Below are 57671 nucleotides of genomic sequence, written 5' to 3' on the forward strand. Positions count from 1 at the left end.
TTGGGTTCCATTCCGATTGTCATACCAAGTTTACCGGTGCCTATTAAATTAGGATTCGCTGCCGGACCGCTGATTGTTGCGCTTTTGATATCTCGTTATGGAGGGATTGCGTTCATCCATTCTTATATTAATACCGGCGCTACTTACTTCATGAAAGACTTTGGAATCTGTCTTTTCTTTGCGGCGGTAGGCATTCATGCAGGAGACGGTTTCTATGATAATTTTATTCAGTATCATGGTTGGCTCTGGTTATTGTATGGTTGTGCAATTACCTTTATTCCATTGATTTTAATGGTCATTATCGGCCGGTTTATTATGAAAATCAACTTTCTTCAATTGGCTGGCATTATGAGCGGAAGTTATACCGATCCGGCGGCACTTTCCTTCAGCACGAATTATTTAGATTCCGATATCCCCATTCAAACTTACGCTCAGGTTTATCCTTTAGTAACGATTTTCAGGATATTTGTAGCGAGTTTACTTATTCTTTTCTTTAGTTAAATTAAAGAAATTGAGTAGTCATTTAATCATTGACGACTTGACTATATTAAAAGTTTATTGAACTCTGTTTCAGTAAACTTTTTTTGCCCGAAAAACAAAAAAAAGCAACCTCACTGAGATTGCTTTATAAATAGTTCTTTCGAAATATTATTTAGTTTCCGAAGCGTTATCAGGGAAACGCTGTTGTGTAAATTCTCTTGAAATCGCTGCTTTTTCAAACTTCAATTTTCCGGAAAGGGTTTCGATAATAACACCATCTTCCTGAATTTGTGCTATTCTACCGTGCATTCCAGAAGTAGTAACAACTCTGCTTCCTACTTTTAATTCAGACTGAAAGTTTTTTTCCTGCTTCGATTTTTTCATTTGCGGACGGATCATCAGGAAATAAAACCCAACGAACATCAGTCCCATCATGATCATGGTCGGCATCATAGAACCTTCCGGTGCTGCGGCCTGTAAAAATATTGTTATCATTATATTAATTTAATTATGGTTGAATATCTGCAGAAAAGCCAATCACAATCGGTGCTTTTTCTACATTTGCATATATTTCTGCCTGTTTGTTAACGAGTCCGTCGAAATTAGAAGAATCGAATTTCAAAGTAATTTTTCCTTTTTGTCCCGGAAGAATCGGCTCTTTGGTATAATCAGGAACGGTACATCCGCAACCCGGTTTTACCTGAGAAATAATCAGGGGATTTTTTCCGGTATTGGTCACTTCGTAGGTGTGTTCTTTATGTTCTCCTTTTTTAATTTTTCCGAAATCAAACTGCGCTTCAGAAAGTGCAATGTTGGTTAAAGGTTTAGACTGTGCTTCTTTCGCCATATCCTCTTGAGAATCGATGTTCGGTTCAGCCACCTGAGCAGTTCCCTGCTCGATAACGAGTTGATCTGCGCTCTGGTCTTTTTTACAACTTACTAAAGCTAAAGCCACAACAAGTGGTGCTATTTTAATAAAATTTTTCATATTAACTTCTGTTTAAATCTTTGGTGTATTTATCTAAAATCCCATTGATGAAAATGTTGGAACGGTCGGTTGAAAACACTTTAGAAATTTCGATATATTCATTAATAATAACTCTTCCCGGCGTTAATGGGAAATAATCGAGTTCCGTAATAGCTGCAATCAGAATGATTTTATCCATTAAAGCCACACGGTCCAGCTCCCAGTTATCTAATCTTCCTTCCAGTTTTTTCTCATTTTCTTCCCAATGGTTCAGGGATTGTTTTAAGAGTTTACGGGCGAATTCACGGTCTTCTTCATCTTTAATCATTTTAATTAAAGTATGGCTCGGTTCATTTTCTTTAAAAAAACCAATGGTTTTCTGCATCATCGAATTGGCGATATGGAAATCATCCGCCCAACTCAATTCTTTTCCTTCAAGATGGTCATGAAAATCATCGTTTTCAGCGATATATCTTAAAAATAATTTCCCGATAAATTTCTGGTCAGCTTCGAAAGAATGTCCTTCTTCTTTCATAAAATCCTGATATCTTTTACCGGCCGACATTCTCTGAAACGTCTTCACCAGCAATTCATCATAGATATCCCATTTTAAATCCTGATTTTTAGAAGTAAAAGAAAGGCGCTCGTCATTTTCTTCTAATTTAATTAAAACCTGATTGTTGATGAATTTTTGGTTGGGATTGGTTTCTTTATCAGTTTGAATATACTTATTCTTACCGATTTCGATTTGCCGTTCTGCCAGATCTTTCAGCGCCACCAAAAAATTAAGTTGGTAAATGTAAAGATGATAGATTTTATCGATTTCTGAGAACATGTTTTTCTCTAACACATCGAATTTAATGGGATTTTGATAATATGAATACAGCGATTCTACTACCTTTTCACGGATTTGTCTTCTTCCTAACATTTCAAAGAGCTTTTTAGGGTGCAAAGATAATAAAATTGTTCCAAGTTGAGACTTATAAGATGTAATTTATACCAAACAATAATCTGTTCCGATCATACCCAAGCATCCGTTTTTTCTCAACTACGACAAAATATCAATTTTCAATTTCTTATTTTTGCAGAGGTTTCTAGGCAAGCAAACCGCTAAAAACCTTATGATTTATGAACGCACTGAAAACCCTTAATCCCTATTTCTGGAAACATAAAAACCTGTTGTTTTATGGTTTTCTATTCATTATTGCCAGTAATTTTTTCAATATATTTAAAGTACAGTTCGTAGGAAAATCCGTGGATGAAATTTCAAACACCAACAGTTTAGGTTTTAATAAGCAGGTTTTAATTTATGTTGCGATTATCGTAGGTTCTTCATTACTGACGGGATTTTTCACTTTTATGATGCGCCAAACCATCATTGTTGCGTCCAGAGAAATCGAATATGAACTGAAAAATAAAATCTACAATCATTATCAGGAATTATCGTTAACCGACTTCAAGAGAACAACCATCGGTGATCTGATGAACCGCTTGAGTGAAGATGTTGTTGCCGTAAGAATGTATCTCGGGCCGGGAGTAATGTACGTCGTCAATTTACTGATCCTGTTGATCATTACGAGTATTTATATGCTCAATACGAATGTAGAAATGACTTTGTGGTCTCTTCTGCCGTTGCCTGTTCTTTCTTTTCTCATTTACAAAGTAAGTTCGATTATCAATAAAAAATCGAAAATTATGCAGAAGAGCCAGTCTGCGATTTCAACTTTTGTACAGGACAGTTTTTCGGGAATTCGGGTGGTGAAATTTTTTGCAAAAGAAAGTTATATCGAAAAAAGTTACGGAACCAAAGTAAAAGATTATCAGGACAAATCGCTGGATCTTGCCAAAACAGAAGCCTATTTTTTCACCATTATTCTGTTTGTCATTGGATTATTAAATGTGGTCATTCTGTTAATCGGCGGGCAGAAATATATGGCGAATGAGCTCTCGGTTGGCAAGATTGCAGATTTCTTTCTGTACATTAATATCTTAATTTTCCCTTTCTCTATGGTCGGTTGGGTAACTTCTGTGAATCAAAGGGCAGAAGCATCGATGGCGAGAATTAATGAATTTCTCGATATGAAAACCGATATCATTAATACCAATAATGAAGTGTATCCGATAAAAGGAGATATCGAATTTAGAAATGTATCTTATGTTTACCCAAATACCGGAATTAAAGCCCTGGAGAATTTAAGTTTCAAAATTGAAGCCGGTAAATCGTTAGCCATTATGGGAAAAACCGGAAGTGGTAAATCAACTATTGCCCTTTTACTTTGTCGGTTAATCGATCCTACGGAAGGGGAAATTCTTATCGACGGAAAAAATTTAAAAGACCACAATTTAGAAAACTACCGGAAATTCATCGGCTATATTCCGCAGGAAAGTTTTCTTTTTTCAGACACCATTGAAAACAATATTGGATTCGCCATCGACAAACCTTCTCATCAGTTGGTCGAAAAATACTCGAAAAAAGCAGATGTTCATAAAAATATCGTAGAGTTCAAAGATCAGTACAAAACGATGGTTGGCGAGCGCGGCGTGATGCTTTCGGGCGGACAGAAACAGCGGATCTGTATCGCAAGAGCGTTAATTAAGGAACCGTCTGTTTTGATTTTTGATGATTCATTATCGGCTTTGGATACGGAAACCGAAGAAAATATCCTTCAAAATATTGAAAATGAAATCCAAAACTGTACTTCAATCATTATTACGCACCGAGGAAGCAGTGCAAAACGCGCAGATAAAATCCTGAACCTCACTCCGATAGAAAATGAAAATCTGAATTAAGTGATAGTTTCTTTATAGATAAGCCGCTTTTTTTCGTAAATAATTAAAAATTAATTCCACAATTAAAAGAAATCTTTTATATTTGTTATACAAGATTTGAAAAATAGCTACAAATGAGTGATTACAAGGAACGCCATGAAAATGAAATTTTCACCAAGGTATTGAAGGCAGGAAGAAGAACCTATTTCTTTGATGTACGGGAAACCAAAGCAGGAGATTATTATTTAACGATTACCGAAAGCAAAAAGAACTTTGGTGAAAATGGAGAAGCCACTTTCGAAAAACATAAAATTTATCTATACAAAGAAGATTTTAAAAGTTTTGAAGAAATGTTTAAAGAATCAACAGATTTTATCATCGGTCAAAAAGGCGAAGATGTAATTTCTGAAAGACATGACAAGGATTTCAAAACCCGGTCATTCACGATAGAATCTGACGAAGAAGTATAAGTAAAATTAGACCACATCTTAGGATGCGGTTTTTTTTTGCCTAATTTTAAAATAAGAACCGTTTTCGTCCTGAAAAGATTTAACTATTATTACAGTAAAGATTGGATAGAAGAGCAGAAAGTATCTCGGCATTGGCGCAATAGTGTAGAAGAACAGTGAAAAAAGATAAAAACTTAATGTAAACATTAATAAGTAATTGTTTTTAGCATCTTTCAGTCTTTTCATTGCCAAAATTAAGACCGCCTGGAAAATCACAAAAAATATGCTGTAAAAAATATAAATTCGATATTTAGATAATCCTTTATAATCAGGAAAAAATTGTAAAAAATTAATTGCAAGCTTTTGAACTGTTAATTTCAAAAACAAGCCTGGATGCTGATCTATAAAATCTTTATTCAGAGCGGACAGATGCTCATCTACCTCTTTCTCACCTTTCAATTCCTTATATAAGAGGCCTATAGGCTCCTTTCGCCTAGTTTCAGGAGCGTAAGGAAAGTTATAACTCGAAAAAATATCGTAGACCTCATTGTAGCCCTTTGCAAAATTATAATTAAGAGACGTAGAATAGGTAAATTTGCCGATGTAAATATAATTCCTAATAGTCCAAGGTAAATACGCCAGAAAAACAAAGACAAGAATCTTGATGAAATTAAGCACGCTGATTTTCCGAAGGAATAAGTAGATGAGTCCAGATAATATCAATATAAAAATAAATTCATATCTAATATATAGTCCTGCGATACTTATCACTGCTATATAAATCATATTTTCTATTTTCACATCCTTTTCATCATAAATTTTATAAAGTAAGGCAAAGAAGACACACAATATACTTACTGAAAGGGAAAAGGAACTTATACTTAAGCTTCCTACCAATATGGGCGGAAAAAACAATACCGATAAAAAGAGAATAATGATTCTCCATTGATGAAGTCCATCTTTCAGAAATGTCTTAAAAAGATAATGTAGGGAAAAATAATAAATGATTGCCTGAATGAAACAGGACACTTTTATCCAGGAAGTAAAACCAAAAACCTTTTTACAAATCAACAGATAGTACGAATAAAATGGGGGCATATACGCTGTCGGAACTCCTAACAGTCTATATCCTTTATCCATTAAAAAATCATTCATAATGGCTTTCCACTCATGCTCTAATTGCACCTCTTTTTGTAACGAAATCAATAAAACAGTTACGTAAAGTAAAAAAAGAATGTAATATATTTTATTTTTCATAGGGAATTTCATTCTTAAACTTAGAAAACGAAAAAACGCACTGATAATCAATGCGTTTTAACTTGGGTGAATGAGGGGTCTCGAACCCCCGACCTCCGGAACCACAATCCGGCGCTCTAACCAACTGAGCTACAATCACCGTTTGAGGTTGCAAATATAATACTTTTCGATATACTACAAAATTATTCCGTCAAAATTTTTGAAAGCAATCAATTTTTCTGTCGTAAACCCCTCTGCAAAGGCCACTCCAGACAGCCGACCCAAGTCCTGAGCCCGGTAAGTGAGGCTTTCCAGGAAGTCTTTGGAAGCAATCGGCGTCATCGGCTCATCCGAATTCGGATCGTAAAACTGGGTTTTGAAAGCAAGACAAGCTTCAATCTTCTTCGGCATGAAATCTGAAATATCAACCACGAAATCCGGTGTAATGTGCTTCCACTGAATATAATGGAAAATATGTTTCGGGCGCCACGCTTCCTGATTTTCATTTTCCAAATGAGTTTCTATTTTGACAAGCCCCGAAAGAAAACAGGCATCAGAGACCAATTTCGCTGCTTTAGCATGATCAGGATGGCGGTCGTCAACAGCATTGGCCAAAACAATCTCAGGCTGATATTTACGGATCATTTTCACAATCTGCATTTGGTACTCTTCTGTATTCAAAAGAAAACCATCTTTCATTTTCAGATTGGTACGGTCAGAAATCCCTAAAATCTTTGAGGCGTTTCCGGCTTCCTCTGCTCTGGTGACATTTGTTCCGCGGGTTCCGAGTTCACCTTCGGTTAAATCAACGATAGCAACCGTTTTACCTTCTGAAATCAGTTTTGCTAAAGTTCCGCCGCATCCCAGTTCTACATCGTCAGGATGTGCTCCAATTGCTAAAATATCTACTTTCATATCGTTAGAATATCATTATTTAAAAATTCTGATAGATGGTGGTCAAAAACTCTCCGTAAGACCGCTCGAGTCTGATGATATCTCCGGATTTCAAATTAATTCCCGGCTTTCCCTTTTCATTCGAATTTACCGAAAGACCGGAAAGTTGGAAATATTGAACCGGTTGGTTTTGTTGCGCTCCAATTTTTATACTGGATCCCAAAAGTTTCCGGGTCGATATGGTATAAACTTGTCCCGGTGCCAATTTTAATTCGGTATACGTCCTTGGTTCAAAAACCATCTTTTTATTATTAATGGAAATGGTTTGTTTGGTATAAGGCGATGAAATGAAATACACCGTGTTGTCTTCTTTAGGGAAATCTGAAGCTGAAACATAATACAGCCTTAATTTGTAATGAATCGGATTGAATTTAGATAAAGTTCCGTCAATCTCTTCAAAAGGCTGGTAGGAAAAAGCGTTCGCTCCGATTTCCTTTGCTTTTTTATAGATCATGCCAAATACGTTGGCGTCGTTATCTGAAAAGCCCTGAACTTCAACTTCTCCCAAATATTCTGAAGGAGTCGACTGGGGATTTATTTTATAAAAAACCTTATCAGCGTTTGGATGAGATTTTACCACTTTGTTCAGCACCACATTTTGTGCAAAAAAGAACGGGGACAAAGCTATTAAATATAAAAAGAGGAATTTTTTCATTCGTGAGTTGTTGTTAAAGTTTCGATACAATCCTGTAGGGAATGTTCCCAGTGGATGGGTTCGATCCGGTACACCTTTTCTATTTTGTCCAAAGCCATTGTGCTCCGTCTCGGGCGTTTCGCAGGTGTTGGAAATTCTTCGGTGGTAATGGCTTTCAGTTTAATCCCGGAGTTGGAAAATTCTGCAATCTTAGAGGCAAATTCAAACCAGTTGGTTTCCGGGTAATTTGAAAAATGGAAAATCCCGAACATTTTCGGATCTGACTGAATAATTTTCATGACGGCGTTTGCCAAATCATTCGCATTCGTCGGTTGGCCAAACTGATCGGCAACAATTCCCAATTCATCTTTCGTTGAAAAGAGATTCAACATCGTTTTTACAAAGTTTTTATTAAACTCCGAATACAACCAGGAAGTTCTGATGACCATCGTTCGTGGATTGTTTTCCAGAGCGAGTTCTTCACCTTTTAATTTAGATGCTCCGTAAACGCCTTGTGGATTGGTAAAATTATCTTCTGAATAAGAAATATTGCTTTCACCATCAAAAACATAATCGGTCGAAATATGAATTAAAACGGTTCTCGAAGCTTTACAGGCTTCCGCTACATTTGCGACTCCATCAGCATTCACTGCAAAAGCTTTGTCGGCTTCTTTCTCTGCCAAATCTACGGCGGTATAAGCCGCAGCATTGATACAAAAATCAGGTTTATAGTCCTCAAAGAAATCTTCAACTGCCCTCCGTTCGGTAATATTCAGTTCTTGAGAGTCAGCGAATCTGAATTCAAACTGATTTTCAAAATCTGGTGCTAATTTTTTAAAACAGTTTCCTAATTGTCCATTGCTGCCAATTACAAGTATTTTCTTCATTATAGATTTGCCTTTTTGTTTTGTTTTCTAAAATACGATGCGCGGCTTTTAAAGTCTTTTTCTTCTAAATCGACCAGAAACTTTTCAAATAACCGTCTGGTATCTTCCGGATGAACATCAGATTTCCGTGTTTTCATATTGAAATAAATCACGGTCACCCATAAAAGACAGTGAATGGTTTTACCGTCTGCACTTTTCATTAAAATTTCGACTTTGGAAAGACGGTCGCCCACTTCAATGGTTTTGCTGGAAATAAGGACTTTCGCATTATACCGCACTTCTTTTAAATAGGCGATTTCATTTTGAATCGTAATCCAGGTACAGCCTGTTTTTCTGGTATATTCTTCATAGGTAAATCCATAACCGGCTTCTACATGATCTTCTCTGGCGTTGAGCATGTATTCCAAATATTTCACATTATTGAGATGGCCGATCGGATCGCAGTCGCTAAAACGGATTTTTGACAGGTTTGAAATTTCTTTTTGCATGGTACAAAATTAAAAAACCATCCCGGATAAATGGGATGGTTTAGGATAATAAAACAATCTCTTAAAGTCCTAATTCTTTCTTTACTGCTGCGGTAGCGTCTGGTCCTCCTTTATAAATCAATGCACCTGCATCAATAATAAATTCATAACCGTTTGCTTTTGCTACTTTTTCTACTGCTTTGTTCAATTTTTCGATAATTGGTTTAATCGCGGTATCTCTTTTTTGCGCCAAATCGCTTTGAGCAGTAGTCTGAATCTGCTGTAGGTTTTGTTGTTTTTTCTGAAGTTCAGCTTCTTTAGCCTGTCTTTGAGCTTCGCTTAATTTTGCTCCTTCAGCTTGATACTGTTGTACTTCTTTTTGAAATGCTTCTGCTTGTTTATTTATTTCATCACCTTTAGTTTTACTAAAAGTTTCCAGATCAGTCGTCATTTTCTTAGTTTCTGGCATTACAGCTAATACAGCTTCATAATCCATACTTGCAACTTTCTGCGCTTTTGCAACTCCTACGGTTGCAAACATCATTACTGCTGCAAATAATACACTTAATTTTTTCATAATTGAGGTTAAATAAATTTATAGTTTGGTTTGTTAATTACTTTGTTTTGTTTCTTCACCAAAAGCTTTACTCCCTTTGGCTTTCATCACTCTTATCTTTTCAGTTCTCTCCTCCGTCGCATTTCTTTTCCCTGGTTTAGCTTCGGTTTCTGTGTTTTTCGCAGGAGAATTTTTCAGCAGCAAATCTAACACTTTATCTGTATAATCATATCTTTTATCTAGGAAAATCACACTGATGTTATTGCTTTTATCAAGAACTATGCCCAAAGTATTTTTCTCTGAAACGGTCTTGATTGCTCCCCAAATGAGATCCTGGAACGGCTTGGTCAAGTTAGATCTCGCATTATTGATTTCTCCCATCGACCCAAAACGATTATTGATCATTCCCTTAATTTTCTTATCCAGATCATCAACTTCTTTTTGACGGAGTTTCAGCTGATCCCCGATGAGAAGAACTTTTTCATTTTCAAGGGTTGTTTTTTTCTTTTCAAATTCCGTCTGCAAAGTTTGAATTTCATTTTGCCAATTGGTAATCTGCTCATTCAGCCGCACTTCTGCTTCTTTGTACTGTGGCAATTTACTGAGGATATCATCCGTATCAACAACGCCGATTTTCTGGGCATTTGCAAAAACTGTAAAACACAGAAGAGGAATGAATAACAATAGAAACTTTTTCATTTTTATTAAATTTATAGTGACTGGTTCATCAGGAAGTGTGTTTTCCAACCTGAAGGTTCAGTTCCCATAAGAGTTTTATCAAATCCGTATGCGAAATCAAATCCGATCAATCCGAAAGCTCCCATATAAACTCTAATACCTACGCCTGCAGAACGCTTCAACTGGAAAGGATTATAACTTCCGAAGGAGTTGTACGCATTTCCTCCTTCCAGAAAAGAAAGTGCATAAATCTTCGCAGTTTGGTTCATTGAGATCGGGTAACGCAATTCCAGGGCAAATCTGTTATAAATGGTTGCTCCACCGTAAGGCGTAACATCATCGATGGTTCCTCCTGTGGAGGAAGCATTTTCGTACCCACGAAGCGGTACCAGTTCTCTTCCGTCATATCTTCCTCCGAAAAGTCCGGTTCCTCCGACGTAGAATCTCTCAAATGGCGGCGCTCCCAGTTCTTTATTATAACCGTTTAAGAATCCCATTTCAGCGGTACTTCTTAACACCATTTTCCCTACAACGGTGTTATAAATATCGGCTTTCATTTTAACTTTGTAAAACTCGAGCCATTTATACTTGTCAATCGCTGACATTGTTGAATAATCTTTATTGCTAAAGAGTGAATACGGCGGCGTAAATTTCACAGACGCTTCAATATTCGAACCTTGAGTCGGGAAAATAGGATCTAAACCTGCAGAGTTTCTGCTTAATCCTATATTTAAACTAAAGTTCTTTGCAGATCCATAATATTCGGTCGTATTCCCAAACTGGAAAGGATAGTTTTCGAAATCATAACTCTGATACTGAATCCCAGTGTACAAAGAGAAAAAATCATCCGGCCATCTTAAGAGTCTGTTTAAACCGGCGCTTGCCGAGAAAATATTTAATTTTTGTGTTACCCCAAACTGATCCGAATAACGGACTAAAGACTGGTTAACTCCCACTGATAATGCAGTCGGCTTTGTCCCGAACAACCATGGCTCTGTAAATGAAATCCCATAATTCTGGAAGAACTGCCCAGCCTGCGCCTGAATAGATAAAGTTTGTCCGTCACCCTGTGGAACAGGTTTGAAATCTTTAAATTTCAAAAAGTTTTTCAGTGAGAAGTTATTAAAAGTAAGCCCTAAAGTTCCGATAAATGAACCTCCACCGTACCCGGCCTGCAACTGAATTTGCGACGAGCCTTTTTCTACCAGAGTCCAGTGTACATCTACCGTATTATCCTGCGGGTTTGGTGTAATTTGCTGACCAACCTGCTGTGGATCAAAAAACTGCATTCCTGCTAAATCAAAATAGGTTCTTTTAATATCGCTTTTAGCGAATAAACTTCCCGGTTTTGTTCTTAATGAACGAAGAATTACGTGGTCATGCGTGGTGGTGTTTCCACTCCAGGTGACTCGGTTCCAGGTTGCTTTTTCGCCTTCATTAATTCTGATTTCAAGGTTAATGGAATCACCTTTTACTGATTTTTCAACCGGCGTTACATTCGAGAACAAATATCCATTATTCATATAAGTGGACTTGATGTCAGAATCATCTTCTTTACCGCCGTCTTCCCCAACTTTTTTGTTGAAACCAACTGCGTCATAAATATCGCCTGTTTTGTACCCCAGTACTTTTTGTAAATAATCGGTAGAGAATGCGGTGTTTCCTAAGAAATTAATGTCTCCGATATAGTATTTTTTACCTTCGGCAAGTTTTACATTAATTTCAAACTGATTCTTTTGATTTCTCCACACCGAATCAGAAACGATTTGTGCGTCACGGAAACCTAAAGAGCGGTAATAGTTGATCAAGTTCCCTTTATCATCTTCATACTTTTCTTCGATAAATTTGGAAGGTTTTAAAATTCCTTTGATACTTATACTTTTTTGTTTGGTATCTTTAAATCCGTTCTTGCGAAGTTTTTTATCAGAGATGCTTTCGTTGCCTTCAAATTCAATATGGCTGATTTTGATTTTTCGGCCTTTATCAACGGTGATTGTCCAATCCACCAAATTAGGATCGCCTGCATTCACCTGGTCCTGAATCGTGACTTTAGCATCGGCAAAGCCTTTTTTAATGTATTCCTGCGGGATATTGGTTTTAAGTGTTGACACTAAATTCTGAGTGATTTTGGTTCCCGGCTTCAGATTATTGTCTTTCGCCATTTTTTCACTTTTCGATTTTCCAATTCCTTTGCCTTTAAATTTAACTTCTCCCAGATCTTTTAAATCCTGAAGGTTAAAACGCAAAACAACCTGATCGCCTTCGATGCTTTCAACATATACCTCGACTTCCGAAAAAGACTGAGTTTCCCAAAGTTTTTTAATCGCGTTGCTGATTTTTTGACCCGGAATTTCTACGCTCTCGTTTTTATTAAGACCTGTAAATCTTAAAATTTGAGCGGGCGTATATTTTTTTACACCATCTACGACAATGTCTTTCAGGATATAAGTTCCGGCTTCGTCTTGAGCGTGAACAGGATTGTTTTCCTGGGTGTTTTGCTGGGGCGTAATCTGTCCATAAAAATGGGCTGATGCCACAAACATGATGATGGGTAAGAATTTAAACTTCATTTTTTATCTTGCTAACTATTTCTTATTTCTATATTTGTTCGTCAAGCTGCTCGCTTGTTTTACCGAATCGTCTTTCTTTGTTCTGATAATCATAAATGCATCTGAAGAAATCTTCTTTGCCGAAATCCGGCCAAAGAATATCTAAAAACTGCAGTTCTGCGTAGGCAATCTGCCAGAGCAGAAAGTTACTGATTCTTACTTCGCCACTGGTTCTTACCAATAAATCAACTGGCGGCAGATCTTTGGTATATAAATGTTTTTCAAAAACTTCTTCGGTGATATCTTCTTCGTTCAGCTGGCCACTTTTTACTTCGGCACTGATCTGCTTTACGGCGTTCAAAATCTCTTTCTGTGAACCGTAGCTTAAAGCCAAAACAAGATTCCCCCGATCATTATTTTTGGTAATTTCTACCAGTTGCATTAGTTGCTCCTGCACCAATGGTGGCAGTTTTTTGATATCGCCGATGATGTGCATTCGCAGACCTTTGCTAAATATATCTTCCGCTTCCAAAAGCAGGGTTTCTGATATCAAACTCATCAGCGTGCTTACCTCATCCTGAGGCCTGTTCCAGTTCTCAGAAGAAAAAGTGTAGAGCGTAAGGTAAGGAATATTAATTTCGTTACACGCATTCACTGCATTTCTCACTGCCTGGATCGCGTGCTTGTGCCCGAAGGTTCTTTCCTTCCCGCGGGATTTTGCCCATCTCCCATTCCCATCCATAATGATGGCAACGTGTTTTGGGAGATGATCCGGATTTAATTTTTCTTTTATCGACTGCATTTTTTAATCACAATAACATGGTGGTCTTCCGAATGAATAACTTAAACCTATCGAAACAGAGTTCACCCAATCTTTAGAATTAATATTTCCTATTTGCCTGGCTTTAAGAATATCAGCTACTCTGGCTTCGGCAATTTCCTTATAAGGAGTTTCCTGCAAAAGAGATTTGCTTTTACTTCCCGCAATATCTTTGTTATAAGTTACTTTTACACTTGTCTCATCGATCACGCTGTAATCAATGGAGTCTGAAAAGGTAGGTCTGAACATGAACTCACCAAATAAAGCCCAGTTATAATTAAATTTATATTTCAAGCCCACTCCAAAAGGAATAGCCATGGTTAATTTGTTTCCTGAAGTGTAAGTTGTATTGGTTACAAAATCATTAGGATCATTTGGCGCTATAGCTGCCCCAGATGTTCTGTTAAAATCATTTTCTACAATCAGTTGCGGGGTATTGGCAAGCATGGCTCCCAGACCTCCGAAGATGTACGGACTCAATAAACTCTTCTGCTCCTCATTGACCGGAAAAAAATTATACTCGAAAACCAGATCCGCTTCTAAAATAGAGTTGGTCCCCCACAGCTTTCTGTTTCGCCGGTATTGTTCTTTTGCCAGAGCATCAATAAACTGAATGTGACTGTAGCCCAAGTTTAACCTTACCGTTTGATAAGGGTTAAAATTCATCCGGTAAAGGATACCTCCGTAGAAAGGAATTCCGTAGTCAGAAATATTTCTAGTAGGTTTCTGTAAAACATAATTGGTTCTGCCGATATCCCCAACCAAATTACTCATCCCCAGCTGCACTCCTACTTCATGACGCTGACCTTTGTAGCCAACTGAAATAAAAAACAATGCGATGAGCGTGTAGATCACTTTTTTCTGCATGAATGACTGTACATCAATTTTCATAAATAATTTTGCAAATATAAAACATTTTTACCGTAAGGAAATTCTTAATTTTTAGTTAAATAACCTCAAAAAAGCATAATTTCTTGATTTGAAAACGATGAATTTTAGTTTTTATGATTTTTTAAATAAATAACCCGCTAAATGGGAAGTTTTTTTCACCTGACTTTTCCCAGTATTTTATTCATTTTATTTCTAATTCTGATCAGGGTTGGCTCCTCATAATGAGCATCTTCTTCGAAATAACCATAGCCGTAACCATACCCGTAGCCGTAGCCGTAACTATTGTCTGCCTGATAATCGTTATAAACTAAACCAAGGTTCTGCACTTCATGGTGATGATACTTTTCTGTAATCATTTTCAACATGTGCTTTTCTGTATATTCATGTCTTACGACATAAATACTGGCATCTGCGAGCTGCATGAGTTCAAAGGAGTCTGCAACCAATCCTACCGGTGGCGAATCGATAACAATAAAATCATAGTGATTTCTTAATTCTTTTATAAATTCAATATTACGTTTACTCATCAAAAGCTCTGACGGATTTGGCGGAATGGGTCCCGAAGTTGCCACGTCAAGATCCGGGACAGAAGTTTTATTAATGATTTTATCCATTTCAACTTCTCCGGTTAAATAGTTGGAGATTCCGTAGTGGTTATTAATTTTAAAATCGCCAAAAATCTTAGGCTTTCTCAGATCCATTCCCAAAAGAATTGTTTTCTTGCCACTTAAAGCCATTACTGACGCAATATTAATTGAAACATACGTTTTTCCTTCACCACCGACTGATGAGGTCACCAGAATGACTTTGGACCTGTTATCTTCTTTATGTAAAAATCTGAGATTCGCCCTGATTCCCCGGAACGCTTCGGAGATCGAAGACCGCGGCTGTTCTAAAACAGTCAGATTATTATCATGGCTGCTTCTCCCTATAACGCCTAAGAGTGGGATTTTTGTCGCTTGCAGTAATTCTTTGATATTTCGTATTCTGCTGTCCAGCAACTGGCCGAGACCCAAAATAAGCAAGGGTAAAATCAGCAGTCCGCCAATAATGGTGTAGGTGATTTTGGCAATATCCGGAGCGATAGGTCCCTGTCCCAAATTTTTAGCAGGATCAATAACATTGATATCGGATTTATTGGTAGCAACTCTGATCTGCGTCTCATTTTGCTTGGCAAGCAGCGTGTTATAAGTCGCTTCGATCATGTTGTATCCTCTTTCGGCATCCAGATACCTGCGCTCTTTTTCGGGATACGAAACCAGATCAATATTTGCTCTGGCGATTTCGCGGTCTATTTTCGAAATTTCATTAAGATAGATATTATAATAATTTCGAAGCGACCCGTTGGAATTCGTTTTCGCTTCATTAATCAACCGGTTAATTTCCCGCATGGGCTCTGAGGCTGGCGTATAGATCAAGGCAAGTTCGCGCCGCTTGGCATATAAAGCTTTCAGTTCTGAAACTGTTGCATTGAAAACACCATCCTCTACACCAGCTGTATTGGTACTGATCATGCGGTCCAAATTCTGCGATTCCAAAGAATTTTTAATACTGTTTAAAGAGTTGATCCGCGTGAGGAAATCTGCTTTCCGGGCATCAAGATTTTTTATATTTTCCAGAGATTTTTCGTCGCGGTCCTTGATGTTATATAACCCTTCTGAAACTTTCATGTGGTTTAAAACCGTTGCACTGGAATCTAATTTTTTGCGGATATTGATCAGGTTATCCAGCAGATACTTTTCGGTATTTTTATCGACCACATTTCTGTCGATTAATCTTTTTTTCTCGAGTTCGTCGACCGATGTATTAAGAAAATTAACTGTACCATTCAGGTTAAATCCTTTTTTACCGATGATCATAATGGTATTGATTTCTTTATCGAAGTCAACTGTAATGGTACTCACCAAATTATTAACCGCATTATTAACCGTGGTCAGCGATACGATAATATTGTCAAATATAATTTCGCTTGGATGTGGGTTTTTTATCAATTTGAATTTAAGATTCGGCGATGTGTACCATTGGTTCAGAGCAATGATTTTATTTGCCGGTCTCTGGTATTTCGGTATGGTTTTGAAACCTTCTGTTTCGTAGGAATACACCGAATTAGATTCGCCTTCTTTTGGCAATTCAATTTCAAACTGATCTCTTCCTTTAGGAATAATTGTTATGGGATAATTTACCTGTTGAGGATATGATTTATCAATCTCAAAGAAAACCGGTGAATCGTATTTATCAAGGTATGTTTGTTTGATAAGCCCTTTTGTTGCATAATTGGCATATAAATCCAGTTGTTTTACCAAATATTCATTATGTGATCTGGAAAGCAGCATTTTTTTCAGATACATTCCGTCCTGATTACCGGTTTGTCCCCAGATGAAATTAATCGACTGATTGGGAGTGAAATAACTTGCTGAATTATTGGAGATACTTAAAGACAGATTTGAGGCATAGACCCGCTGTGCGTAATACTTGCTGTATACCACCGAAATCCCATATCCTAAAGCAGCCATCAGAAAAAACCAGTACCAGTTTCTCAGTACTTTTCGGATAAAATGTTCGACATCAAAAATTGCAAATGACCCGATTTTATCCTGGGCTGCAGTCGCACCTGTATTTTCTTTTCCGGGAATCATCTTAAAGCTTTGTAAAGATTAAGTAAATCGTGAGTGCGGTAGTAACAAGGGAAACCCCGGTAGTCAATGTCTGAATAGGATCCTTGCCAAATCCATTCAGGTTTTTAGACCGGGTATTCAGAAATATTTCGTCACCATTCTGTACCCAATAATAGGGAGAATTCATTACATCTTCGCGGGTTAAATCTATTTTGGCTCTTTTAATTCCTTCCGGTAACTTTCTATGAATAACAACATTCGTGCGGTCAATGGTTCTGTTCAAACCACCGTTAATTGCTAATGCTTCGGTGATTGTTAAGGTATTTTTATGTGCTTTTTTCTCGCCGCCTATTCCTACGGTTTCTACATCTCCTAAAATATAATACGTAATGCCGTCAATATTCAGCCTCGCTTCAGATTTGCCTGCTACAAAATTCTCATTTACTTTATCCTGAATTTCTTTGGTCAGCTCTTCCACTGTCCTGCCTTCCGCTTTGATGTAACCGATTCCGAAAACGTTAACGTCTCCATTAGAATCCACTTTCAGCCCGTTAAAATAGATAGTTGTATTACCGCCCTGCCCGGATCCCTGATTAGAAATATTCATACTTGCTGATCCCGCGCTGCCGACCTGCGATCCGTTTGGCGCCGACGCATTTAGTGCCGAATAGAATTGTGCAGCATCACCTTGCGGCGTGGTCACGATATTGAGTGTTAAAATATCATTTTTGGTAATCCTGTAAACAGGAATATTATACGGAACCAAACCTTCTTCATTAATGACCAAACTTTCGTTAGGCTGCATATACCGTACATCTTTACTTGAAATGCACGAAAAAAGGAAAAAAGGCAGAAGCATCAATAAAGCTGTTTTAAGTATTTTCATCGTAAGTATGTTGTTTGCAAATTAACAAATAATTAATGGGTTTTTTCTTTTGTATATAAAATGACACGCGGAATGTATGCTCCTGTAAATCCCAGTGTTAAGATCACCAGCAGCAAGACATTCACATCAATATGTCTTAAAAAATAAGCAGCCATCACCACGAATAAATAATATACTAAAATGTAAAAAGAAGACCGGCGGTGAGTTAAACCCAGCATTAAAAGCGCATGGTGAATATGGTTTTTGTCAGCAATAAATATTGACTGTTTTTTAAATAAACGGATAAAAATTACATTTAAAGTATCTACAATCGGAAGAATTAGAATAGCTACTGTTACCGCCGGCGCACTTTGGAGGAAATATCTTGGCACCCCGGGCAATTTTTTATCAATGAAAATATCGATAAAGCAGATTGCAGTAAAGGCCAGTAAAAACCCCAAAATCATCGAACCCGTATCCCCCATAAAAACCTTATTATTTCTGGAATCAGAAAGATTATAATATAAAAAACCGAGTACCGAACCGATAATTACAGCAGATAGCACTACTAACGGATAATTATATTCCCCTAAGCGGAAATAGCTGATTCCAAACAAAGAACTGCAAATAATTGAATATCCGCCTGATAAACCATCAATACCATCAATTAAATTAAATGCATTGATTAAAGAGATAAATGTGAAAATACTAAAAATCACACTGAAAGTATAGCTCAGTTCGTAGATGCCGAATAGACCAAAAAAACTTCTCACCCTTACATCAGAGCCCAGAACCATTAATGAAGTGACGACAATTTGCGCCAGTAGTTTCTTGTAAGCCCGCATTACCACAACATCATCCATCACGCCGATATACAGCAAAATGACCAGCGAAGCGAATAAAAATTTATAGAGTTCAAAAAGTTCAAATGCAAAAATAGACGCGCATACCGCCAAAGAATAAAAAATTGCAATTCCGCCAAGATTGGGTATTTTCCGGAGATGAGAACTTCGTGCTCCAGGTTCATCCATCAGATTTTTTCTTTTAGAAATCTTCACAATGGTAGGAATAGAGAAAAAGGTCAACATAAAAGAAAACAGCAAACCCAGCACTAACTTTGCATAAAACAGGGAAATTCCCAAATTTGCTAACCCATCTTTAACTATATCATTCATCGTAATTACCAAAGTGCGTTAGTATATTTATCTGATGAAAACCCGCCTTTGTCCCCGTTGCCTTTGCCAAAGTAGAAAAACATGGCAATAAAGTAGCTCATAAAACCAAGATAAAGGATTTGTCGCGTTATGCCTTTAGTCGCATACACAAGGTTCGTCATGCAGAACATGGTCACAAAAAACATATAAGCGCCGGGAAGCCGGACGGCAAATATTTCGTTTGACCTGAAAAAATAAAAAAGAGCCAGACCAAAGACCGCTAAGTTCCGCATGTATTCATACCACAAAACCTCCTCGCAGCCTTTTTTATCAAATTTAATTAAAATTCCGATAAATATTAATTTGACAATATCATTCAAACCAGTTTCCACTTCCGTTCCGTAGTAATGGTCATTTAAATAGCCGGTGTACGCATTTGAAAGATCGTCTGGCGCAAGGTAGCTGAACAAACCTCCGCCCAAACGGTAGAGCTCAAAAGGAGAGGATAAAAGCGCAATGATTAATACCCAGAAAATTCTTTTGCTGTTCATCGGAATTTTCACAATCCAGTAGGCGGGCAAAAACACAATCGATGTCTTGTGAAAGCCCAGTGCAATGTACATGCAGAGCAAAAACAGAATCAGATTCCGTTCTTTGATAAATTTGAAAGAGGCCACGCAGACCGCAATTCCCAAACCCTGCCGCATCTGTCCTGAATCTTCAAAAAACATGATCGGCATAAAGTAAAACAGTAAGGCTAAAGTAGGAAAAGCCACGTTCTTATAAATCGCGGTAAATTTTAAACTCACCGCGATGAGCGCCATAATAAATGTTACAATGTAAAACGGCATTCCGAAATCGAAGACCAGTTTGTTAATCAGGACAAAAATCCATTCTATTTCCTCGGAATTGGGGCGGAAAAGTGCCTTATCGAAAACATCTCCGTACGAAGTATATATTGCAAAGCCCGAGAAAAGCACCTTGTACACCGGATAATCAGCGCCCGCATTGAGCCGGAAACCTACAGCCGCAACTATTAACACTCCTGCAATCCAAACAAAAACACTCTGCTTCTTCTCTAACCTGAAAATCTCCCAATAACTCGCAAATGCAAGAAAGAGAAAAATGATCATAAAAATAGGATGTAGAATTGGCATCAATAATGTTGTGTTTTTATATTAATTTTCTCATCAATTGACCGAGCCCCGAAAAATAAAGGATATAATAAATTTTTTTCCTTAAAGACAAAGATAAGAGATAATTCTTTTCAAATCGTTGATAGATTAATATTTCTTTCATCGAAATATGATGATTTTCAACAAAGGTCTTCAGCGCTTTTTCCATCTTCTGATAAGCGTCCTCTTCTTTTACAAAAGCCAGGTAGGCCAGATAAGTATAAACGCCTTCCAGAATATTGAAATTCTTAAGTTCTGCCTTTCTATCTGCATACTGTGATTTTTCAAAAGCAGCATTCACCTCTTCTACCGCTTTCAGAATATCTAATCCTTTTCTGCTATGGTTTTTTGTGATAGAACCGGTTCGTTCTAAATATTGATAATGGTAATTCTGCGTTTGTGCAACCGTTTTACACTTCAATAATAATTGGGGAATCAACTGAATATCCTCAAAATGAACGCCTTTTTTAAATCTGCTGTTTTCAAAAAGTTCTCTTTTGAAAATTTTATTACAGGCGAAATAAGAAAGATCTGAAAAAACGGAAAAATTTTCCCGCAGATCTATTTTTTCAGGCATATTAGGAATCTGCGTCAGTTTCTGAGAAATATTTCCTTGCTGATCAACTTTCTGCAGATTACAGATCACCATTTCTGCGTCATGTTTTTGGGCTAAAGTATACATCTCTTCAAACATCGTTTTCGAAACCTCATCATCACTGTCTACAAAACCGATAAATTCGCCCGTTGCTTTATCTAAACCAAAATTCCGGGCATCGCTCAAACCGCCGTTTTCTTTAATAAAGGATTTTATTTTTAAAGGAAATTGTTCTTGAAATTCATCAATGATCTTTTGAGACTGATCCGGACTTCCATCGTTTACAACCAGAATCTCGATATCCTTCAAAGTCTGATTCACCAAAGAATCCAAACATTTTCTAAGGTATTTCTCCACCTGATAAACCGGAACAATTATCGAGATTTTGGGCATGTCATTATGGTTTTTCAGAACGTTTTTTATAGAGAAAATAATCCTTACCGATGGGTCTAATTTGGTAAATCCATTTCAAAACTGACGGCGCATTATCGTGAATTCTTGCGATAGGATATGTTTTCAGCAGCTTGTAATCGCGATTAAAATCCGCCCTGTTTTCCGGCTTCATTTTATAAAAACTGTTGATATCTCCTGGCTTTTTCGCAATGGTCAGAATATAATCGGGATGAAACTTTACCACTGAATTCATCCACCAGTATTCTTCATCTTTCAGCATTTCATCATTTATCCTGGCATTCACCAAACCGACCTCATCGTAAGTATAAAGTCCCGTATAGAAAGGAATAATCCCAGCCGGCTCCAACAAAATCGATTTTCCGATACCCACTTTATCTTTATTAATATCTGCCGCGATGCTCATCCTCTGCCGTTCTTCCATATAGCCGACCGTGCAGGACTGCAGCATTTGAAAAACATACAACCCAACAAATACAATAGAAATCCCCAGCAGAACAATTTTCTTTTTCCAGGTATTAACGCTCAAAAAATAATACAGAATTACCACAAAAAGAAAAACCCGCGGAATCCAGTAATACCAATCGAAGTACGCTTTAAACAAAGAAAAGACGGTAATTTTCGCCAGCGCAAAAACAAGAACCGAAACCAATATTACTTTGGAAGTTAAAGTTCCGGCTTTTTTGTTTTTAATAATTTTAAAAACCACATAACTCAAAAAGACAAGGAAGGCAACGAAAAGCAAAAAGCTGAACAATCCGTATTTCTTGATCAAACCACCATAATACGCCCATTGGTAAAGCAAAAATTCAATACTGTTATTCTGCATTAAATTTTTATAGGCGATTTTTTTGGCCGTAATCGTATGATTTACAATTTCGCCGAAATACAGATAATTGAAACCAACCACCGTTGCAACTCCTATGACTCCGCCTAAAATATAAATAAAGTTAATTTTTCTTTTAAGATAAAAATCTGCCAAAAAGAAAATCCCAAGAAAAATCACGGCATCCATTCTTGTCCAAAGCAGAAGAACCGGAAACAGGAAATAGGCCCATTTTTTATTTTTATAAAGTCCGAAATAAATGAGTCCATTATAGAGGAAAAACAAAATCCCATACTCCATTCCGAGAAAAGAAGCGGTTAAGGCAGGTGGTGTAATATTGAGCAATAAAACAAAAAAGCCACGTTTCATCACCTCATCCGGAAAAAGAATTTTCGCCATCCACCATGATCCGACCGCAAACAGAATTCCACTAAAAACAAGCAGAGGATCAATAAAATTTCGGCCAAAAATCAGCTGGAAAAACGCTGTTACAAAAACATATAAATGCGTAGTAGAAGCAGAAATTCTTTCATCACCATTAAAACCAATGACTCCGTATTTTACCAAATTTCTCGCAACCCGCCATGTAATAAACGAATCTTCCTGAATATTTCCGGTAAAAAGCAAAGGGATCTTCACCAAAACAGCAAGAAGAATAAGCATGAAAGGAGCGTTGAAAACCCTGGACAGAATTATTTTCATTGGTGTGTTTAAAAAGCTAAAATAAGTATTTTAATCTATCCGCGTCATCTGCCCCGAACCGGGTTAATTTCTCAGAAAACGGGGATTTATGAATCCTCTTTTTGCGGCTTCATAATCCGACAGCGAGCACGGAATTAAATTTTCTTCTTTCTCCTCATCACCGAAATACCACAGATCGCTGAAGGTCTCCCGCTGGAAAGCATATTTCCGGTCATCGATCATCAGCCAAAAGGTTTCAAATGATCTTTCAACCGGATGAGATTTCTGAATATTAATTCCTTCGATGAGGTGCCAAATCATTTGTGCTAAAAGCTGATGATTCAGAAAGTACCGTGAATTGGCATTATAATTAAAGATGCCTGCAGATTTTAAGTTCTGGCTCAGACCGGTTTCTTTCATATAAGCGCAGATTTCTCTTTTATTTAAACCGTTGACTTGCGGATTTACAGAAAAACCATCGCCCATACTTTCTACCGCGTCACAGTTTAAAGTCACCAAATCTGCACGGCGGAAAAACGGCTCTGTTTTTTCGGTACTGTTCATTAATTCCGCCAAACGCACGACATCGAACTCTACTTCTTTCATCAGTTTCACCGAATCCATTTCATTCAGGTGTTTCTGATAACCAAGATGGTGGTAATTTTTAATATCGAAAGTTTTGGAACTTAAAATTTTAGAAAGAAAATTTTTCTCTGTCAACTCTTCACCATCATTTGCCAAGGAAATAAGATTGGAAATCTGAGTATAATTACTGTTTTTCTGATGAAAACTCAAGGCAGAAAAAAGCGTAAAAGCCAGATCATTGCTGCCGCCAACAACAACCGGAATCGCATTTTTTTGATGACACACCGACAAAACTTCCTGCAAAACATAATGCGTATCCTGATGAGACCTTCCGGAAATCAGATCTCCCAAATCACAAACCGGAACTTCAAAATCTAATTTCGACAATTGATAGAGTTCTTTTCTCACCTGTCTAAAATCGAGAATTTCTGCTGTACCATTTTCAATTCCGCGGTAATCTGAACAAAAGATAAGCACGATCCCGTTTTCTTGTATTTCATGGGAAATAATGTTTCCGAGTTGCCATTTTTCGGTTTTCACTGCTTTAGGCGGAAGGAGAATGTCTTCGAGGTTCATAGTAGGAATTATTGATTTTGAACAAAAATAACAAAAAAAGCACCACCAAACGGTGATGCTTTTACTTTAAAATTAAATAATAACTATTGCTTGATTATTTTCTTGGTAATGAAAGACTGATCCTTCATTATAATTTTAACAATGTAAATTCCGTTCAGTAAATTTCTGGCTATTACACTTCCATTTTCTACTTTTGTTTTCAATACTAATTTACCGCTTAGATCATACAGTTCGACAAACTGCGCGTCTTTGCTGTTAATTGTAAATTGATCTTTAAATGGATTGGGATACAGATCTACAGGCTTGCTGTCCGTCGGAATTACAACTTCCTCCGAATTCAGGACTGCTCCTCCATTAACGTGCGAGGTCGGCACTCCCAGCAATCTTTTTTCATCTTTGGCGCATCGAACAGACATTCCCGCCTGTGGATAAACGGCAGTTCCGGTTTGCATCTTGGTTCCCTGAAACTGCATCGCAAGCGCATATCCTGTATTGTAATCCGCCATAGCAGCAGTCCAAACGCCGGATCGGTCAAACGATATTTTATTTTCGCCAAGCTCGCCGCGAGTTCCGTCTTTCGGGAAATTTCCGATTGGGAAGAGTGCATTTTCAAATTTCCAGCCGTTATTTCCGGCAACAGTTCCGGAGTAATAGTTGGCGATATCGTGCCACTGATCCTGAATAACGCCCGCTTTTCCATAGGCATCTTTCTGGTAACCGTTGAACCATGGGGAATTCCCTTTGGATCCTGTATAAAGGTTGGTTAAAGTAACATCCGGTACCCGCCATCCTTCAGGGCAAGGATCGAACGGTGATTTTTTATCGGCGTGTCCCCATCGGTTGTCTGCAGCGGCTCTTTCATCTGAAACCCAGTCTCTTACTTTCGTTAAATCATTGCTGTAATGATTTCCGCCATCATATATTTTTCCTGTTCCCGAATGATATAAGAAACGCAAAGGATTTTGAACCGAATAAAGCATATTTTCTGCTATTTTCTTGTGTTTCCTGGCATTTTTAGATCCATAATTTTCGTAAGCCACGGTTTGGGCATTCAGATAATCATCGGCACCAGTTTCATTAAAACTAAGAAGCATTCCTTTAAAAGCATCCCCGGGTTTCAAGTTCGAACCGTTACCGGAGGAAGTATAAATTACTTTTGGATTCCCTTCCTGAAATAAAGGCAGTGGATCTTTTCTTCCCCACTGGTAATGAAGACCGTTTGCTTTTCCTGATTCCAAAGCATTACTTTCTGCCCCTAAATTCCTGTCCATAAAAACAGTGAGCATCGGAGGCGACTTGCTTACTGTTGGATTCACAAAATTATAAGAAGTCGGTGCGGGAGTTTCCGTAAGATAAGTAATTGGCTTCGCGGTGGGATCGTCGTTGGTAGCCCAAATATGCCAACTCCAAAGTGCAGGACTGTTTACATCACCGTTATGAAGAGAGATTACCGCGTTTCCGGTTTCGCCAAGCACTGTATTTACCGCAATCACCGAGCTTCTTAAATCTGCCGGATTGGGTTTAAGTGTAACTTCGGAAATTAAATTTTTATTAGTGGTCCAAAGTACTTTCGCCTGTAAATTGTCCGTCGGTAAAGTTCCGTGGTCAGAAAGATATTGGTTATAAACAGAAAATGCTTTATTAACAGGAATCTCTATATTTCTTTCATTAATAATGATGTATGAGTTCGGATCATCCAATCCTACGCGGTAGTCTTCTTTTTGGGAGATATAATATTGGGTGGCAAAATCACCGATTTTTGAAAGATTGGGATCTCTCATACATTTTACGGCATTTCCGGATTTTGTAGGATTGGTCTGATTCACAAAAATCTCATGAAGACCCACAGAAGTGGTGCTGCGCATCGGATCCGAGATCATAGAAAATAATCTTGCTCCATCGTAAGCATAAGTCGCACTCCAGATTCCTCCGTTTGCGGCATTATCCTGAAACACAATCCCTACAGGTGCATCAGGCGAGACCGAATTGGGATAATAAACATAGCCGCCTGAAACCGGCACAAGTCCTAAATTCCGCACTCCACCCTGCGCGTTGCTGAAATCCATTCCTAAACCAGGATACACTTTAACACCATCTAATCGGGCATTAACAGCATTTGGAGAAATTTGTCTCGCAGCCACATCTATATCATCATTTGCACCGCTGTTTTTTCTTCCGAAAAAAGACAAATTATTATTCATTGTTTCCCTTCCATAATAAGACGGAATTCTCCAGCCATTCGGACAGGGATCCAATTCTGATTTTAATTCGTAGGAACTGCTTTCCTTTTTTAAAGAGGCATCAGAACTGCTTGCATTGCTGTTTCCGCCTTTTGCATTGTCTGACCACAAATCCCAGGTCTTATAATCAGGACTTGCTCCCGCAACTTTATATCTGCTGCTGGAAAACCAGTTGCCATTCGCATCAGTATTCACGATATAGGTAATGGGATTATTTACTGAATATTGAATGTTTTTTTCAATTTCATCAAATGGCCTCACCGCAACCGGAATTGTATTCACCGGATCGATGCCGGGGTGTTTTAAAACACCTACTTCCCCGGAAATTTCGTAAAAGTTGGCGTCTTTGTACACCAGCGGTGGAAAAGGATCTTTCCTTCCCCATTCATACATTAATCCACCCGACTTCTGCCATTGATTGTCTAAAAAACTGTTGCTGGCTGCACCCAGATTACGATCCATATACTGAACAGTAATCAGTTTTCCGTCAATATCAGTTTCAAATCCCTGGGTATAGGCCACTCCGTTTTCCGGATTATCGGTTACCCAGATATGCCAACTCCAGTAAATGGTCCCATTCACTTTGAAAGCGACCACTGCATTTCCCTTGCCTTTTCCTTTATTTATTTCTACAATAATTTTCGAATCAGACGGTTTTGAGCCACTTTCAATACTTAAATTCTCCACCAATCCGGGCACGTCTTCCCAATACAGAGAAGCGGTTTGCACTCCTGCGGGGATCGGACTTGGAGCGCCATTCGTTTTTAAATATTCGTAATTAGCCCACATTTCATAGGCCTTTAAAACGGGAATTTTTATACCGCCGTAATTATTGGCATCTGCAAGATCTACATCGTAAATGTAACTATTTGGTGCCTTTGCTCCATTAGAAGTTTGCGAATAGAGAAAACTTGCGAAAAAACAATAAATTATTAATTGATATTTAATCATTTGTAAAAAAATTATAGAATTATTATAATTTTTTTAACATCCTTTGTGTGTTTTGTGTCGGTTTTTTTCGTATTTGTGACGAGCCAAATTTAATAAGATTTCGATACAAATGCCCTCTTTTTTAAAAAAGAAACGCTGTTTAAATTTTATTAAATGTGCTCAGTTTTTCACATTCCATCGCTCAGTTTAGTACAAACGTGCTTTTTCAGAGAACAAAAACTTTCAGAAACCAAACTCGAAACCACATTTAAAGACCTGTGTTTAAATTAATTATCATCAAAATAGGGAATTTTGACGCTAATTTTGGAATTGAAATTCATTTTTAAGTCCCAAAAAATAAGGGGAACGCTCAAAATTTTTTTTAAAACAAAAAAAAATCTTCAAATGACAAGCATTTGAAGATTCTAATTTTAAAAAAAATACTGTTTATTTCTTTTTCGGTGCTGCTTTTTTTACAGGAGTTTTTTTAGCAACCGCTTTTTTAGCAGCAGGTTTCTTCGCAGCCGCTTTTTTAGGTTTCTCTTTAAAAGCATTTTTATCCTGAGCGGTAATCCAGCTTTTCACTTCTTCCAAAGAAACTTCGGCCAGTTCTTCGGCAGTAAATTTTTCGTCTTTTTTATTTTTAGGAATTTTAAAAATGTTTTTTCCAAGTTTTACAATAGGACCCCATCTCGCATTTTCTATAGAAATTTTTTCTGCTTCCCACTGCTGAATATAGCGGTTCGCTTCTTTTTCCAACTTGGCTTCAATCAATTCATTAATATCACTTTGCGAAAGATTTTCAAAATCATAGCGCTTGGGAACATTGATGAACATTGATTGAAATTTAATAAAAGGCCCGAACCTGCCTGTCCCTTTGGTGACCGGTTCTCCTTTATAAGTCGCAATCGGTGCATCGGCGAGTTTCTTTTCATTGATGATTTCCTCTGCTCTTTCCTGAGTGACAGAAAGCGCGTCTTCGCCTTTAGGAATACTGATGAAAGCATCGCCCCATTTCACGTAAGGTCCAAATCTTCCGACGCCAATCGTTACCGTTTGACCTTCGAAATCATTTAGGTCAAAAGGGATTTTGAATAATTCCAAAGCTTCTTCTAAAGTAATGGTTGCGATATTCTGGGTCGCCATCAAACTTGCGAAAATTGGTTTTTCCTCATCATCCTGTTCGCCAATCTGCACCATCGGTCCAAATCTTCCAATTCTGGTTAAAACGTTTTTTCCGGATTTTGGATCTACTCCCAAAATCCTTTCACCGTTTGCACGATCCGCATTTTCTTCTACATCAGCAATTCTCGGGTGAAAATCTTTGTAAAAACCCTGCAAAACATCTTTCCACTTTTCTTCGCCATTTGCGATATGGTCAAAATCCTGCTCTACTTTTGCCGTAAATCCATAATCAAGGATTTCTGCAAAATTCTGGGTCAGGAATTCATTCACAACTTCACCAATATCGGTTGGGACAAATTTATTTTTATCTCCACCAAACTTTTCGGTCAACACTTCTTTTTTAAGATTGGTTTTCCCCAAAGTCATCTTCATGATTTCGCGCTCCTGTGGAATAATTTCTCTCTTATCAACGTATTCGCGATTCTGAATCGTCTGAATAGTCGGCGCATACGTTGACGGTCTTCCGATCCCGAGTTCTTCTAATTTCTTAACCAAACCGGCCTCGGTATATCTTGCTGAAGGACGGGAGAATTTCTCGGTCGCTTCTATTTTTTTATACTCTAAAGCTTCACCAACAGAAACTTTCGGCAATAATTTTTCGTTGTTTTCTTCATCGTCATCCTCGGCTTTTACAATACCATAAGCTTTAAGGAAACCATCGAAGATAATCACTTCTCCCTGCGCTTCAAAATGCTGCGGAAGTTTTGCATTCCCGATTTCAATAACTGTTTTCTCGATTTTGGCATTCGCCATTTGAGACGCTAAAGTTCTTTTATAGATTAACTGGTATAATTTATTCAATTGCACATCACCTATCGTTTTCACTGAAAAATCGGTCGGACGGATTGCTTCGTGAGCTTCCTGCGCCGTGGCTGATTTGGTGGTGTAGTTTCTTGGATTAGAATATTCTTCGCCATACTCTGAAAGAATCTGCGCTTTTGCTCCGTTAATCGCTTCCTGAGAAAGATTCACGGAATCGGTTCTCATATAAGTAATATATCCTTCTTCGTACAATCTTTGAGCAACTCTCATCGTGGCAGTTACACCATAACCCAGTCTGTTACTCGCTTCCTGCTGTAAAGTTGACGTTGTAAAAGGTGCAGAGGCGGTGCGGGTTCCCGGTTTTGTCTCCACATTTAAAACTTTAAAATCGGTATTTTTACATTGATTTAAAAAATCTTCTGCTTCTTTTTCCTGTACAAAATCTTTCTTGAGTTTTGCGGTGATTTCCTGTTTAGCGTTATTAAGAAAAATACCTTCGAGTTTAAAAGTAGATTTCGGCTGGAAACCTCTGATCTCCAATTCTCTTTCTACCACCAAACGCACGGCCACGGATTGAACACGTCCTGCAGAAAGTCCGGTTTTTACTTTTTTCCAAAGAACCGGCGACATTTCAAAACCTACAATTCTGTCGAGAATTCTTCTGGCCTGCTGTGCATTGACCAAATTCTGATCGATTGCTCTGGGGTTTTCAATCGCTTTTAAAATGGCATTTTTTGTAATCTCATGAAAGACAATTCTTCTGGTATTATCGTCCTTCAATTTTAATTCCTGCGCCAGATGCCAGGCGATAGCTTCTCCTTCGCGGTCTTCATCGGAAGCCAACCAAACAATGTCTGCTTTTTTCACTGCGGCTTTCAGTTCGGTTACCAGTTTCTTTTTATCTGCAGAAACTTCATAATCGGGTGTAAAAGTTTCCAGGTCGATTCCCATTCCTTTTTTAGGCAAATCCCGGATATGACCGAAACTTGATTTCACCTCGAAATCTTTCCCTAAATATTTTTGAATCGTTTTGGCTTTTGCCGGTGATTCTACAATCACTAAATTTTTTGACATCCTCGAAATTTTTGCAAAAGTAGAAGTTTTTTTTTAATACTGCGTTTTTCACTTTTATTTCACCGCTTTTACTTTAGAAATAAAAAAGAAACAAAACCCTTACATTTGCGGTAAACAGAAACTGATTTTGAAAAAATTCATTCACAATACCATTCAAAGTCAAAAGGTTTTCTACCGCTATTTCCGCAAAAAAGGACTCAAAAGATTCTTAAAGGAGAATGTTTTAGAAAGCACCGGCAGCAATGAAACCAAAGCAAAATCTATTGCCTTGGGCGTTTTTATTGGGCTTTCGCCATTTTGGGGTCTGCATTCTTTTCTGGCAGTTACTTTATCTGTGTATTTTAAACTGAACAAGCTTTTGACTTTTATGTCCGCACAGGTTACCTTTCCTCCTTTGATTCCGTTAATCATATTTCTGTCGATGATGGTAGGCGCTCCTTTTGTGAGCAACACAACCAGTTTAGAAAATCAAAGTTTCGATTTTGAATTTATCAAAAACAATTTAACACAATATATTATAGGGAGCTTTATTTTATCGGTAGGCTGTGCTGTGATTCTCGGCTTTCTGTCTTATTTCATTCTTGAAAGATTTAATCCGCAGTCAAAAAATGACGTAAAAAAAACTTAAAAATTCTTAATCCAATTGATAACCAGAAATTTAAAATACATACTTTTGCAGCAACCTTGGTAAACAAATATGTCACAAGTATTCAACACTATTATTGAGCGAGATACTTATGGCAGCATATTATATGCTGTTCTCGGCGGATTGCTTTTACTATCTATTTATCATTTGGTGCTTTTTTTTCAAAACCGGGATAAATCTTATCTTCTTTACAGTTTCTACACTTTTTTTTCATTTTTAGCTTATATTCCGGTTGCCGAAGGTGGCTTTCTGTTTGACCTTTCCAAATATTTCAATCTTGATTTCCGGTCGAAACAGTTTTTCACCATCATTTTCAACTGTCTTTATTTTTTGTTTTTCGTTCAGTTTTTGAGGGTGAAAAAGCGGAGTAAAAAATGGCATAACATCATTGTTTATCCTGTTTTTATTTTAATAACGATCGCGACGGTTACTTTTCTTATCCTGAAGTCTGGCATTTCAGATTTTTATTTTGATTCTTTTAAAGGAATATTTCCTTATTTAATAGCCTTTCACACAATAATTTCCTTTTATATTCTCACCAAGGTTAAAAATAAACTTAAATATTATATTATTTTTGGTGGAATTATGCTATTCATCTGCTCTATTTTGGGAGAACGTTCGGTTCGGGAATTCCCTTTTTTAAATTTAACGGTAAGAATGGGTGACTTCATTTATTTTGCCGGGTTGGTTGTTGAAAATATTGCTTTTTCATTTGCCTTGGGACACAGGCAAAGAATGAACTATCACGAGAAAGTTGCTTATAACAGAAACCTGATTTCGGAAATGAAGAAAAATGAAGAGCTGAAGGATAAAATAAATCTGCAGCATCAGAAGAGACTTTTAGCAGAAAATGACCGCATCAAATACCAGCAGGAAATTTCTGCCCTGAAACTTTCTATTCTGCAAAATCAGATGAACCCTCACTTTATTTTCAATGCTCTTAATTCAATAAAATATTACATTTTAGAGCATGACACCGAAAATGCAGTGAATTACCTCACCAAGTTTTCGCAAATCATCCGGACGATTTTGGTTTCTTCCACCGTGAAAGAGTTTACTTTAGATCAGGAGTTGCACACGATTAAAGTGTATGTAGATATTGAAAATTTAAGATTTACCAAAAAAATTGACTTCAATATCGTCATTGATGAACAAATAAATTCGGAAAAAATAAAACTTCCGCCAATGGTTTTGCAGACGTTCATTGAAAACGCGATTTTACATGGTGTTGCCACGCTGGACCATAAAAAAATCACTATAAATGTTTTGCGCAAAAACCAACAACTCGAAATCCGAATCAGTGATAACGGAGTTGGCAGAAAAGAAGCGGCAAAAAACCGAAGCCGCCGTAACAATTCGAGTAAATCATTAGGAACTAAAATAGCCGATGAAATGCTGAAAAACTATTTCGGACCTGAATCATATAAAATCAAATACTACGATTTGCACAAAAATGATCAACCCACAGGAACCATGGTGGTTTTAGAAATTCCCATTCCATAATCTTTAGCACATTCTGTACCTCATAATTCCGAGAAAATCATTATATTCGCAACCTTAATTAATTAGAATAATTCTTATTGAACTGTTTGAAAATGAAGAAGTTTACCGAATATAAAAATCTAGATTTAACCACCATTGCCGAGAATATTTCCCAATTTTGGCAAGAGAACCAGACTTTTAAAAAATCTGTCGAAATCCGCGATGGCAAGCCAGAGTATGTATTTTACGAAGGTCCCCCTTCGGCTAACGGAATGCCGGGAATTCACCACGTGATGGCGAGAGCGCTGAAAGATATTTTCTGCCGCTACCAAACCCAAAACGGGAAACAGGTTTTCCGGAAAGCGGGTTGGGATACGCACGGTTTGCCTATTGAACTTGGCGTAGAAAAAGAACTGGGAATTACGAAAGAAGATATTGGCAAGAAAATTTCTGTTGAAGATTATAACCAGGCCTGTAGAAATGCAGTAATGCGCTACACCGATGTGTGGAATGACCTTACAGAAAAAATCGGTTATTGGGTAGATTTAAATGATCCCTATATCACCTACGAACCGAAATACATGGAAACCGTTTGGTGGCTTCTGAAGCAACTTTACGATAAAAAATTAATGTACAAAGGATACACCATCCAGCCGTATTCTCCGGCAGCAGGAACAGGTTTGTCTTCACACGAATTAAATCAGCCGGGAACGTACCGCGATGTTTCAGACACGACTGTTGTGGCACAGTTCAAAGTGAAGAATTCTTCTTTGTTTGAAGATATTAAAGAAGATATTTCAATTCTTGCCTGGACAACCACTCCCTGGACTTTACCTTCAAACACCGCTTTGGCAGTTGGTCGCGACATCGAATATGTTTTGGTGAAAACCTTTAACCAATATACTTTTGAACCGATTCACATTATTTTAGCAAGCGTACTTGTGCAAAAGAATTTCGGTAAAAAATATTTTGAAGGAACCGACGAAGATTTTAATAATTACAGTCCAGAAAACAAAACCATTCCTTATCAGGTTTTGAAGGAATTCACCGGTGAAAAATTAGCCGGAACAGAATATGAACAGTTGATTCCATGGTTTTTACCGGCGGAAGATGCTGACAAAGCTTTCCGTGTGATCATTGGCGATTTCGTAACCACTGAAGATGGTACAGGAATCGTACATATCGCGCCCACTTTCGGTGCAGATGATGCGCGCGTTGCCAAAGAAAACGGGATTCCGCCAATGTTAATCAAGGATGCCAACGACAATCTCGTTCCTTTGGTAGATTTGCAGGGCCGTTTTGTAAAAGGAGGAAATACTCCGGAATTATTTGCAGGAAAATTCATTAAAAATGAATATTACGATGACGGCACTGCTCCCGAAAAATCCTGGGATGTAGAGCTGGCGATTCTTTTAAAAACCGAAAACAAAGCCTTTAAAGTAGAAAAATACGTTCACAGTTATCCACACTGCTGGAGAACTGACAAACCGGTTTTATATTACCCTCTGGATTCCTGGTTTGTAAAAATGACCGCGGTGAAAGACCGTTTGGTTGCATTGAACGAAACCATCAACTGGAAACCTAAATCAACCGGTGAAGGTAGATTTGCCAATTGGCTGGTCAATGTAAACGATTGGAATCTTTCCCGTTCAAGATATTGGGGAATTCCTTTGCCAATCTGGAGAACCGAAGATTTAAAGGAAGAAATCATCATCGGATCTGTAGAAGAATTGATGGCAGAAATCCAGAAATCGATGGATGCCGGATTCATGACCCAAAATCCGTTTGCCAATTTCGAGGTTGGAAATATGTCGAAGGAAAATTACGCGAATATCGATTTGCATAAAAATATTGTGGATGAAATCATTCTGGTTTCAGCTTCAGGAAAACCGATGAATCGTGAATCTGATTTAATTGATGTTTGGTTTGATTCAGGTTCAATGCCTTACGCGCAACTGCATTATCCTTTTGAAAATAAGGAAATGATTGACGAAAGAAAAGCTTTCCCGGCAGATTTTATCGCTGAAGGAGTTGACCAGACCAGAGGTTGGTTTTACACTTTGCATGCGATTGCAACAGCAGTTTTTGATTCTGTAGCGTACAAAAACGTAATGTCAAACGGTTTGGTTCTGGACAAAAACGGCCAGAAAATGTCGAAACGTTTAGGCAATGCTGTTGATCCATTCACCACTTTAGAAAAATACGGTCCCGATGCCACGCGTTGGTATATGATTGCAAATGCAAATCCTTGGGAAAATCTTAAATTCGATTTAGAAGGAATTGATGAAGTCAGAAGAAAATTCTTCGGAACTTTATATAATACGTATTCATTCTTCGCTCTTTATGCGAATGTTGACGGATTTACTTATGCTGAAAAAGACGTAGAAAACCGCCCGGAAATCGACCGCTGGATTTTATCTGAATTGAATTTATTAGTCAAAGAAGTCACTGCTTTCTATGAAGATTACGAACCAACGAAAGTCGCAAGAGCCATTAATAATTTTGTTAATGACAACTTAAGCAACTGGTACGTAAGACTTTGCCGCAGAAGATTCTGGAAAGGCGATTATTCTGAAGATAAAATTTCCGCGTATCAAACGCTGTATATTTGTTTAGAAACAGTTGCTAAAATTGCAGCTCCGATTGCCCCGTTTTTTATGGATCAATTGTATCAGGATTTAAATAAAATCACTGGAAAGAATAATGCAGAATCGATTCACTTAACCGATTTCCCGAAAGCGGATGAAAGTTTAATTGATCAGGATTTGGTGGAGAAAACGCACCTGGCACAACAAATTACTTCGATGGTATTTTCATTAAGAAAGAAAGAAAACATCAAAGTAAGACAGCCGCTTCAGAAAGTGATGATTCCGGTTTTGGATCAAAAAACAGAAACGCAGATTTTAGCTGTTTCCGACTTGGTAAAGCAGGAAGTAAACGTGAAAGAACTTCAATTAATTAATGCGGATGAAGCTGCCGATTTAATTGTAAAACAGATTAAACCCAACTTCAAGACTTTAGGTGCGAGGCTTGGAAAAGACATGAAAACCGTTGCAGGAGAGATCACCAGTTTTACAGCCGACCAAATTTCAACTTTGGAAAAAAAAGGAAAAATGGATATTCACGGTTATGAAATTTCATTAGACGACGTGGAAATTTTCACCAAAGACATCCCGGGCTGGACGGTAACAAGTGAAGGAAAACTAACCGTGGCACTGGATTTGACCTTGACCGATGAATTAAAAGCTGAAGGAATCGCCCGCGAATTCATCAACAGAGTTCAGAATTTAAGAAAAGATAAAGAATTCGACTTAACGGACAGAATTACAATACGTCTGGAAGAAAATAATCCTTTCGAAAAAGAAATTATCAATAATGAGGCATATATTTCAGCAGAAGTATTGTCAGATAGAATAGAAATTGTAAATTCACTCTCAAATTTTGAGGAGATCGAGATTGATGAGCTCAAATTTAAGGTAGATGTTCAAAAAAAATAACAAAACACGATGACCCGTTGAAACGGGTTTATTTAAAAAAATACAACTATGGCAGAAGACAGACAAAAGTACAGCGATGCTGACTTACAGGAATTCAAAGTGATTATTCAGGCAAAAATAGATAAAGCAGAAAAAGATTTAATGCTGATCAGAGAAAGTTTCATCAATGACCAAAATAATGGAACTGATGATACCTCGCCAACCTTCAAGGCTTTTGAAGAAGGTGCTGAAACGCTGAGCAAAGAGCAAAACTCGATCCTGGCCGGAAGACAGGAAAAATTCGTGCGTGATTTGAAAAACGCGTTGATTCGTATTGAAAACAAAACCTACGGAATTTGTAGAGTTACAGGGAAATTAATTCCCAAAGAAAGGCTGATGGCAGTTCCACATGCTACTTTGAGCATCGAGGCAAAAAATATGCAGCGATAAATTTGACCGTGTACCATGAATAATGTACAAAGTACGCTGTATTTCCCTATACAGAATACTTTGTGCATTTATCTTTTACATTCATGAATACCCTACTCATCTTACTTGCCGTGGCCGTGATTTTAATCTATTTCTTCCGAAAAGAGATTAAAGAAAAAATCAGCCCAAATCCGAAGAAAAACTACACCATCGATGATCAGTATAATGCTGATAAAAAAGACCGTGAAAAGGAAATTGATAAAATCCTAAGCAAAATAGGAAAAAACGGATTGAATGATCTGTCATCGGAAGACAGAAAAAGACTCGACGAACTTTCAAAAAAAATAAAATAAAAATGGAATCACTTATAGTTCACCCAAAAAATCAAATGGAACTCAATGCACTGAAAAGCGTGATGAAAGATATGGGCATTAAATATGAAAAATTTCACACCAGAAATCACAACGCTGCTCCGAAATTTGAACCAAAAACACCGTCAGATAAATCCGCGAAACCTGCCAGAACTTTCAAAGGTAAACCAAAGAATGACTTGTAATGAAGAAAATAGCATTAATTACTTTTATCATTCTTTTGATCGATCAGGTTTCAAAATTTTATATTAAAACGCATTTCAATCTTGGAGAAAGCGTTCCTGTATTTCCAGGTTTTAAACTGACTTTTGTAGAAAATCCGGGGATGGCTTATGGCTTTCATTTCGGCGGATTGATCGGAAAATATTTTCTGGTCATCGTCCGCGTATTTTTAATTGGCGGGATGGTTTACCTGTTCAGCAAATGGCTGAAAGAAGGCGCGAGCAATTATTTATTAATCCCGATGGCGATGATTTTCGCCGGCGCGATCGGCAATTTAATCGACGGGATGTTCTACGGAATGATCTTCGACAGCGGAACCCTTTATGACGAAAGTATCGGACGATGGATTGAATATGGCGGGATTTCGAAAACCGTTCCTTTCGGCCAGGGTTATTCTACCTTTATGAAAGGCTGTGTCGTTGATATGCTTCATTTCCCATTGGTAGATTGGCATGTTCCACCAACTTTTCCCTTGATTGGCGGGAAACATATTGAATTCTTTAAATATATTTTTAATGTTGCAGATTCTGCCATTACAGTAGGCGCTGTATTATTATTGATTTTCAGAAAAAAAGCGCTGCCAAATGGGTTGGACTTTTAAAATGATTAAATGACAGGCACTAAAAATACAGTCACATAATTCCTGATACTCAATGTTTTGGGAATTTTCATTATGTTCTTCGGAAATCATACAACTGAGGAACTTACCCAATCAAAGCAAGCCCTATAAACTGCAAAAATCTACGTTTGCCAAAAGAGGTTTTGTTTTGTATTTTTGCTCCTAAATTAGATCAACATACATGTCCAGAATACTTACAGGAATACAGGCAACAGGAACACCGCATTTGGGAAATCTTTTAGGAGCGATTATTCCCGCCATCGAATTATCTAAAAAGCCGGAAAACGAATCTTTTTTGTTTATCGCCAATCTGCACTCTTTAACACAGATCAAAAATGCAGCGGAACTGAAACAAAATACCTACGAAATCGCAGCAGCATGGCTTGCCTGTGGTTTAGATACCGACAAAACTTTTTTTTACAGACAAAGTGATATCCCGGAAACCTGTGAACTGACCTGGTATTTATCCTGTTTTTTTCCTTACCAGAGATTAACGCTGGCGCATTCTTTTAAAGACAAAGCCGACCGTCTGGATGATGTGAATGCCGGGTTATTTACCTATCCTGTTTTAATGGCCGCAGATATTCTGCTGTACGATGCCGAAATTGTTCCGGTCGGAAAAGATCAGCTGCAGCACCTGGAAATGGCGCGAGATATGGGCGCGAGATTTAACCATCAAATGGGCGAAGTATTCGTTTTACCTCAGGCAAAATTACAGGAAGACACGAAATATGTTCCGGGAACCGACGGCCAGAAAATGTCGAAATCGAGAGGCAATATTATCAATATTTTCCTGCCGGAAAAGGAGCTGAAAAAACAGGTAATGGGAATTGAAACCGATTCAAAATCTCTTGAAGATCCGAAAGATCCTGCAACAGACAAAGTTTTTGCCTTGTACGAATTGATTGCAACCCCTGAACAAACTGAAACGTTAAGACAAAAATATTTAGCCGGAAATTTCGGGTACGGCCACGCCAAAACAGAATTGCTGAATTTGATTTTAACGCGATTTGCAAAGGAAAGAGAATTGTTCACTTACTATATGAACAACTTGCCGGAGCTCGAGGAAAAATTACAGGAAGGAGCAGCAAAAACGAAAGTAATTGCACTGGAAACATTAGCTCGGGTCCGAAAAAGCGTTGGCGTTTAATTCAGTTCAGACCAAGAAAAAACCTTTCCGATTTTGGAAAGGTTTTTCTTTTTATAAAAGTTCTTTTAACTCCATTAATTTCCTGATAACTTTCACGTCATCTGCTTCAAATTTATCATCGAAGACGTCGAAATAAATAACCTCCAAGCCAAACGATTTCCCGCCTTCTACATCGGCAATCCAGTCGTCACCAATCATGATGGATTCCTCAGCCGAAGCACCGGCTTTTTTCAAAGCGTAATCGTAAATCTCAGGCTGAGGTTTTCTGATGTTGATTTCATCTGCACTTGTTATGGTCTGAAAATAATTCTGAATTCCCGAAAGTTCACATTTTTTATGCGTAACTTCTTTAAAACCATTGGACAGAATATGCAGTTTATAGCCTTTATCATAAAGGTATTCCAAAATTTCGAAAGCTCCTTCGACCAGATCATTATAATTAATGATTTCATCTAAGAAATTATTCTCAAAGGTTTGAGCCAACTCGAAATCATCAATCCCAAAAAAGAGGAAAGAATCATAGAAACGGTGTTTTCTCAAATAATCTTTATCGATTTCTCCGTCGCGGATCTGTTCCCAAAGCCGCTCATTGATGGTGAAATATTCCCGATGAAAATCATCGAACTCTAAATTATATTTATCACGGATCTGTTGTCTTTTAAAAATTTCCTTTAAAGTTAAAAAGGCGTTTCCGCGGTGATCCCAAAGGGTATTGTCAAGGTCAAAAAAAATGTGCTGAATTTTCATACGGCACAAATTTAAGAAAATAAGATCAGTTTTTAGAAACAATAAGGTTTTTTGATTTCAATTTTATTACCTGAATGCTCTGAGAATAGCGGAGCAAAAAATCAATGGTCTGTTTCTTGGGTATCAATCGTTTTTCGTTTAAAGTGTCAATTTTTTTCATACGCGAAAAGTTTAACTTAAAAACGAAAAAATTTGAATATTATTATCTGGTTAAGACAATTTGATGTTCATCCATAATTTTTCTCAAGTTGATGAGGGCGTAACGAACCCTACCCAATGTGGTATTGATGCTGGCACCAGTCTGATCTGCAATCTCTTTAAAAGACAGCCCGTCGAAAAACCGCAGCCGTACCACTTCCTGCTGATTTTCCGGCAGATAATCAAGCATCCTCATCAAATCTTCCTGAATTTGCCTGCTGATCAATTGGTCTTCAATGTTTTCTTCCTTCCCGGCGATGAGATCAAAAATAGAAAACTCTTCATTATCATAACTTGTTTCCGAGACTTTGTTATGCTTGGCTTTCAGCCGGAAATGATCGATAACCAGATTGTGTGCGATTCGTTTTGCCCATAAGACAAATTTGCCTTCTTCGTTATATTTGCCTTCTTTCAGCGTAACAATAATTTTCATGAACGTATCCTGGAAAACATCATTTGCCAGGGTCTCGTCCATTATTTTATAAAAAATGAAGGTGAAAATTTCTTTTTGGTGTCTTTCAATAAGTACGGCGAGCGCTTTTTCGTTGCCGTTTTTGAAATTCGAGATCAGCCAACTGTCTGTATGATTATCCATAACTCTATTCTGTATTTATTCAGGAATTTACAGCCCATTATATTCAGGCTTTTAAAATTCAGATATTAAAAAACTAATAGAGGTTTATGATCTATAAAATGTACTTTATTGTGAATGGCTAAAATAGTAAAAAAGTTAATACTCTGTTAACTAATTAATAAAAAAATACAAAAAAATCATTTTAATAAATCATGAAGCATGACTAATGGGAGATTTATCGTAAAATTAAAATTAAGTCCTTTCAGTTCTTTTCCATTAATCCCCGCCTGATCAATCGGGAAAGCGTACCCTCCGGTGAAGTCAATCAACGCAAATAAAGTGACTCCCGCTTTTGGTGCGACATATTTCGTAGTTGCTTCGGCTCCTGCCAAAAAATAAATGGAATGGTATAAATCTACATTCCTTGCAAAATTGAGCAAGATATCACCCTGAATTTTGGGCACGACAGCAAATTGGCCATTGACGCTGCCAATCATTCCGGCAACTCCTAAGCGGTAAATCATATCGTCATTTTTCAGAAAAAGCAATCTTCCGCCCAGCTCTGCAAAACTTTGATTTTGATAAACATATCCCACGTGAACCATTTTGTGAACAGTGAATTGGGCTTTCGAAATTCCGAAAAACATAAAAAATAACAGTATTGAAAAAACAGATCTCTTTGCCATCATTGAATATTTATTGGGGATAAAGTTAAAAAAAACTGCTTTAACATTTCTGTAAAAGCAGTTCTTATATTTTTTAAAGATTAAATTCTTTTTTTATTTCATCAACTTTGTCGAGTTTCTCCCAAGTAAAGAATTCTAAATCTTTAATGGTGAATTCTTCGCCGGTTGCTTTTCTAAAGGTTTTATCAGCAACATAAGGTTCTCTTCCCATGTGGCCATAAGAAGCGGTTTCCTGATAAATCGGATTTCTCAATTTTAGATTCTGCTCAATTGCATAAGGTCTTAAATCAAATATTTTCTGAATTCTTTCTGAAATGTCGCCATCATGCAAACCTAGTTTTGAAGTTCCGTAAGTATTAACGTACAGACCACAGGGTTCAGCAACACCAATCGCGTAGGAAACCTGTACCAAAATCTCATCTGCAACTCCTGCTGCAACTAAGTTTTTCGCAATATGACGCACAGCGTAAGCCGCACTTCTATCTACTTTTGACGGGTCTTTTCCGGAGAAAGCACCACCACCGTGCGCGCCTTTTCCACCATAAGTATCTACGATGATTTTTCGTCCCGTCAAACCTGTATCACCGTGTGGACCACCGATTACAAATTTTCCGGTCGGATTAATGTGGTATTTGATCTTATCGTTGAATAAATCCTGAATTTCTTTCTTTTGTTTTGCTTTCACTTTCGGAATCAAAATTTCGATCATGTCTTTCTCGATTTTTGCCGACATCGCTTCGTCGCTTCCAAAATCATCGTGCTGGGTGGAAACCACGATAGAGTCTATCCTAACCGGTTTATGGTCATCCGAATATTCGATGGTTACCTGTGACTTGGCATCAGGCCGAAGATACTTTACAGCATCGTTTTCTCTTCTTAAAACAGCTAATTCTTTAAGGATGGTGTGAGCCAGATCAAGGGCCAGCGGCATATAGTTATCGGTTTCGTTGGTCGCGTAACCAAACATCATTCCCTGATCTCCGGCTCCCTGTAAATTGGCTTTGGTATCGAAATCATCACTTTCCTGAGCGCGATCTACTCCCTGATTAATATTGGAAGACTGCTCGTGAATACAGGAAATAACTCCACAGGAATCCCCCGCGAACATGTATTCTCCTTTTGTATAGCCAATTCCGTTAATTACTCTTCTGGCAATATCCTGTACATCAAGATAAGCAGTCGACTTTACTTCACCTGCCAAAACGACCTGCCCTGTGGTGACCAGTGTTTCACAAGCCACTTTGGATTGGGGGTCATTGGCGAGGAAGTTATCGATTAAGGCATCTGATATTTGATCAGCCACTTTATCTGGGTGCCCTTCGGATACCGACTCAGAGGTAAATAAATAAGACATATTTCTATTGTTTTTTTAATTAAAAAAATAGAAGAAAATAAGGTGATTGCAAGAGAAACTAAAAGAGAAAATCGGTTTTAGCATTTTTTAATGAGGTTGCAATCAGTACAAATTTTTCCTCCGGTAAATTATTGGTGCAAATTTAGCCACTATTTATTAAAGCACAAAATTTATTTTGAAGTTAAAAATTATTGCGGTTTTATTCCGACAAATTCATTCGGGCTTTTATTGTAATTAAGTTTGCTGTTCAACGAGCCCGCAATAAACTCAATCAGTTCGTCTAAAATTTTCTGCTTGTATGTTGGTTTATAATAGATTACCGAAATCTCGCGGTAAGGAAAAGGAGCCCTGAATCTTTTGACTTTCTTTTTCTGCTGATCGGTTAACTGTTCTACAGCGAGTTCCGGCAGAATACTGATGCCACCTAATTTATCGACCAGCTGAACCAAGGTATTAATATTGGAAGCAACGAACTCAAGATTCTTCGGCTTTACCGTATTTTCCTTTAATTCACAAATGTTTTCAAACTGGGTTCTCAGACAGTTTCCTTCTTCCAGAAGCCACACTTTCTGCACATCGATATCTTCCGGAACCACGAAGCTGTCCTTCTTTTCTACCGTACTGTCATCTGCCGCATAAATCATGAGTTCTTCATTAAATAAAAAATCGTGATAAAATTCATTGGCAGCGGCGTAAGGCGTAGAAATAATTCCTGCATCGAGCTCACCGGTTTTCAATGCTTTGATGATATTCTCGGTGGTCATCTCCTTAAGATTGAGTTCGATTTTAGGATGGGTTTTTAGAAAGTCAAAAATTTCCGTGGGTAAAATAAATCCAGAAATCGTAGGAAGCACGCCCAAATTAAGTTTGCCCGCCAAAACATTATTGAGCAGATTCGCTTTACTTCTTAATTCATTAATTGCGTCCACCACTTTTTTTGCCTCTAAAATAATTTGTATTCCTACATCCGTTGTTCTGATGGGATGGGTGGTGCGGTCAAAAATTTTAACATCCATTTCGTCCTCAAACTTCTGAATCATTGCACTCAATGTTGGTTGGGTAATGAAACAGGCCTGAGCGGCATTGCCAAAGTGCTTATATTTATCTACTGCGATAAGGTATTCCAGTTGCTGAATATTCATGAGGTTAATTTAGTCAAGGTCAAATATACTTAGATTTTGCCAAATTGTAATTATTTTTAAATAAATTTGAGGTTTATTAAAATCAACAATATGAGCGATCGCAAACTAACCAACTCGTCCGGAATTGCTTATTATGACCACGAAGATTCTCAGACAGCAGGCCCAAAAGGACCGGTTTTATTACAGGACTTCATCTTACAGGAAAATTTGGCTCATTTCGTTCGGGAGAGGATTCCCGAGAGAGTCGTACACGCAAAAGGTACTGGCGCGTACGGGAAATTCACCGTAACCCATGATATTTCACAGTTTACCAAAGCCCAACTCTTTTCTAAAGTGGGAAATTCCTGCCGGATCTTCACAAGATTTTCTACCGTAGGAGGAGAAAAAGGAAGTGCAGATACAGAAAGAGACCCGAGAGGTTTTGCCGTAAAATTTTATACCGAAGACGGAAATTGGGATTTGGTCGGAAACAATACGCCAGTGTTTTTCATTAAAGACGCTAAAAAATTCCCGGATTTTATTCATACTCAAAAACGCCTTCCAAAAACAAATCTTAAAAGCGCAACGATGATGTGGGATTTCTGGAGTTTTAATCCTGAATCTCTGCATCAGGTTCTCATATTAATGTCGGATCGGGGAACCCCGTATGGCTACCGGCACATGCATGGTTTTGGGTCTCACACTTTTTCAATGATTAATGCTTCGAATGAAAGAGTTTGGGTGAAGTTCCACTTTAAAACAAAACAGGAAATAAAAAATTTCAGTCATGACGATGCCGTGAAAATGAAGGGAGAAAATCCGGATTTTGCACAGGAAGATTTAATGACCGCCATTGAAGAAGGCAACTTCCCAAAATGGACCTTATATATTCAGGTAATGACCGGTGAGCAAGCGAAAGAATTCCGCTGGAATCCTTTTGATGTCACTAAAGTATGGTTCCACGACGAATTCCCTTTAATTGAAGTGGGCGAAATGGAACTGAATGAAATTCCAGTCAATTATTTTGCGCATGTAGAACAGGCTACCTTTTCACCGAGCAATTTAGTTAACGGAATCAGTTTTTCCCCTGACAAAATGCTGCAGGGCCGGCTTTTTTCTTACCCAGATGCACACCGATACAGAGTGGGCGCAAACTCCCATTTGCTTGAAGTAAACCGCTGCCCGTTTACAGTGAATAATTACCAAAGAGACGGCGCGATGGCAGATTCCAGCCAATATAAAGACGCTCCCAACTACTATCCCAACAGCTTTGATGAAATCAAACCGCAGTCTGCGTACAAAAATTTCGAAGAAGATCTGGACAGCAATCATGTTGCGAACTTTAACCGGAATGAAAATGATGATGATCATTACACCCAGCCAGGATTATTATACACCAAAGCAATGAATGAAACCGACCGCCAAAATTTGGTCTCAAACATTGTAGCGTCGATGAAAGGAATTACCGGACCGAAAAGAGACGAGATTATCAATCGTCAGTTGTGCCATTTCTTCCGGGCAAACATCGAACTGGGAATGAAAATCGCCATGGCCTTACAGGTCAATATCGATTCGAACATGATGAGTCATTCTACAAAATAGAACATCATTTCCAAAGAAATTGTTTTAAAAAAACCAGTATTGCCCTCAGCCCGTCAAAGTGGGAAAAATTCATTAATTTGCACAGTACTAAAACACTTAACAAGGTATTACAATGTCGTACGAAAATATAATTTTAGAAACGGATCAAAAAACAGCGGTGATTACCATTAACCGTCCGCAAAGTTTAAATGCCCTCAATGCAAAAACCATTTTGGAATTGAGTCAGGCTTTAGACGAAGTTTCTGCAGATCCGCAATACAGAGCAGTGATCATCACCGGCAGCGGTGAAAAATCTTTCGTTGCAGGAGCAGATATCAAAGAATTTTCCGATTTCGGAACTGCCGCTGCTGAAGACTTAGCCAGAAACGGACAAAACATTCTTTTTAATAAAATTGAAAACCTCAACAAACCTGTTATTGCTGCCGTAAATGGTTTCGCCTTGGGTGGCGGTTTAGAATTAGCCATGGCCTGCCACATTCGGTATGCTTCAGAAAACGCAAGATTGGGATTGCCGGAAGTTACTTTAGGATTAATCCCGGGTTATGGTGGAACACAGCGGTTGCCAAAATTAGTCGGAAAAGGCCTGGCCAATGAATTGATTTTCTCCGCAAAGATGATTCCCGCACAACGGGCAAAAGAAATCGGTTTGGTTAACGAAGTTTTTAGTTTAGAAGAACTTTTACCAAAGACCAAAGAACTTGCAAATACCATCGCTCAGAATTCACCTATGGGAATTTCCAAAGCAATTGCCGCCGTCAATCAGTATGACAGTGGCCACGGTTTCGAGACCGAAATAAAATCGTTTGGTGAACTCTTTGAAATGGAGGATAAAAAAGAAGGAGTTGCTGCTTTTTTAGAAAAAAGAAAACCATCTTTTTAAAAAAATAATTCCCCTGAATCTTAAAAACAATAAATTTTTGATAGTAACCAAATTTGACATTGCTTATTTAAAAATGGCAAGTGAATGGGCCAAACTCTCCTACTGCAAACGCAAGCAGGTGGGAGCGCTCATCGTAAAAGACCGCATGATTATTTCAGACGGTTATAACGGAACTCCTTCCGGCTTTGAAAACTGCTGTGAAAATGACGCCGGCGAAACCCACTGGTTTGTTTTGCATGCCGAAGCGAATGCCATACTGAAATTGGCCCGCTCTACCCAGTCTGCAAAAGACGCCACACTCTACCTTACCTTATCGCCCTGTAAAGAATGCAGCAAACTCATTTTGCAGGCAGGGATAAAAAAACTGGTCTATGTGGATCATTATAAGGATAATGATGGAATTGAATTCCTAAAAAATCACGGAATTGAAATTTTACAGGTACCCTATGATGACTTAAAATAAAAATACAAAAACACAGATTACAATGACTTGGGATGAAAAAATTAAAGACTTCGAAACTTTTTTAAAATTTGAAAGAAACTTTTCAGACAATACCATAGACGCTTATATACGGGACATCAGAAAACTCCAGGATTACGCAGAATTCGATCTTGAAAACACCGGTCCTTTAACCATTACCTACGAAAATATTCAGGAATACCTTTATCAGCTTTCCAAAAAGAAATTCAGCGAAAGAAGTCAGGCAAGGTGGATCTCGTCCATTAAATCTTTCTTTAAATATCTGGTCGAAGATGAAGTTCGCGACGACAATCCCGCCACTTTACTGGAAGGGCCGAAACTGGGAATTTACCTCCCCGATACTCTGAGTTTTGACGATATAGACAAAATTATTCGAGCCATCAATACTGACACCGATTTGGGACAAAGAAATAAATGCATGATCGAAGTTCTCTACGGTTGCGGATTACGCGTTTCTGAACTCATCGATTTGAAAATCTCCAATATTAATTTTAAAGAATCTTATTTAAAAGTTGATGGAAAAGGAGACAAATCGCGGTTCGTTCCTTTAGCAAAATTTACCTCCAACTTAATTAAAACGTATCTGAACACGGTTCGTTCTAAGGGTAAAATCAATAAAAAACATGAAGACATTGTTTTCCTGAACAGCCGCGGATCGGCGATGTCCAGGGTGATTGTTTTCATCATCATCAAGGAATTAACCGAAAAAGCAGGCATTAGAAAAAGGATTTCACCACACACTTTCCGTCATTCTTTTGCAACTCACCTTTTACAGAACGGCGCAGATCTGCGCTACATCCAGGAAATGCTGGGCCACTCCAGTATTACAACAACCGAGATCTACACCCATTTGAAAAACGAAGAATTACGCGATGTCATTCTTAACTATCATCCAAGAAACAAAGGAGAATGAGTGATTTAAAATACTGTCCGAAATGCGGGAAACCCACTTTAATTTGGGACGGCGAAAAAAAATGGAGTTGTTCCAGCTGCGATTATGTACTCTATCACAATGTTGCAGGAGCAGTGGCCGTCATCATCAAACATGGCGAAGACATTCTTTTTACCCGAAGAAATCAGGAACCGAAAAAAGGGAAACTCGATTTGGCCGGCGGATTTGTAGATCCAAGAGAAAGCGCCGAAGAAACCTGCGTTCGTGAACTGTTCGAGGAAATGAAAATGAAAGTGGATATTTCTCAATTAAAATATCTGGCAAGCTTACCAAACACTTACGAATACAAAAACATTCTATACAATACCATCGACTTATTTTACGAATATGAAGTCCCGGAAAAAGTAGAAGCAAAGCTTGAATTATCTGAAATTTCTGAAACAGTCTGGATTAAAAAAAACGAGATTGATATCGAAGACATCGCTTTTGATTCTCAGAAAACATTTTTCAAACAATACAATCTTCCTAAATAACTGTTCTGCTTTCTTCGCGGTTCCGATGTTTTTTTTAGCGTAAATTTGCAGTTCGTAAATTCCCATTATGCAAGAACAAATCGTTTTCGAAGACAATCATCTTTTAGTTATCAATAAAAAAGCTGGACAACTCGTTCAGGGAGACAAAACCGGCGATTTATCTTTGCTTGATTTAATTAAAGATTTCATTAAAAAAAGAGATCACAAACCTGGAAATGTTTTCCTGGGATTGGTTCACCGTATCGACCGGCCTACTTCCGGACTGGTCATTTATGCCAAAACTTCCAAAGCACTTTCCCGTTTAACGCAAATGGTGAAAAACCGCGAAATCAAAAAGACATATTGGGCAGTCGTTTCCAAAGCTGAAATTCCACAAAAGCAAAGACTGGTGCATTATCTTCTGAAAAACGAGAAAAACAATAAAACAACTGTTTTCCCGAAAGCCACCGAAGGCGCAAAACAAGCGGTTCTGAATTACGAAATCATTAAAACGCTGGATAATTTCCTGCTGCTGGAAGTTGATTTGGAAACCGGTCGCCATCATCAGATCCGGGCACAATTATCGAAAATTGGCGCTCCGATTAAAGGCGATTTGAAATACGGTTCGCCACGCTCTAATCCCGACGGCGGCATTCATCTGCATGCGAGAAAGCTGGAGTTTATCCATCCTGTCACTTTAGAAAAACTATCCGTCACGGCGCCCGTTCCTCAGAATGATCCGGTTTGGAAAGCGTGTGTAGATTGATAATTTGTCTAAAAAAATATTTAATCTTTTAACCGCAAAAGAGACAAAAGACGCTAATTGATCAGTTTCGAATCGTGATGAAAAAGAACTTCAAAAGGTTGCAAAAATATTATTCTATATAATTTCTACCATCTTTAGGCTAACCTTATTAAATCAAAACTTTTGTTTCTTTTGCGGTAAAAAAACCTTTACTGAGCTGGTGGAACAACTCCACCATTACTGTCATTCGGATTATTTTGTTTTAAAATATTGGCATCTTCTTTTGCCAGTTTATTTTTGGTCGGAATTTTATAATTCACAGAAAAACCAAAGTTTCTCGTGTCTGTTTTATTATAAAGAAAAACACTTTCTCCTTCTAACGGTCTGGAATGAAGTTGAGTTACCTGCGTGTTGAACAGATCGTTTCCGTAAACCGAAAGAGTTAGTTTATCATTCAGGAATTTCTTCGTGAAGGTCAAATCAAATTTTTGATTAAATGGCTTTTCAGACTCGAAATAATAGTAGCCAGCTTTTTTCGATAACACATTATAATTCGCAGTCATTTTAATTTCAGAAGGAAGTACTACTTGCGCCATCAAATTTATAACCCACATTCCTTTCGGATCGATTTCTTTAATTTCATGCTTCACATAACCTGCATAAACATAAAGAAAATTGATTTTATCAGGATTGAAATTCATCTTCATTATTTCACCGAAAGGTTTAGTGAAGATCATAAACGGAATCGGCATACCGACATTAAAATTATGAATTCTCATGTTCGGAATATTCACCTGCTTATTTTCGATAACGTCTCCTTTTCGGGAAAGCAGTTGCGCTACTTGATTGTCAATCGAAGAAACATTATAACCGATAAAAGCATAATCAAACGCCGAAAGTTTAATTTCGAAATTATCATAGATAGTTGGCTGCAAATAAGGATTTCCAGTTATGGTAGAATTGGGACCTGTAAAGGTATTGTTATTCGGGTTCAGTGCAGAAATGCTCGGCAAGGTGATTTTCTTGTTATAATTCAATGCCAGATAAACCTGATTCATCAGATTGTATTGAATACTCGCATTCGGAAACAATTTGAATTTATTAAAAGGAATGAGATCTTCTTCCTGCAATATTCCATTAGTATCATTAAATCTGGTCTTTCCGGAAATGTCGTAATTTTCCGCTCTGGTTCCGAGCGTAAAATCAAACTTCTTCAATTTTGCCTGAAATTCCAGATAAGTAGAAGCGGTATTTCTCTGATATTCAAGGTTGGTAATTCCTTTACTCTCGGTATCGAAAATCTGGTTTTCATACAAACCCCCAAAACTCACTTTCCCTTCATCTAAAATTTTTACCGGCTGCGAAAAATCCACTTTGAAGTTGGAAACCTGCATTAAAGAAGTATTATCCAGAACCCTTCCATAACTTTGGTTGCCATAAAAAGTTGAATTATTGTAAATATTATCCTGATAGAAATCATTGTTTGACCGCGTATATCCTGCCTGGAAATCTAACTTTTTATTCTTATCATCAAATCTTTTTTGATAACTGATAACGGCTTCCTGACGAAGTGAATTCGTTTTTGCCGCATCCAGTGCCGTATATTTATTTAAAACCTTATCCGACAGCAAATAGGAACCATCACTTAAAGTAAGATTATCATTATTGTTGTTATAAACGTCATAATTCAATAATAATTTATCAGCACCCAAATCAAAAGTAAGTCCGGCTTTTGCAAAAGTTCCGCGCGCAATTCTATCCGTATTTGACAAAACCAGATTATCCTGATTGCTGTTCATTTCACTTTCACGGTAGCTTTGACCCACTCTCAACTGCCAGCCGAAATATTTATTTCTGGCATTTAAACTTAAAGAATTATTGGTTCTGCTGCGGAATTTTTCCTCATTCGTAAAGGCATAATTCCCGGAGTAAGTCGCAGTTAAATATTTATTAGCGTTTTTATTGGTAATGATATTCATGATCGCACCACCGGAAGAAGCAGGAAACTCTGCGCCGGGCTGCGTAATCACTTCAATTCTTTCGATGGAGTTTGCTGGCATTCCTTCCAGAAAAGAAGTCAGATCGTTGCTTGAAATATTTAAAGGCCGACCGTTCAGATAAACCGCAAGCATTTTCCCCTGATACATCATTCCGGCAATATCGGTAGCGACCAATCCCGGAAGTTTTTTAATTCCTTCCATCGCGCTCCCGGTATTGAGACTTTCCTGTTCTGAAAAATCAAAAATAGTACGGTCCGCTTTTTGTTCAACGGCTTTTTTAGTTTTGGTGATAACAACGCCTTCTATTTCCTTTTCTTTGGTTTCCTTCTGAGGTTTTTCCTGTGAAAAATAGAATTGAGAAAACAATAAAGCAATAACTGCAACGGTAATTTTTTTGGTCATAAATAGGTTTCTATTCAATTAGACAACGATATATCAGAAAAGTTACAATCATATATATTTTAAAATACGAAATAAAAAAACCGCCCAATTTCTTGAGCGGTTTATTATAATTAATCTTAACTAATTAAGCATTTCTTGCAGCTTCAGCAGCGATCAGATTCAAGGCAGATCCTGCTTTATACCAATCGATCTGCTGAGCGTTATAAGTATGGTTGGTGATCACCACATCTTTAGTTCCGTCAGCGTGAACCAATTCCAAAGTCAACGGTTTTCCTGGCGCGAACTGCTCTAAATCTAAGAAGTTCACCGTATCATCTTCTTGGAATTTGTCATAGTCAGCTTTATCAGCAAACGTTAGACCAAGCATTCCTTGTTTTTTCAAATTCGTTTCGTGGATACGCGCGAAAGATTTTACCAGGACGGCTTTTACACCAAGATGTCTCGGCTCCATGGCAGCGTGTTCTCTGGAAGAACCTTCACCATAGTTTTCGTCACCAACGACAATGGTTGAAACGCCGGCAGCTTTATAAGCCCTTGCTACAGCAGGAACTTCACCGTACTCGCCTGTAAGACTGTTTTTCACGGTGTTGGTTTCCATATTGTAAGCATTAACTGCTCCGATCAACATATTATTGGAAATATTATCTAAATGTCCACGGTATTTTAACCACGGTCCTGCCATAGAAATATGGTCGGTGGTACATTTTCCGAAAGCTTTAATTAAAACTTTGGCACCGGTAATATTTTTTCCGTCCCAAGGCTGGAAAGGCTCTAATAACTGCAACCTGTCTGAAGTTGGGCTTACCGCAATCTGAACGGTAGAACCGTCTTCAGAAGGCGCTTGATATCCATTGTCATCAACGGCAAATCCTTTTTCAGGTAATTCAAAACCTTTCGGCTCGTCTAATTTAATCTGTTCACCTGCCTGGTTGGTTAAAGTATCTGTGATCGGATTAAAATCCAGTCTTCCTGCAATCGCAACGGCAGCTACCATTTCCGGTGAAGCCACAAATGCGTGCGTATTTGGATTTCCATCTGCTCTTTTCGCAAAGTTTCTGTTGAAAGAATGGATGATTGAGTTTTTCTCTCCTTTATCAGAGCCTTCTCTGTCCCACTGACCGATACAAGGTCCACAGGCATTGGTAAAGATTCTTGCGTTTTCGAATTTTCTGAATGAATCTAAGAAACCATCTCTTTCAGCAGTGAATTTAACTTGCTCAGAACCTGGGTTAATTCCCAAAATCGCTTTTGGCTTAACGCCTTTTGCAACAGCATCTTCAACGATAGAAGCGGCTCTTGATAAATCTTCATAAGAAGAGTTGGTACAGGAACCGATCAGCGCCCATTCCACTTCAATTGGCCATCCGTTTGCCACCGCTTTTTCATGGAATTCAGCAACAGGAGTTGCTAAGTCTGGTGTGAAAGGTCCGTTTAAATGTGGCGTTAATTCATCTAAGTTGATCTCAATAACCTGATCAAAATATAATTCAGGATTAGCGTAAACTTCAGCATCACCGGTTAAGTGATCCGCGATGACATCAGCAGCATCTACGACATCCTGTCTTCCGGTTGCCGCTAAATATCTTCTCATGGAATCATCATATCCGAAAGTAGAAGTGGTTGCTCCAATTTCAGCACCCATATTACAGATCGTTCCTTTTCCGGTGGCAGAAAGCGAGTTCGCACCTTCACCGAAATATTCTACGATACAGCCTGTTCCTCCTTTCACGGTAAGAATCCCGGCCACTTTAAGAATAATATCTTTTGCGGAAGCCCATCCGCTTAGTTTTCCTGTCAATTTGATACCGATTAATTTCGGCATCTTCAGTTCCCAAGCCATTCCAGCCATTACATCAACAGCATCTGCGCCACCAACGCCAATTGCCACCATTCCCAAACCACCGGCATTTACCGTGTGGGAGTCGGTTCCGATCATCATTCCACCCGGGAATGCATAGTTTTCTAAAACCACCTGGTGAATAATTCCTGCGCCCGGTTTCCAAAAACCAATACCATATTTGTCGCAAACAGAACTCAGGAAATTAAATACTTCTGAGTTTTTGTTGATACCATCCTGTAAATCGGCTTCAGCACCGACTCTTGCCTGAATAAGGTGATCAGCGTGTGCGGTAGAAGGAACAGCAACTTTTGATTTTCCGGCCTGCATAAATTGCAATAACGCCATCTGTGCGGTCGCATCCTGCATTGCTACCCGATCCGGTGCGAAATCTACGTAAGAATTTCCACGCTCGTACGCCTGCGTTGCGCTGCCTTCCCAAAGATGGGTATAAAGAATTTTCTCTGCAAGGGTAAGCGGTTTTCCCACAGCTTTACGAGCCGCTTCGATCCTTTCCGGATAACGCGCATACACCTCCTTAATCATATCAATGTCAAAAGTCATATCTGTTGGTTTTTTATTATCTTTTTTTAGAAAGTCAAAAATACGAATTATTTTAAGTTTAAGTCCCTTAATGTCATTTAGAATAAAAATAAATATGATGTTTTATTTCTATTTCCAAAAGCATCCTGATGTTTTAATACGGTATCATGACCCACATAACAAAAATTCAAAAAACATATTTTAAACCGTAAAAGAACTAAAAAGTCCAATTCAAAAAAAGTTAAAAACAAATAGTGAGCAACAGTAGCGTAATCCTTATCCATATTGCTTTTGAACACTTTTATTTTATCACTTCCAACTTCGTTGAATCTTGAATAGGCGATAGATTTTTTTTCGTGTACTGATCACAATATTACATCATAACGGGATCTGTTCCAAAGGAAGGTAAAAGCTACCCTGAACAGTCCCACTGGAGTCTATGGCGAAAGTACGCGTTAACTACGGGTTAACCTACGCGGATCACTTTCAGCAAAGACTTTGGAAGAAATTAATAAGTAAAAAAGAGACACTTAACAGAAAGTAAAAAAACACAATATCCTTTCTGTCAATCAGTTGTAAAGATACAAAAAAACTTAAAGCCTGTTTACATAAAATTACAAATAGATTTAGAAACGAAAAATTTGCAGAATAAAATATGATCCGGGAATTATCTGGTTTCACTTTTCGGGTACAAAATTGATATTTAATAAATTTCAACCGCTCTTATTATTTTTAAAAATAAAATCAACTGTCAAAAAAAGAACGTATTTTTCCGTTCATAATTGATTTAAGAAATTGCAGTGGTCAGAAGAAACCTTCAAATCAGTATTTATTTCACCTTCGCAATCTTGCTGGGGTTGCTCTACTATTTTTACAATCCTGCGTATTATCAGCTATTCCCGAACTGTATTTTCAAAAGCTTGACGGGATTAAGCTGTCCCGGTTGTGGCGCACAAAGAGCGACTCACGAATTACTGCACCTGAACTTCAAAAATGCATTTGCCTACAATCCTTTGCTCGTCGTTTCTTTGCCGTACGCCTTAGCGGGACTATTATTGTATCAAACCAAATTAAAAGAGCGCTTCCCCAAAACCAAGCAGTTTTTGTACGGTCAAAAAGCAATTTTAATTGTTTTATTAATGGTAATCCTGTTCTTCATTTTCCGGAATTTATAAATTCCTATTTTTGCAAATTATTTCCAATTAATGAAAAATATTTTCACTTTACTTTTATTAAGTTTCTCAACGGTTCTTTTTGCACAGAAAAAAACGGTTAACACAAAAGTAAACCTTAAAAAAACAGCTGCTCAAAAAAAGACAGATCCAAAAGTTAATACAGATCTCATAAAAATCAACGATTCTATTCCGGCGCTTATTCCTTATAAAAAAGAAGGGCAATCCGGCTTTATCAATCAGAAAGGTAAAATCATCATTCCAGCGATTTACAGCAATGTGGGCTTTTTCACTGAAGACTGCAACCTCTTGAATTCTCCCAACAGTAAAGTTCAGAAATTCGGTTCAAAAGAGTACGCCTCCGTGCGGCTCGATGGTAAAGATTACAGAATTGATATGACCGGAAAACGGATCTATCATTTTAATGAGAGCGATTTAGGACAATGTCCTTTTCAGTTTAAATCACAGTTATTTCATGCCTATATTTTAAATAAAGCCTACGGAATTATCGAAGATTCAAAATTCCACGATGCTTCAGATTACCGGCACTTCACCATTTATCCCCAATTCCAATACCTTCATATTCTGGAAGGAGATGATCTGAAAAACCCGATGATCATCGCCGTGAAAAATGATCAGTTCGGAATCATCGACGTTACCGGAAAAGTCATTATTCCATTTGAATACGAAGACATCAAAAGAAATTACAGCTGGAAAATCGGCCGTTTGTTTGAAGTGACGAAAGACGGCGAAAATTACTTCTTTATTGACATTGCCAACAAGGCATATTGAAAAAATAGTTGTAAGTTTACACCCAGAAATTAAAGGGGTGCTGTGAAAAGCTGAGATTAGACCCAATGAACCTGGAACAGGTAATGCTGTTTAGGGAAAACATAAGCAATAAGTAATGATTAATTAGCAATATTACTTAGAACCAATTACTTATTGCTCATGATAATCGCCCCTTTTATTCAATTAATCTTAAAAATTAAAAGAATGAAAGGATTTATTTTTTTAGGACTTCTCGCAGGTCCATTCTACTTTGCACAAAACACCGTGCAGGATTCCCTCAAAACCAAGGAAATTGAAAGCATCAATTTTCTGAAACGACTGCCCGTCACCAAAGAAATCATCAACGTTGAAAAAGATTTAGGTTCAAAAAATCTCGGTCAGGATTTACCGATTTTACTGAAAAACCAAATGTCTGTGATTTCGACTTCCGACGCCGGAAACGGCATTGGTTATACCGGATTTAGAATTCGTGGTGTTGGCGGAACAGCAATCAATGTAATGCTGAACGGCGTTCCGTACAACGATTCGGAATCTCAGGGAACCTTTTTTGTAAATGTTGGAGATTTAACGAGTTCTGCGTCTCAAATCGTGATTCAGCGTGGCGTCGGGACTTCTTCAAATGGGGTTTCTGCTTTTGGGGCGAGCGTCAACGTGATTACCAGAAGTCCCGAAGAACAGTTTTATGTAAAATCTGATGATTCATACGGATCTTTTAATACCTATAAATATTCGGCAGAAGTAGGAAGTGGCAAATTCTGGAAGGACCGATTATCATTAATGGGAAGATATACCACCATTCACTCTGATGGTTATATCGACCGTGCTTTCTCAGATTTAAATTCTTATAATTTCACTGCGCTTTTTGAAGAGAAGAAAACCAAAATCAGACTGATGGCTTTTGGTGGAAAAGAAAAAACCTACCAAGCCTGGAACGGAATCGACAAAACCACCTGGGAAACCAACCCGAAATTCAATTATTCCGGAGCAATTTATGATGCAGACTGGGAAAATATTGTTGGTTTCTACGGCAACGAAACCGATAATTACCGCCAAAACCATTATCAGTTATTATGGGAACAAAACTTTAACAATCACTGGAATCTAGAGACGACTTTTCATTATACCAAAGGAAAAGGATATTATGAAAACTACAAACAGGACGCAAAGTTTTCTAAGTATAATTTACCGGACTTCACCATTGATAATCAAACCATTAAAAGAACAGATTTCATCCGTAAAAAATGGCTCGACAATGATTTTTACGGAGGCGTTTCTACCCTTTATGGAAAGTTTGAAAACCTCGACTTAAATTTCGGAATCGTTGGAAACCAATATTTCGGAAAGCATTTCGGAAATGTTACCGGCGTTTATTTTCCAGAAATCTTCGAACATGAATATTATAGAAACAACGGAACAAAAACCGAATTCTCAGGCTTCGCAAAAGCAATCGTGAAATTAAACACGTTCGAACTCTACGGAGATCTGCAGTTGAGAAACATTAATTATAACACTGAAGTTATTCAGCAAGGTGATAATGAAGGGGTCGGATTAAGTAAAAACTGGTTATTTTTTAATCCAAAAATGGGCGTGAATTATAAAATCAATTCCGGGAAATTATTCTTTTCTTATGCCCACGCACACCGGGAACCGAACCGTGACGACATTTTCGCCAATCCGGAAATCAAACCTGAAAAACTTCACGATTTCGAAGCAGGTCTGGAGAAATCATTTGGTGCGGTTTCTTTCACCACCAATTTATATTATATGAATTATGTGAATCAATTGGTTTTGAACGGTCAGATTAATGACATCGGCGAATTCATCCGCGTGAATTCAGGGAAAAGTTACCGGATGGGAATCGAGGTCGGCGCTTGGGCAAAACTTTTACAACAGTGGACTATTTCCGGGAATTTCACTTTAAGTAAAAATGAAAACAAAGACTTTAAAAATGAAACTGATACCGGATTTGAAAGTTTAGGAAATACTCCCATTTCTTTTTCACCAGATTTCCTGGGGAATATTTCAGTTAATTATTCACCAACATCAAAATTCGCCTTAGGACTTCAAAACCAATATGTTGGAAGCCAGTTTTTAGACAACACGAACAACGAAAACTTAAAACTGAATAATTATTTCCTAACCGATTTTAATGCGAAATATACTTTAAATCTAAAAAGAACTGAAGTTGATCTCAAATTATTAGTCAACAATATTTTCAATAAGAAATATGTGAATAACGGTTTTGTTTATGATCAGAATCCTTTCTACTTTTCACAAGCGGGAACGAATTTCTTATTCGGCATGAGCATTAAATTTCAATAATTAAAAATTAACGAAACACAACTCATGTTTTTTCGCAATGATCTGATTGAAGACTGCTTTTTGGGCAGTCTTTTTTATTTTTGATTAAATGAATCAAAAAACATAAATTTGCCGAGTATGAATTTTTCCTTACATCTTCTCGAATATCTAAAAAAACAAGGTAATGTTTCCATTCCTGGTTTTGGCACTTTTTATCTGCACACTATTAACGCTGTGCTGGATAAAGAGGGAAAAAACATTTTGCCACCGGGAAAAGAAACAGCATTCAAAACAGATATTTCAGAAAACACAAATGACTTTGCGCAATATCTTTCAAAGCAAAGAAACATTCCGCTCATCGATGCTGAAATCGAAATTAAAAAGCAACTTAATTATTGGAACGCAACACTTCTCAAAGACCAAAAA

50 protein-coding genes, 1 tRNA gene and 1 riboswitch (2 of these 52 cut by a window edge) are annotated in these 57671 nt (G+C 37.8%); of the genes, 21 read left to right on the top strand and 30 right to left on the bottom strand.

All coding sequences use genetic code 11. From position 1 onward, the window contains the following. A protein-coding gene (locus QF004_RS05515; RefSeq protein ID WP_165983186.1) for a putative transporter crosses the window boundary here: on the top strand, nucleotides 1-501 show its final stretch. It extends 1188 nt beyond the left edge of the window; the window shows 501 of its 1689 coding nt (coding positions 1189-1689); the start codon falls outside the window, past its left edge; the stop codon is at nucleotides 499-501. 147 nt (nucleotides 502-648) lie between these two features. On the opposite strand, the gene yajC is transcribed toward QF004_RS05515, so the two are convergent. The 3 genes from yajC to nusB are packed head-to-tail and all read right to left on the bottom strand — an operon-like array spanning nucleotide 649 to nucleotide 2375. Then, the gene (gene yajC / locus QF004_RS05520) at nucleotides 649-975 is read right to left on the bottom strand and encodes a preprotein translocase subunit YajC (RefSeq protein WP_133439008.1); all 327 of its coding nucleotides are present in this window, start codon (nucleotides 973-975) and stop codon (nucleotides 649-651) included. 13 nt (nucleotides 976-988) lie between these two features. Next, nucleotides 989-1468 carry a DUF1573 domain-containing protein gene (locus QF004_RS05525; RefSeq protein WP_307423733.1) on the bottom strand — a complete coding sequence of 160 codons (480 nt, stop codon included), beginning with the start codon at nucleotides 1466-1468 and terminating at the stop codon, nucleotides 989-991. Between the two features lies 1 nt (nucleotide 1469). Next, nucleotides 1470-2375 carry a transcription antitermination factor NusB gene (gene nusB / locus QF004_RS05530; protein WP_133439010.1) on the bottom strand — a complete coding sequence of 302 codons (906 nt, stop codon included), beginning with the start codon at nucleotides 2373-2375 and terminating at the stop codon, nucleotides 1470-1472. 200 nt (nucleotides 2376-2575) lie between these two features. Here nusB and QF004_RS05535 point away from each other — a divergent pair, with 200 nt between their 5' ends. Both QF004_RS05535 and QF004_RS05540 read left to right on the top strand, forming a co-directional pair. After that, a complete protein-coding gene (locus QF004_RS05535) occupies nucleotides 2576-4237 on the top strand; it encodes an ABC transporter ATP-binding protein (protein WP_133439011.1) in 1662 nt (553 codons plus the stop codon). Nucleotides 4238-4350: 113 nt separating this feature from the next. After that, a complete protein-coding gene (locus tag QF004_RS05540; RefSeq protein ID WP_133439012.1) occupies nucleotides 4351-4686 on the top strand; it encodes a DUF3276 family protein in 336 nt (111 codons plus the stop codon). A gap of 18 nt (nucleotides 4687-4704) precedes the next feature. Here QF004_RS05540 and QF004_RS05545 read toward each other — a convergent pair whose 3' ends face one another. The 20 genes from QF004_RS05545 to topA all read right to left on the bottom strand — a co-directional run bounded on the left by QF004_RS05545 (nucleotide 4705) and on the right by topA (nucleotide 30011). Continuing rightward, on the bottom strand, nucleotides 4705-5922 hold the full coding sequence (locus QF004_RS05545; RefSeq protein ID WP_307423741.1) for a hypothetical protein: 1218 nt from the start codon (nucleotides 5920-5922) through the stop codon (nucleotides 4705-4707). A gap of 64 nt (nucleotides 5923-5986) precedes the next feature. Continuing rightward, nucleotides 5987-6062: transfer RNA gene (locus QF004_RS05550), tRNA-His, on the bottom strand. A 34-nt stretch (nucleotides 6063-6096) separates the two neighbouring features. Continuing rightward, nucleotides 6097-6816 (bottom strand): bacillithiol biosynthesis deacetylase BshB1, encoded by a 720-nt coding sequence (gene bshB1, locus QF004_RS05555; RefSeq protein ID WP_133439014.1) that lies wholly within the window; start codon nucleotides 6814-6816, stop codon nucleotides 6097-6099. A 19-nt stretch (nucleotides 6817-6835) separates the two neighbouring features. After that, nucleotides 6836-7510 carry a hypothetical protein gene (locus tag QF004_RS05560; protein ID WP_307423747.1) on the bottom strand — a complete coding sequence of 225 codons (675 nt, stop codon included), beginning with the start codon at nucleotides 7508-7510 and terminating at the stop codon, nucleotides 6836-6838. Continuing rightward, nucleotides 7507-8376, bottom strand: coding sequence for a dTDP-4-dehydrorhamnose reductase (rfbD, locus tag QF004_RS05565; RefSeq protein ID WP_307423750.1), 870 nt, complete (start codon nucleotides 8374-8376; stop codon nucleotides 7507-7509). Before rfbD ends, QF004_RS05560 begins: the two co-directional genes overlap by 4 nt. Continuing rightward, nucleotides 8376-8864: a thioesterase family protein gene (locus QF004_RS05570; protein ID WP_133439018.1), complete on the bottom strand. Its 489-nt coding sequence runs from the start codon at nucleotides 8862-8864 to the stop codon at nucleotides 8376-8378. Before QF004_RS05570 ends, rfbD begins: the two co-directional genes overlap by 1 nt. Before the next feature lie 61 nt (nucleotides 8865-8925). Continuing rightward, complete coding sequence (locus tag QF004_RS05575) at nucleotides 8926-9420, bottom strand: OmpH family outer membrane protein (RefSeq protein WP_133439019.1); 495 nt, start codon at nucleotides 9418-9420, stop codon at nucleotides 8926-8928. 33 nt (nucleotides 9421-9453) lie between these two features. Continuing rightward, nucleotides 9454-10098, bottom strand: coding sequence for an OmpH family outer membrane protein (locus QF004_RS05580; protein ID WP_307423756.1), 645 nt, complete (start codon nucleotides 10096-10098; stop codon nucleotides 9454-9456). Nucleotides 10099-10109: 11 nt separating this feature from the next. Beyond that, nucleotides 10110-12647 (bottom strand): outer membrane protein assembly factor, encoded by a 2538-nt coding sequence (locus QF004_RS05585; protein WP_307423760.1) that lies wholly within the window; start codon nucleotides 12645-12647, stop codon nucleotides 10110-10112. Nucleotides 12648-12675: 28 nt separating this feature from the next. Continuing rightward, nucleotides 12676-13428 (bottom strand): isoprenyl transferase, encoded by a 753-nt coding sequence (locus QF004_RS05590; RefSeq protein WP_133439022.1) that lies wholly within the window; start codon nucleotides 13426-13428, stop codon nucleotides 12676-12678. A gap of 3 nt (nucleotides 13429-13431) precedes the next feature. Next, a complete protein-coding gene (locus QF004_RS05595; protein WP_307423765.1) occupies nucleotides 13432-14337 on the bottom strand; it encodes a DUF6089 family protein in 906 nt (301 codons plus the stop codon). A gap of 155 nt (nucleotides 14338-14492) precedes the next feature. Then, a complete protein-coding gene (locus QF004_RS05600; RefSeq protein WP_307423768.1) occupies nucleotides 14493-16973 on the bottom strand; it encodes an exopolysaccharide transport family protein in 2481 nt (826 codons plus the stop codon). Nucleotide 16974: 1 nt separating this feature from the next. Further along, complete coding sequence (locus tag QF004_RS05605) at nucleotides 16975-17838, bottom strand: polysaccharide biosynthesis/export family protein (RefSeq protein WP_307423770.1); 864 nt, start codon at nucleotides 17836-17838, stop codon at nucleotides 16975-16977. A 32-nt stretch (nucleotides 17839-17870) separates the two neighbouring features. Then, the gene (locus QF004_RS05610; RefSeq protein ID WP_307423773.1) at nucleotides 17871-18992 is read right to left on the bottom strand and encodes a glycosyltransferase family 4 protein; all 1122 of its coding nucleotides are present in this window, start codon (nucleotides 18990-18992) and stop codon (nucleotides 17871-17873) included. Between the two features lie 5 nt (nucleotides 18993-18997). Continuing rightward, nucleotides 18998-20104, bottom strand: coding sequence for an EpsG family protein (locus QF004_RS05615; RefSeq protein WP_307423776.1), 1107 nt, complete (start codon nucleotides 20102-20104; stop codon nucleotides 18998-19000). Between the two features lie 40 nt (nucleotides 20105-20144). Further along, nucleotides 20145-21134 (bottom strand): glycosyltransferase, encoded by a 990-nt coding sequence (locus tag QF004_RS05620; protein WP_307423779.1) that lies wholly within the window; start codon nucleotides 21132-21134, stop codon nucleotides 20145-20147. Nucleotides 21135-21138: 4 nt separating this feature from the next. Continuing rightward, nucleotides 21139-22680: a hypothetical protein gene (locus QF004_RS05625; protein WP_307423781.1), complete on the bottom strand. Its 1542-nt coding sequence runs from the start codon at nucleotides 22678-22680 to the stop codon at nucleotides 21139-21141. 63 nt (nucleotides 22681-22743) lie between these two features. Then, entirely contained in the window at nucleotides 22744-23820 is a 1077-nt protein-coding gene (locus QF004_RS05630) for an arginase family protein (RefSeq protein ID WP_307423784.1), read from the bottom strand. Nucleotides 23821-23903: 83 nt separating this feature from the next. Continuing rightward, nucleotides 23904-27011 (bottom strand): T9SS type A sorting domain-containing protein, encoded by a 3108-nt coding sequence (locus QF004_RS05635; protein ID WP_307423787.1) that lies wholly within the window; start codon nucleotides 27009-27011, stop codon nucleotides 23904-23906. A 426-nt stretch (nucleotides 27012-27437) separates the two neighbouring features. After that, entirely contained in the window at nucleotides 27438-30011 is a 2574-nt protein-coding gene (gene topA, locus QF004_RS05640) for a type I DNA topoisomerase (RefSeq protein WP_307423789.1), read from the bottom strand. Between the two features lie 127 nt (nucleotides 30012-30138). On the opposite strand from topA, the gene QF004_RS05645 reads away from it, so the two are divergent. The 8 genes from QF004_RS05645 to trpS all read left to right on the top strand — a co-directional run bounded on the left by QF004_RS05645 (nucleotide 30139) and on the right by trpS (nucleotide 38406). Next, nucleotides 30139-30639: a DUF2062 domain-containing protein gene (locus QF004_RS05645; RefSeq protein WP_307423791.1), complete on the top strand. Its 501-nt coding sequence runs from the start codon at nucleotides 30139-30141 to the stop codon at nucleotides 30637-30639. Between the two features lie 69 nt (nucleotides 30640-30708). Continuing rightward, nucleotides 30709-32160, top strand: coding sequence for a sensor histidine kinase (locus QF004_RS05650; RefSeq protein WP_307423794.1), 1452 nt, complete (start codon nucleotides 30709-30711; stop codon nucleotides 32158-32160). Between the two features lie 92 nt (nucleotides 32161-32252). Beyond that, nucleotides 32253-35636, top strand: coding sequence for an isoleucine--tRNA ligase (gene ileS / locus QF004_RS05655; RefSeq protein WP_307423797.1), 3384 nt, complete (start codon nucleotides 32253-32255; stop codon nucleotides 35634-35636). A gap of 48 nt (nucleotides 35637-35684) precedes the next feature. After that, entirely contained in the window at nucleotides 35685-36065 is a 381-nt protein-coding gene (locus QF004_RS05660) for a TraR/DksA C4-type zinc finger protein (RefSeq protein WP_133439039.1), read from the top strand. A gap of 83 nt (nucleotides 36066-36148) precedes the next feature. Beyond that, nucleotides 36149-36397, top strand: a complete 249-nt coding sequence (locus QF004_RS05665) for a DUF6576 domain-containing protein (RefSeq protein ID WP_133439040.1) — start codon at nucleotides 36149-36151, stop codon at nucleotides 36395-36397. Nucleotides 36398-36399: 2 nt separating this feature from the next. After that, the gene (locus QF004_RS05670; protein WP_133439041.1) at nucleotides 36400-36600 is read left to right on the top strand and encodes a DUF2683 family protein; all 201 of its coding nucleotides are present in this window, start codon (nucleotides 36400-36402) and stop codon (nucleotides 36598-36600) included. Next, on the top strand, nucleotides 36600-37238 hold the full coding sequence (locus tag QF004_RS05675; protein WP_133439043.1) for a lipoprotein signal peptidase: 639 nt from the start codon (nucleotides 36600-36602) through the stop codon (nucleotides 37236-37238). Before QF004_RS05670 ends, QF004_RS05675 begins: the two co-directional genes overlap by 1 nt. Before the next feature lie 199 nt (nucleotides 37239-37437). After that, nucleotides 37438-38406, top strand: a complete 969-nt coding sequence (gene trpS / locus QF004_RS05680; protein WP_307423805.1) for a tryptophan--tRNA ligase — start codon at nucleotides 37438-37440, stop codon at nucleotides 38404-38406. 51 nt (nucleotides 38407-38457) lie between these two features. On the opposite strand, the gene QF004_RS05685 is transcribed toward trpS, so the two are convergent. The 5 genes from QF004_RS05685 to QF004_RS05705 all read right to left on the bottom strand — a co-directional run bounded on the left by QF004_RS05685 (nucleotide 38458) and on the right by QF004_RS05705 (nucleotide 43107). Further along, the gene (locus QF004_RS05685; protein ID WP_307423807.1) at nucleotides 38458-39153 is read right to left on the bottom strand and encodes a YjjG family noncanonical pyrimidine nucleotidase; all 696 of its coding nucleotides are present in this window, start codon (nucleotides 39151-39153) and stop codon (nucleotides 38458-38460) included. 202 nt (nucleotides 39154-39355) lie between these two features. Then, nucleotides 39356-39946 (bottom strand): RNA polymerase sigma factor, encoded by a 591-nt coding sequence (locus QF004_RS05690; protein ID WP_307423810.1) that lies wholly within the window; start codon nucleotides 39944-39946, stop codon nucleotides 39356-39358. A gap of 176 nt (nucleotides 39947-40122) precedes the next feature. Further along, nucleotides 40123-40614, bottom strand: a complete 492-nt coding sequence (locus QF004_RS05695) for a hypothetical protein (protein ID WP_307423813.1) — start codon at nucleotides 40612-40614, stop codon at nucleotides 40123-40125. Between the two features lie 70 nt (nucleotides 40615-40684). Further along, nucleotides 40685-41965, bottom strand: coding sequence for a methionine adenosyltransferase (gene metK / locus QF004_RS05700; protein ID WP_133439049.1), 1281 nt, complete (start codon nucleotides 41963-41965; stop codon nucleotides 40685-40687). 188 nt (nucleotides 41966-42153) lie between these two features. Beyond that, a complete protein-coding gene (locus tag QF004_RS05705; protein ID WP_307423818.1) occupies nucleotides 42154-43107 on the bottom strand; it encodes a hydrogen peroxide-inducible genes activator in 954 nt (317 codons plus the stop codon). Between the two features lie 90 nt (nucleotides 43108-43197). On the opposite strand from QF004_RS05705, the gene QF004_RS05710 reads away from it, so the two are divergent. From QF004_RS05710 to QF004_RS05735, 6 genes are all read left to right on the top strand, one after another. Then, nucleotides 43198-44688 (top strand): catalase, encoded by a 1491-nt coding sequence (locus QF004_RS05710; RefSeq protein WP_307423819.1) that lies wholly within the window; start codon nucleotides 43198-43200, stop codon nucleotides 44686-44688. A 112-nt stretch (nucleotides 44689-44800) separates the two neighbouring features. Then, the gene (locus QF004_RS05715) at nucleotides 44801-45568 is read left to right on the top strand and encodes an enoyl-CoA hydratase/isomerase family protein (RefSeq protein WP_307423821.1); all 768 of its coding nucleotides are present in this window, start codon (nucleotides 44801-44803) and stop codon (nucleotides 45566-45568) included. 37 nt (nucleotides 45569-45605) lie between these two features. Then, complete coding sequence (locus QF004_RS05720; RefSeq protein ID WP_133439055.1) at nucleotides 45606-46031, top strand: dCMP deaminase family protein; 426 nt, start codon at nucleotides 45606-45608, stop codon at nucleotides 46029-46031. Nucleotides 46032-46053: 22 nt separating this feature from the next. Then, nucleotides 46054-46962 carry a site-specific tyrosine recombinase XerD gene (xerD, locus tag QF004_RS05725; protein WP_133439056.1) on the top strand — a complete coding sequence of 303 codons (909 nt, stop codon included), beginning with the start codon at nucleotides 46054-46056 and terminating at the stop codon, nucleotides 46960-46962. Continuing rightward, nucleotides 46959-47474 carry an NUDIX hydrolase gene (locus QF004_RS05730; RefSeq protein ID WP_307423827.1) on the top strand — a complete coding sequence of 172 codons (516 nt, stop codon included), beginning with the start codon at nucleotides 46959-46961 and terminating at the stop codon, nucleotides 47472-47474. The genes xerD and QF004_RS05730 overlap by 4 nt, the downstream gene beginning before the upstream one ends. Nucleotides 47475-47538: 64 nt before the next feature. After that, nucleotides 47539-48219 carry an RluA family pseudouridine synthase gene (locus tag QF004_RS05735; RefSeq protein WP_133439058.1) on the top strand — a complete coding sequence of 227 codons (681 nt, stop codon included), beginning with the start codon at nucleotides 47539-47541 and terminating at the stop codon, nucleotides 48217-48219. A 188-nt stretch (nucleotides 48220-48407) separates the two neighbouring features. Here the strand turns inward: QF004_RS05735 and QF004_RS05740 are convergent, their stop codons facing one another. Continuing rightward, on the bottom strand, nucleotides 48408-50600 hold the full coding sequence (locus QF004_RS05740; protein ID WP_307423830.1) for an outer membrane beta-barrel protein: 2193 nt from the start codon (nucleotides 50598-50600) through the stop codon (nucleotides 48408-48410). A gap of 124 nt (nucleotides 50601-50724) precedes the next feature. Further along, nucleotides 50725-53001, bottom strand: coding sequence for an aconitate hydratase (locus tag QF004_RS05745; RefSeq protein ID WP_307423835.1), 2277 nt, complete (start codon nucleotides 52999-53001; stop codon nucleotides 50725-50727). A gap of 779 nt (nucleotides 53002-53780) precedes the next feature. On the opposite strand from QF004_RS05745, the gene QF004_RS05750 reads away from it, so the two are divergent. The 4 genes from QF004_RS05750 to QF004_RS05765 all read left to right on the top strand — a co-directional run. Beyond that, nucleotides 53781-54155: a DUF2752 domain-containing protein gene (locus QF004_RS05750; RefSeq protein ID WP_307423838.1), complete on the top strand. Its 375-nt coding sequence runs from the start codon at nucleotides 53781-53783 to the stop codon at nucleotides 54153-54155. A gap of 30 nt (nucleotides 54156-54185) precedes the next feature. Continuing rightward, nucleotides 54186-54944 carry a WG repeat-containing protein gene (locus QF004_RS05755; protein ID WP_307423841.1) on the top strand — a complete coding sequence of 253 codons (759 nt, stop codon included), beginning with the start codon at nucleotides 54186-54188 and terminating at the stop codon, nucleotides 54942-54944. Between the two features lie 23 nt (nucleotides 54945-54967). Next, nucleotides 54968-55059: riboswitch (TPP riboswitch) on the top strand. 89 nt (nucleotides 55060-55148) lie between these two features. Beyond that, nucleotides 55149-57266: a TonB-dependent receptor gene (locus QF004_RS05760; RefSeq protein ID WP_307423844.1), complete on the top strand. Its 2118-nt coding sequence runs from the start codon at nucleotides 55149-55151 to the stop codon at nucleotides 57264-57266. 117 nt (nucleotides 57267-57383) lie between these two features. Then, nucleotides 57384-57671 carry the beginning of a hypothetical protein gene (locus QF004_RS05765; RefSeq protein WP_307423846.1) on the top strand. 477 nt of this gene lie beyond the right edge of the window, so 288 of the gene's 765 nt are visible here — the first part of the coding sequence; its start codon is at nucleotides 57384-57386; the stop codon falls past the right edge of the window.

The sequence above is a fragment of the Chryseobacterium sp. MDT2-18 genome, assembly GCF_030815285.1.
Lineage (GTDB): Bacteria > Bacteroidota > Bacteroidia > Flavobacteriales > Weeksellaceae > Kaistella > Kaistella salivictor.

Excerpts from the sequence above, each read along its gene's own strand:
- QF004_RS05760 (WP_307423844.1), top strand. The coding sequence starts at position 55,149 with ATGAAAGGATTTATTTTTTTAGGACTTCTCGCAGGTCCATTCTACTTT.
- QF004_RS05535 (WP_133439011.1), top strand. The coding sequence starts at position 2,576 with ATGAACGCACTGAAAACCCTTAATCCCTATTTCTGGAAACATAAAAAC.
- QF004_RS05560 (WP_307423747.1), bottom strand. The coding sequence starts at position 7,510 with ATGAAAAAATTCCTCTTTTTATATTTAATAGCTTTGTCCCCGTTCTTT.
- QF004_RS05670 (WP_133439041.1), top strand. The coding sequence starts at position 36,400 with ATGGAATCACTTATAGTTCACCCAAAAAATCAAATGGAACTCAATGCA.
- QF004_RS05755 (WP_307423841.1), top strand. The coding sequence starts at position 54,186 with ATGAAAAATATTTTCACTTTACTTTTATTAAGTTTCTCAACGGTTCTT.
- QF004_RS05710 (WP_307423819.1), top strand. The coding sequence starts at position 43,198 with ATGAGCGATCGCAAACTAACCAACTCGTCCGGAATTGCTTATTATGAC.
- bshB1 (WP_133439014.1), bottom strand. The coding sequence starts at position 6,816 with ATGAAAGTAGATATTTTAGCAATTGGAGCACATCCTGACGATGTAGAA.
- ileS (WP_307423797.1), top strand. The coding sequence starts at position 32,253 with ATGAAGAAGTTTACCGAATATAAAAATCTAGATTTAACCACCATTGCC.
- yajC (WP_133439008.1), bottom strand. The coding sequence starts at position 975 with ATGATAACAATATTTTTACAGGCCGCAGCACCGGAAGGTTCTATGATG.
- QF004_RS05730 (WP_307423827.1), top strand. The coding sequence starts at position 46,959 with ATGAGTGATTTAAAATACTGTCCGAAATGCGGGAAACCCACTTTAATT.
- rfbD (WP_307423750.1), bottom strand. The coding sequence starts at position 8,376 with ATGAAGAAAATACTTGTAATTGGCAGCAATGGACAATTAGGAAACTGT.
- QF004_RS05740 (WP_307423830.1), bottom strand. The coding sequence starts at position 50,600 with ATGACCAAAAAAATTACCGTTGCAGTTATTGCTTTATTGTTTTCTCAA.
- QF004_RS05715 (WP_307423821.1), top strand. The coding sequence starts at position 44,801 with ATGTCGTACGAAAATATAATTTTAGAAACGGATCAAAAAACAGCGGTG.
- QF004_RS05590 (WP_133439022.1), bottom strand. The coding sequence starts at position 13,428 with ATGCAGTCGATAAAAGAAAAATTAAATCCGGATCATCTCCCAAAACAC.
- QF004_RS05595 (WP_307423765.1), bottom strand. The coding sequence starts at position 14,337 with ATGAAAATTGATGTACAGTCATTCATGCAGAAAAAAGTGATCTACACG.
- trpS (WP_307423805.1), top strand. The coding sequence starts at position 37,438 with ATGTCCAGAATACTTACAGGAATACAGGCAACAGGAACACCGCATTTG.
- QF004_RS05685 (WP_307423807.1), bottom strand. The coding sequence starts at position 39,153 with ATGAAAATTCAGCACATTTTTTTTGACCTTGACAATACCCTTTGGGAT.
- QF004_RS05690 (WP_307423810.1), bottom strand. The coding sequence starts at position 39,946 with ATGGATAATCATACAGACAGTTGGCTGATCTCGAATTTCAAAAACGGC.
- QF004_RS05615 (WP_307423776.1), bottom strand. The coding sequence starts at position 20,104 with ATGATCATTTTTCTCTTTCTTGCATTTGCGAGTTATTGGGAGATTTTC.
- QF004_RS05620 (WP_307423779.1), bottom strand. The coding sequence starts at position 21,134 with ATGCCCAAAATCTCGATAATTGTTCCGGTTTATCAGGTGGAGAAATAC.
- QF004_RS05695 (WP_307423813.1), bottom strand. The coding sequence starts at position 40,614 with ATGATGGCAAAGAGATCTGTTTTTTCAATACTGTTATTTTTTATGTTT.
- QF004_RS05650 (WP_307423794.1), top strand. The coding sequence starts at position 30,709 with ATGTCACAAGTATTCAACACTATTATTGAGCGAGATACTTATGGCAGC.
- QF004_RS05675 (WP_133439043.1), top strand. The coding sequence starts at position 36,600 with ATGAAGAAAATAGCATTAATTACTTTTATCATTCTTTTGATCGATCAG.
- nusB (WP_133439010.1), bottom strand. The coding sequence starts at position 2,375 with ATGTTAGGAAGAAGACAAATCCGTGAAAAGGTAGTAGAATCGCTGTAT.
- QF004_RS05660 (WP_133439039.1), top strand. The coding sequence starts at position 35,685 with ATGGCAGAAGACAGACAAAAGTACAGCGATGCTGACTTACAGGAATTC.
- QF004_RS05600 (WP_307423768.1), bottom strand. The coding sequence starts at position 16,973 with ATGATTCCCGGAAAAGAAAATACAGGTGCGACTGCAGCCCAGGATAAA.
- QF004_RS05525 (WP_307423733.1), bottom strand. The coding sequence starts at position 1,468 with ATGAAAAATTTTATTAAAATAGCACCACTTGTTGTGGCTTTAGCTTTA.
- QF004_RS05605 (WP_307423770.1), bottom strand. The coding sequence starts at position 17,838 with ATGAAAATACTTAAAACAGCTTTATTGATGCTTCTGCCTTTTTTCCTT.
- topA (WP_307423789.1), bottom strand. The coding sequence starts at position 30,011 with ATGTCAAAAAATTTAGTGATTGTAGAATCACCGGCAAAAGCCAAAACG.
- QF004_RS05630 (WP_307423784.1), bottom strand. The coding sequence starts at position 23,820 with ATGAACCTCGAAGACATTCTCCTTCCGCCTAAAGCAGTGAAAACCGAA.
- QF004_RS05610 (WP_307423773.1), bottom strand. The coding sequence starts at position 18,992 with ATGAATGATATAGTTAAAGATGGGTTAGCAAATTTGGGAATTTCCCTG.
- QF004_RS05580 (WP_307423756.1), bottom strand. The coding sequence starts at position 10,098 with ATGAAAAAGTTTCTATTGTTATTCATTCCTCTTCTGTGTTTTACAGTT.
- QF004_RS05745 (WP_307423835.1), bottom strand. The coding sequence starts at position 53,001 with ATGACTTTTGACATTGATATGATTAAGGAGGTGTATGCGCGTTATCCG.
- QF004_RS05635 (WP_307423787.1), bottom strand. The coding sequence starts at position 27,011 with ATGATTAAATATCAATTAATAATTTATTGTTTTTTCGCAAGTTTTCTC.
- QF004_RS05585 (WP_307423760.1), bottom strand. The coding sequence starts at position 12,647 with ATGAAGTTTAAATTCTTACCCATCATCATGTTTGTGGCATCAGCCCAT.
- QF004_RS05575 (WP_133439019.1), bottom strand. The coding sequence starts at position 9,420 with ATGAAAAAATTAAGTGTATTATTTGCAGCAGTAATGATGTTTGCAACC.
- QF004_RS05705 (WP_307423818.1), bottom strand. The coding sequence starts at position 43,107 with ATGAATATTCAGCAACTGGAATACCTTATCGCAGTAGATAAATATAAG.
- QF004_RS05570 (WP_133439018.1), bottom strand. The coding sequence starts at position 8,864 with ATGCAAAAAGAAATTTCAAACCTGTCAAAAATCCGTTTTAGCGACTGC.
- QF004_RS05540 (WP_133439012.1), top strand. The coding sequence starts at position 4,351 with ATGAGTGATTACAAGGAACGCCATGAAAATGAAATTTTCACCAAGGTA.
- QF004_RS05665 (WP_133439040.1), top strand. The coding sequence starts at position 36,149 with ATGAATACCCTACTCATCTTACTTGCCGTGGCCGTGATTTTAATCTAT.
- QF004_RS05625 (WP_307423781.1), bottom strand. The coding sequence starts at position 22,680 with ATGAAAATAATTCTGTCCAGGGTTTTCAACGCTCCTTTCATGCTTATT.
- QF004_RS05545 (WP_307423741.1), bottom strand. The coding sequence starts at position 5,922 with ATGAAAAATAAAATATATTACATTCTTTTTTTACTTTACGTAACTGTT.
- metK (WP_133439049.1), bottom strand. The coding sequence starts at position 41,965 with ATGTCTTATTTATTTACCTCTGAGTCGGTATCCGAAGGGCACCCAGAT.
- xerD (WP_133439056.1), top strand. The coding sequence starts at position 46,054 with ATGACTTGGGATGAAAAAATTAAAGACTTCGAAACTTTTTTAAAATTT.